49 protein-coding genes are annotated in these 47,189 nt (G+C 69.5%); 20 read left to right on the top strand and 29 right to left on the bottom strand.

The window, feature by feature from the left end; all coding sequences use genetic code 11:
* Positions 1-37: 37 nt before the first annotated feature.
* From AR539_RS18800 to hemE, 7 genes are all read right to left on the bottom strand, one after another.
* Positions 38-1,012 carry a uroporphyrinogen-III synthase gene (locus tag AR539_RS18800; RefSeq protein WP_066440429.1) on the bottom strand — a complete coding sequence of 325 codons (975 nt, stop codon included), beginning with the start codon at positions 1,010-1,012 and terminating at the stop codon, positions 38-40.
* Positions 1,013-1,032: 20 nt separating this feature from the next.
* Positions 1,033-2,031: a hydroxymethylbilane synthase gene (gene hemC / locus AR539_RS18795; protein WP_066440424.1), complete on the bottom strand. Its 999-nt coding sequence runs from the start codon at positions 2,029-2,031 to the stop codon at positions 1,033-1,035.
* Positions 2,028-3,290, bottom strand: a complete 1,263-nt coding sequence (locus tag AR539_RS18790) for a ferrochelatase (RefSeq protein WP_066440422.1) — start codon at positions 3,288-3,290, stop codon at positions 2,028-2,030. The genes hemC and AR539_RS18790 overlap by 4 nt, the downstream gene beginning before the upstream one ends.
* A complete protein-coding gene (hemQ, locus tag AR539_RS18785) occupies positions 3,287-4,000 on the bottom strand; it encodes a hydrogen peroxide-dependent heme synthase (protein ID WP_066440420.1) in 714 nt (237 codons plus the stop codon). The genes AR539_RS18790 and hemQ overlap by 4 nt, the downstream gene beginning before the upstream one ends.
* 131 nt (positions 4,001-4,131) lie before the next feature.
* The gene (locus AR539_RS19570) at positions 4,132-4,791 is read right to left on the bottom strand and encodes a hypothetical protein (RefSeq protein WP_197410690.1); all 660 of its coding nucleotides are present in this window, start codon (positions 4,789-4,791) and stop codon (positions 4,132-4,134) included.
* Between the two features lie 233 nt (positions 4,792-5,024).
* On the bottom strand, positions 5,025-6,548 hold the full coding sequence (gene hemG / locus AR539_RS18775) for a protoporphyrinogen oxidase (protein WP_066440416.1): 1,524 nt from the start codon (positions 6,546-6,548) through the stop codon (positions 5,025-5,027).
* A 3-nt stretch (positions 6,549-6,551) separates the two neighbouring features.
* Positions 6,552-7,649 carry a uroporphyrinogen decarboxylase gene (hemE, locus tag AR539_RS18770; RefSeq protein WP_066440414.1) on the bottom strand — a complete coding sequence of 366 codons (1,098 nt, stop codon included), beginning with the start codon at positions 7,647-7,649 and terminating at the stop codon, positions 6,552-6,554.
* 181 nt (positions 7,650-7,830) lie between these two features.
* On the opposite strand from hemE, the gene AR539_RS18765 reads away from it, so the two are divergent.
* Positions 7,831-9,180 (top strand): glutamyl-tRNA reductase, encoded by a 1,350-nt coding sequence (locus AR539_RS18765; protein WP_066440412.1) that lies wholly within the window; start codon positions 7,831-7,833, stop codon positions 9,178-9,180.
* A gap of 88 nt (positions 9,181-9,268) precedes the next feature.
* Here AR539_RS18765 and moeB read toward each other — a convergent pair whose 3' ends face one another.
* Positions 9,269-10,480 (bottom strand): molybdopterin-synthase adenylyltransferase MoeB, encoded by a 1,212-nt coding sequence (gene moeB / locus AR539_RS18760; RefSeq protein ID WP_066440410.1) that lies wholly within the window; start codon positions 10,478-10,480, stop codon positions 9,269-9,271.
* Positions 10,481-10,486: 6 nt separating this feature from the next.
* Here moeB and AR539_RS18755 point away from each other — a divergent pair, with 6 nt between their 5' ends.
* The 3 genes from AR539_RS18755 to AR539_RS18745 all read left to right on the top strand — a co-directional run bounded on the left by AR539_RS18755 (position 10,487) and on the right by AR539_RS18745 (position 11,870).
* Positions 10,487-11,230 (top strand): TetR/AcrR family transcriptional regulator, encoded by a 744-nt coding sequence (locus AR539_RS18755; RefSeq protein ID WP_442854420.1) that lies wholly within the window; start codon positions 10,487-10,489, stop codon positions 11,228-11,230.
* Between the two features lie 61 nt (positions 11,231-11,291).
* Complete coding sequence (locus AR539_RS18750) at positions 11,292-11,516, top strand: DUF3107 domain-containing protein (RefSeq protein WP_066440444.1); 225 nt, start codon at positions 11,292-11,294, stop codon at positions 11,514-11,516.
* A gap of 51 nt (positions 11,517-11,567) precedes the next feature.
* A complete protein-coding gene (locus AR539_RS18745; RefSeq protein ID WP_066440405.1) occupies positions 11,568-11,870 on the top strand; it encodes a hypothetical protein in 303 nt (100 codons plus the stop codon).
* A gap of 82 nt (positions 11,871-11,952) precedes the next feature.
* Here the strand turns inward: AR539_RS18745 and AR539_RS18740 are convergent, their stop codons facing one another.
* From AR539_RS18740 to AR539_RS18725, 4 genes are all read right to left on the bottom strand, one after another.
* Positions 11,953-12,282 carry a 4a-hydroxytetrahydrobiopterin dehydratase gene (locus AR539_RS18740; RefSeq protein ID WP_066440403.1) on the bottom strand — a complete coding sequence of 110 codons (330 nt, stop codon included), beginning with the start codon at positions 12,280-12,282 and terminating at the stop codon, positions 11,953-11,955.
* A gap of 77 nt (positions 12,283-12,359) precedes the next feature.
* Positions 12,360-13,118: a thiazole synthase gene (locus AR539_RS18735; protein WP_066440442.1), complete on the bottom strand. Its 759-nt coding sequence runs from the start codon at positions 13,116-13,118 to the stop codon at positions 12,360-12,362.
* A gap of 92 nt (positions 13,119-13,210) precedes the next feature.
* Positions 13,211-13,447 carry a sulfur carrier protein ThiS gene (thiS, locus tag AR539_RS18730; protein WP_066440399.1) on the bottom strand — a complete coding sequence of 79 codons (237 nt, stop codon included), beginning with the start codon at positions 13,445-13,447 and terminating at the stop codon, positions 13,211-13,213.
* Positions 13,444-14,865 (bottom strand): FAD-dependent oxidoreductase, encoded by a 1,422-nt coding sequence (locus AR539_RS18725; protein WP_082699493.1) that lies wholly within the window; start codon positions 14,863-14,865, stop codon positions 13,444-13,446. The genes thiS and AR539_RS18725 overlap by 4 nt, the downstream gene beginning before the upstream one ends.
* Positions 14,866-15,015: 150 nt before the next feature.
* Here AR539_RS18725 and thiE point away from each other — a divergent pair, with 150 nt between their 5' ends.
* Positions 15,016-15,675, top strand: a complete 660-nt coding sequence (gene thiE, locus AR539_RS18720) for a thiamine phosphate synthase (protein WP_066440396.1) — start codon at positions 15,016-15,018, stop codon at positions 15,673-15,675.
* A gap of 33 nt (positions 15,676-15,708) precedes the next feature.
* Here the strand turns inward: thiE and AR539_RS18715 are convergent, their stop codons facing one another.
* Complete coding sequence (locus AR539_RS18715) at positions 15,709-16,380, bottom strand: ferritin-like fold-containing protein (protein ID WP_066440394.1); 672 nt, start codon at positions 16,378-16,380, stop codon at positions 15,709-15,711.
* Between the two features lie 41 nt (positions 16,381-16,421).
* Here AR539_RS18715 and AR539_RS18710 point away from each other — a divergent pair, with 41 nt between their 5' ends.
* The 3 genes from AR539_RS18710 to AR539_RS18700 all read left to right on the top strand — a co-directional run bounded on the left by AR539_RS18710 (position 16,422) and on the right by AR539_RS18700 (position 20,870).
* Positions 16,422-17,930 carry an RNB domain-containing ribonuclease gene (locus tag AR539_RS18710; RefSeq protein WP_066440393.1) on the top strand — a complete coding sequence of 503 codons (1,509 nt, stop codon included), beginning with the start codon at positions 16,422-16,424 and terminating at the stop codon, positions 17,928-17,930.
* A 301-nt stretch (positions 17,931-18,231) separates the two neighbouring features.
* On the top strand, positions 18,232-19,989 hold the full coding sequence (locus AR539_RS18705) for a DEAD/DEAH box helicase (RefSeq protein ID WP_066440386.1): 1,758 nt from the start codon (positions 18,232-18,234) through the stop codon (positions 19,987-19,989).
* An 8-nt stretch (positions 19,990-19,997) separates the two neighbouring features.
* Complete coding sequence (locus AR539_RS18700) at positions 19,998-20,870, top strand: DNA-methyltransferase (protein ID WP_066440383.1); 873 nt, start codon at positions 19,998-20,000, stop codon at positions 20,868-20,870.
* A gap of 5 nt (positions 20,871-20,875) precedes the next feature.
* On the opposite strand, the gene AR539_RS18695 is transcribed toward AR539_RS18700, so the two are convergent.
* Positions 20,876-21,721: a PHP domain-containing protein gene (locus AR539_RS18695; RefSeq protein WP_066440382.1), complete on the bottom strand. Its 846-nt coding sequence runs from the start codon at positions 21,719-21,721 to the stop codon at positions 20,876-20,878.
* A 59-nt stretch (positions 21,722-21,780) separates the two neighbouring features.
* Positions 21,781-23,022: a glycosyltransferase gene (locus tag AR539_RS18690; protein ID WP_066440380.1), complete on the bottom strand. Its 1,242-nt coding sequence runs from the start codon at positions 23,020-23,022 to the stop codon at positions 21,781-21,783.
* 159 nt (positions 23,023-23,181) lie between these two features.
* On the opposite strand from AR539_RS18690, the gene AR539_RS18685 reads away from it, so the two are divergent.
* The gene (locus AR539_RS18685) at positions 23,182-24,765 is read left to right on the top strand and encodes an aminopeptidase P family protein (RefSeq protein ID WP_066440378.1); all 1,584 of its coding nucleotides are present in this window, start codon (positions 23,182-23,184) and stop codon (positions 24,763-24,765) included.
* 99 nt (positions 24,766-24,864) lie between these two features.
* Here the strand turns inward: AR539_RS18685 and AR539_RS18680 are convergent, their stop codons facing one another.
* On the bottom strand, positions 24,865-25,749 hold the full coding sequence (locus tag AR539_RS18680; protein ID WP_066440377.1) for a general stress protein: 885 nt from the start codon (positions 25,747-25,749) through the stop codon (positions 24,865-24,867).
* Positions 25,750-25,826: 77 nt separating this feature from the next.
* On the opposite strand from AR539_RS18680, the gene AR539_RS18675 reads away from it, so the two are divergent.
* From AR539_RS18675 to AR539_RS18665, 3 genes are read left to right on the top strand one after another with little or no spacing between them, the layout of a single operon-like run.
* Positions 25,827-27,110 carry a magnesium transporter MgtE N-terminal domain-containing protein gene (locus AR539_RS18675; protein WP_066440376.1) on the top strand — a complete coding sequence of 428 codons (1,284 nt, stop codon included), beginning with the start codon at positions 25,827-25,829 and terminating at the stop codon, positions 27,108-27,110.
* Positions 27,103-27,867 (top strand): DUF1003 domain-containing protein, encoded by a 765-nt coding sequence (locus AR539_RS18670; RefSeq protein ID WP_442854419.1) that lies wholly within the window; start codon positions 27,103-27,105, stop codon positions 27,865-27,867. The genes AR539_RS18675 and AR539_RS18670 overlap by 8 nt, the downstream gene beginning before the upstream one ends.
* 11 nt (positions 27,868-27,878) lie before the next feature.
* Positions 27,879-29,057 (top strand): Mrp/NBP35 family ATP-binding protein, encoded by a 1,179-nt coding sequence (locus AR539_RS18665; RefSeq protein WP_066440373.1) that lies wholly within the window; start codon positions 27,879-27,881, stop codon positions 29,055-29,057.
* A 17-nt stretch (positions 29,058-29,074) separates the two neighbouring features.
* On the opposite strand, the gene AR539_RS18660 is transcribed toward AR539_RS18665, so the two are convergent.
* The 3 genes from AR539_RS18660 to sigE all read right to left on the bottom strand — a co-directional run bounded on the left by AR539_RS18660 (position 29,075) and on the right by sigE (position 31,332).
* Complete coding sequence (locus AR539_RS18660) at positions 29,075-29,473, bottom strand: preprotein translocase subunit TatA (protein ID WP_066440371.1); 399 nt, start codon at positions 29,471-29,473, stop codon at positions 29,075-29,077.
* Between the two features lie 81 nt (positions 29,474-29,554).
* Entirely contained in the window at positions 29,555-30,673 is a 1,119-nt protein-coding gene (locus AR539_RS18655) for a hypothetical protein (RefSeq protein ID WP_066440369.1), read from the bottom strand.
* A 23-nt stretch (positions 30,674-30,696) separates the two neighbouring features.
* On the bottom strand, positions 30,697-31,332 hold the full coding sequence (sigE, locus tag AR539_RS18650) for an RNA polymerase sigma factor SigE (RefSeq protein ID WP_066440367.1): 636 nt from the start codon (positions 31,330-31,332) through the stop codon (positions 30,697-30,699).
* 364 nt (positions 31,333-31,696) lie between these two features.
* Here sigE and AR539_RS18645 point away from each other — a divergent pair, with 364 nt between their 5' ends.
* On the top strand, positions 31,697-32,329 hold the full coding sequence (locus tag AR539_RS18645; protein WP_066440365.1) for an O-methyltransferase: 633 nt from the start codon (positions 31,697-31,699) through the stop codon (positions 32,327-32,329).
* Positions 32,330-32,434: 105 nt separating this feature from the next.
* Here AR539_RS18645 and AR539_RS19215 read toward each other — a convergent pair whose 3' ends face one another.
* From AR539_RS19215 to AR539_RS18630, 4 genes are all read right to left on the bottom strand, one after another.
* Complete coding sequence (locus tag AR539_RS19215) at positions 32,435-32,602, bottom strand: DUF3117 domain-containing protein (RefSeq protein WP_082699492.1); 168 nt, start codon at positions 32,600-32,602, stop codon at positions 32,435-32,437.
* A 232-nt stretch (positions 32,603-32,834) separates the two neighbouring features.
* Complete coding sequence (locus AR539_RS18640; RefSeq protein ID WP_082699491.1) at positions 32,835-34,238, bottom strand: glycosyltransferase family 39 protein; 1,404 nt, start codon at positions 34,236-34,238, stop codon at positions 32,835-32,837.
* Positions 34,228-34,596 (bottom strand): DivIVA domain-containing protein, encoded by a 369-nt coding sequence (locus AR539_RS18635; RefSeq protein ID WP_066440363.1) that lies wholly within the window; start codon positions 34,594-34,596, stop codon positions 34,228-34,230. The genes AR539_RS18640 and AR539_RS18635 overlap by 11 nt, the downstream gene beginning before the upstream one ends.
* A gap of 43 nt (positions 34,597-34,639) precedes the next feature.
* On the bottom strand, positions 34,640-35,605 hold the full coding sequence (locus AR539_RS18630; RefSeq protein WP_231728681.1) for a TIGR00730 family Rossman fold protein: 966 nt from the start codon (positions 35,603-35,605) through the stop codon (positions 34,640-34,642).
* Between the two features lie 204 nt (positions 35,606-35,809).
* Here AR539_RS18630 and AR539_RS18625 point away from each other — a divergent pair, with 204 nt between their 5' ends.
* The 4 genes from AR539_RS18625 (at position 35,810) to AR539_RS18610 (ending at position 39,084) form a co-directional block, all read left to right on the top strand.
* Complete coding sequence (locus tag AR539_RS18625) at positions 35,810-36,565, top strand: amino acid ABC transporter ATP-binding protein (RefSeq protein WP_066440360.1); 756 nt, start codon at positions 35,810-35,812, stop codon at positions 36,563-36,565.
* Positions 36,566-36,625: 60 nt separating this feature from the next.
* A complete protein-coding gene (locus tag AR539_RS18620) occupies positions 36,626-37,507 on the top strand; it encodes a glutamate ABC transporter substrate-binding protein (protein ID WP_066440357.1) in 882 nt (293 codons plus the stop codon).
* Between the two features lie 96 nt (positions 37,508-37,603).
* Positions 37,604-38,254: an amino acid ABC transporter permease gene (locus AR539_RS18615; protein WP_066440355.1), complete on the top strand. Its 651-nt coding sequence runs from the start codon at positions 37,604-37,606 to the stop codon at positions 38,252-38,254.
* On the top strand, positions 38,251-39,084 hold the full coding sequence (locus tag AR539_RS18610) for an amino acid ABC transporter permease (RefSeq protein ID WP_066440351.1): 834 nt from the start codon (positions 38,251-38,253) through the stop codon (positions 39,082-39,084). Before AR539_RS18615 ends, AR539_RS18610 begins: the two co-directional genes overlap by 4 nt.
* Positions 39,085-39,175: 91 nt before the next feature.
* On the opposite strand, the gene dapE is transcribed toward AR539_RS18610, so the two are convergent.
* The gene (gene dapE, locus AR539_RS18605) at positions 39,176-40,330 is read right to left on the bottom strand and encodes a succinyl-diaminopimelate desuccinylase (protein WP_066440350.1); all 1,155 of its coding nucleotides are present in this window, start codon (positions 40,328-40,330) and stop codon (positions 39,176-39,178) included.
* 58 nt (positions 40,331-40,388) lie between these two features.
* Here dapE and dapD point away from each other — a divergent pair, with 58 nt between their 5' ends.
* The gene (dapD, locus tag AR539_RS18600; protein WP_066440349.1) at positions 40,389-41,399 is read left to right on the top strand and encodes a 2,3,4,5-tetrahydropyridine-2,6-dicarboxylate N-succinyltransferase; all 1,011 of its coding nucleotides are present in this window, start codon (positions 40,389-40,391) and stop codon (positions 41,397-41,399) included.
* A 68-nt stretch (positions 41,400-41,467) separates the two neighbouring features.
* Positions 41,468-42,316, top strand: a complete 849-nt coding sequence (locus tag AR539_RS18595; RefSeq protein WP_442854418.1) for a hypothetical protein — start codon at positions 41,468-41,470, stop codon at positions 42,314-42,316.
* Here the strand turns inward: AR539_RS18595 and AR539_RS18590 are convergent.
* The 5 genes from AR539_RS18590 to fdxA form a co-directional block, all read right to left on the bottom strand.
* Positions 42,305-42,916, bottom strand: coding sequence for a hypothetical protein (locus AR539_RS18590; protein ID WP_066440347.1), 612 nt, complete (start codon positions 42,914-42,916; stop codon positions 42,305-42,307). The genes AR539_RS18595 and AR539_RS18590 overlap by 12 nt on opposite strands.
* A 57-nt stretch (positions 42,917-42,973) precedes the next feature.
* On the bottom strand, positions 42,974-43,624 hold the full coding sequence (locus AR539_RS18585) for a TetR/AcrR family transcriptional regulator (protein ID WP_066440345.1): 651 nt from the start codon (positions 43,622-43,624) through the stop codon (positions 42,974-42,976).
* Positions 43,625-43,799: 175 nt separating this feature from the next.
* The gene (locus tag AR539_RS18580; RefSeq protein ID WP_066440342.1) at positions 43,800-45,083 is read right to left on the bottom strand and encodes a citrate synthase; all 1,284 of its coding nucleotides are present in this window, start codon (positions 45,081-45,083) and stop codon (positions 43,800-43,802) included.
* 228 nt (positions 45,084-45,311) lie between these two features.
* Positions 45,312-46,460: a succinyldiaminopimelate transaminase gene (dapC, locus tag AR539_RS18575; protein ID WP_066440340.1), complete on the bottom strand. Its 1,149-nt coding sequence runs from the start codon at positions 46,458-46,460 to the stop codon at positions 45,312-45,314.
* A gap of 12 nt (positions 46,461-46,472) precedes the next feature.
* Complete coding sequence (fdxA, locus tag AR539_RS18570) at positions 46,473-46,799, bottom strand: ferredoxin (protein ID WP_066440339.1); 327 nt, start codon at positions 46,797-46,799, stop codon at positions 46,473-46,475.
* A 166-nt stretch (positions 46,800-46,965) separates the two neighbouring features.
* Between fdxA and AR539_RS18565 the strand changes: the two genes are divergently transcribed.
* Positions 46,966-47,189 (top strand): putative acetyltransferase (locus tag AR539_RS18565; protein WP_066440338.1); only part of this gene is annotated, 224 nt, incomplete at its 3' end.

The following is a 47,189-nucleotide window of genomic DNA, read 5'->3' as shown; positions in this document are numbered from 1 at the left end:
GGGGTGCGGAGCCGGCGGGCGCGGTGGGTCGGGAAGCTCATGGGGTGTCCTTTGCTGGGGTCTCGGCGGCTGATGGCGCGGCTGATGGGTGCGGGGCGGAGGAAGGGCCGGCCAGGGACCGGATGACGGCGTCCACCAGCCCCGACGCCGTGGGTTCGTCGGCGACGGCGGCGACGGCCAGGCCCAGGGTCTCAGCCTCGGCGGCGGTGGACCGTCCGATCGCGACGAAACGGCAGGGGCCCAGCGGGGCCAGGTCCGCCTGGATCCGGCGTGCCGCGCTGGGGGAAGCAGCGACGACGGCGTGCACCCGTCCGGCGTCGACCTCGGCTTTCGCCTGGGCCGGGGTGAGCACGGCCGCCGGTTGGACGCGCTGGTCCCGGTCTGTATCGTCCCGTGTCGGGGTGTCCCGCTGCGCGGGCTGGTACGCGGCGAGGCTGCGGCCGGGGTCGGCCGGGTAGTCCACGGTGCGGTACGCGGTGACGGCCTGCACGGAGGCGCCGCGGGCCACGAGGCCGCGGCGCAGCCGGGGGTCGGCGATATCGGCCTGCGGCAGGAGCACGCTGCCCTGGTGCTCGGGCCAGATGTCCAGCAGGCCGGCCCCGGACTTCTGCCCCGTCGGGGACAGATCGACGGCGACGCCGCGGGATTCCAGGAAATGCCGGGTAGCGGGGCCGATGGTGGCCACGAGGAGGTTGCCGGGCAGCCAGCTGCTGAGGGTGGTGCCCCGCTCGGCGGCTTTGGCCTCAAGCGCCTGGACCGTGGTCACGCTGCTGACCACCAGCCAGGCATAGGCGCCGGCGCCGAGCGCGTCGAAGGCAACGTCCAGCGAATGCTGGTCGCTGGCGATTTCGAAGTCGATGAGCGGCAGCAGCAGCGGTTCGGCGCCGGCGCCGCGCAGGGCGGTGACAAGCTCCGCTGCGCGGTCCGGGCTGCGGGCGACGAGCACCCGGGCGCCGGCCGGGGCGCGCGTTGCGCGCGTCCCGTCCGCGGAGGGGGCACTGTGCCGTCCCATGGACTGTTGGCTGCCGCGGTTCAGGAGGCGGCCAGGTCCGCGATGTCGCCGGCCCCGCGGGCCAGCAGGACTTCGGCGAGTTCGATCCCGAGCAGGGTGGCCCCTACTTCGGTCAGTCCGTCCGTGGCCTTCTGGTCCCGGACGGTGGCTGATCCGTCGACGGCGCACACCACGGCCTCAAGGTGCAGCATGCTGCCCTTACGGTAGGCGTAGGCTCCCACCGGCGCGGCGCAGCCGGCTTCCAGCCGGGCCAGGAGCGCACGCTCGGCGGTGACGGCCAGGCGGGTGTCGGGATCGTCAAGGGCGGCAAGGGCCTGCGCCAGCACACCCTGGGAACCTTCGGTGGATCCCGCCTTCCGGGGCGCATCGGCGGTGCGGCACTCGATCGCAAGGGAGCCCTGTCCGGCGGCGGGCAGCATGACCCCCGTATCGAGGTACTCGGTGACCGCGTCGAGACGGCCGATCCGGTGCAGCCCGGCAGCGGCGAGCACCACGGCGTCAAGGTCGCAGCTCTTGCCGTCCACCACAGCGTCGGTGGTGTTGCCCGGCAGCCCGGGGACGCGGCCCAGGCGGGTGTCCACGTTGCCGCGGATATCCCGGATGTCCAGATCGGGACGGGCGGCGCGCAGCTGGGCCGCGCGGCGCGGCGAGCCTGTGCCCACGGTGGCGCCCTGGGGCAGGCCGGCGAGCGTGAGCCCGTCGCGGGCGCAGAGGACGTCGCGGACGTCGACGCGTTTCGGCGTCGCGGCGAGGTTCAGTCCGAGGGCCGGCCCGGTGGGCAGGTCCTTGAGCGAGTGCACAGCCACGTCGCACACGTCCTGGAGCAGGGCATCGCGCAGGGCCGCGACGAAGACGCCGGTCCCGCCCATCTGGGACAGCGAGCCCTTGAGGACATCGCCGTCGGTGCGGATGCGGACCAGTTCAACCGGGAACCCGCCTACAGCGGCGAGCTGGTCCGCGGTCTGCTGCGTCTGGGTCAGGGCCAGTTTGCTGGCGCGGGTGCCGATCCGGACGGTCACGGTGCTTCCGAGCCTGCCGGAACGGAGGAGCCTGCCGGGTACGGATCGTGGCCGGTTCCGACGGTGGTGTCCGCGCCCGCGATGGTGGGCTTTTCGCCGCGGAAGTTGGCGCAGCAGCCCGGACGGCAGACGTCGTACCAGGGGCCGAGGTCGGTCAGGTGCGGCCTGTCGGCAATGTTGTTGGCGGCCGTCCGCTCGCACACCAGGTCCACGATGCCGGCGACGAACTTGCGGTGTGTTCCGGGTGTGGGGACCCGGCTGGCGGCGAGGCCCAGGTTGGCGCAGGTTTCCAGGGCTTCGGTGTCGAGGTCCCAGACAACTTCCATGTGGTCGCTGACGAAGCCGAGCGGCACAATCACGACGCCCTTGACGCCCTGTCCGGCGAGTTCCTCGATGGCGTCGTTGATGTCCGGCTCCAGCCACGGCACGTGCGGGGCGCCCGAGCGGGACTGGTAGACGAGGCTCCAGGGGGCGGTGTCGCCAGTCTCGGCTTCGACCCGGCGCATGACCTCGGCCCCGGTGGCGAGGTGCTGCGCCACATAGGCGGAGTCCCCCTCGAAGTGGCGCGGTTCGGCGTCGAGGCGGCCGGCCGCCTCGGCGTCGCGGGTGGGGATGGAGTGGGTCGCGAAGAGCACGTGTACCGGCGCGTCGGGGGTGCCGGCCGCGGCCAGTTTCGCGCGGACCTCGGCGAGGCCGGCCGCGGTGCCCTCGATGAACGGCTCGACGAAGCCGGGGTGGTCGAAGTACTGCCGGACCTTGTCGACTTCGAGCTTTCCGTCCAGGCCGGTCTCGGTCAGGGCCATGCCGATGTCCTCGCGGTACTGGCGGCAGCTGGAGTAGCAAGAGTAGGCGCTGGTGGTGACCATCAGGACCTTGCGGTGCCCGGCGTCGTAGATGTCCCGGAGGGTCTGCGGGATGTACGGGTCCCAGTTGCGGTTGCCCCAGAACACCGGCAGGTCGATTCCACGGGCGGAGAGCTCGGCCTCGATGCCGGCTTTGAGCGCCCGGTTCTGGCCGTTGATGGGGCTGATGCCGCCGTTGGCGCGGTAGTGGTGCGAGACTTCCTCGAGCCGCTCGTCCGGGATGCCCCGGCCGCGGGTGACGTTGCGCAGGAAGGGAATGACGTCGTCCTGGCCCTCAGGCCCGCCGAAGGAGGCGAGGAGGACGGCGTCGTAGTCCTTGGGGGCCATCCGGCCCGCCTCGGTCACCGGATTGGGGGACGTGGCGGCGGCGGTGGACTGGGGTTCCAGCGGGCTCATGACAGGACCTCTGCGATCTCGGCGGCGCTCACGCGGCGGCCGGTGTAGAACGGGACTTCTTCACGGACATGGTGGCGGGCTTCCGTGGCGCGCAGGTGGCGCATCAGGTCCACGAGGTCCACAAGCTCGGGGGCCTCGAGGCCAAGGATCCATTCCCAGTCGCCCAGGGCGAAGGAGGACACGGTGTTCGAGATGACCTGGGGGAAGTCGCGGCCCAGCAGCCCGTGGTCGCGGAGCATAGCGCCGCGCTCGGCGTCGGGCAGCAGGTACCACTCGTAGGAGCGGACGAAGGGGTAGACGCACAGCCACTCCGCCGGCTCAACACCACGGGAGAAAGCGGGCGTGTGGTTCTTGGCGAACTCCGCCTCCCGGTGCACGCCCATGGCGGACCAGGCAATCTCGGTGCCGGTGAAAAGTTTGCTCCGGCGGATGTCCCGGACGGCCCGCTGGAGGGCTTCGGGCTGGGGGCCGTGTAGCCAGACCATGATGTCCGCGTCTGCGCGCATCGCTGAAACGTCGTAGCTGCCGCGGTGCACCACGCCGGCCTCGGCCAGGCGCGCCATCAGGGCGTCGAACTCGGCGGCAGCATCGGTGCTGCGGAGCACGTCCGCGGAGCGCTTGAAAACCGTCCAGAGCGTGAAGAACTGTTCCCCTGATTCTTCGCTGGCTGTTTCAGTTTTAGTGACAGTTTCGGCAGAAGTGTGGCTCATGGATACCAGTTTGCCCCTTCCCCTCAGCTAAGTCGAAATAAAGCACTTCTACAACGCGTAGAAGTGCTTTATTTCACAAAGCCGGACGCTCTGTCGCCGGGCCCGGCGCCCCCGCGGGTGCTGCTCCGGGCTCAGACGCGGCGCATCCGCAGGACCACCACGCCGGCGACGAGGGACAGGGCGACCAGGCCGACGCCGAGGCCCAGCAGCGGCGACGGACCGGCCGGCTCACGGGTGGACGTCGCCTCCATGGACGTGCTGCCGGAGCGCGGCGTCGCGGACGGCGTCGCCGTGCCGGCCGCTGCTGACGGGGATGCAGCTGACGGGGAAGCCGCCGCCGGGGCGGGGGCCGGAGTTTCCGCGGCGGGGGTGCCGTCCGGGACCTCCGTGGCGGCGACGGCGTCGGCCGGCGCCTGCTGCTTGGCCGGCGCGGCCGGGGCGGGAACGGCGGGCGCTGCTGGAACGGCCGGCTGCGGCGCCGCGGGCGGGGCCGGTTCCGGAGCGGCGGGCGCCGGCGGCGCTACAGGCTGCGGAGCGACCGACGGCGGCGGGGACTGGCTCGGTGGCCTGGTGGGCTCCGGATCCTCCGGGTCGTCCGGATCCTCGGAGGGGGTGGGCTGCGGTGACGAGCCCGAGGGTGAGGGAGTCGGCGAAGGGTGCTTCGCGGGGCCGAAGAGGCTGCCCACCAGACCATCAAGGTCGAGGGACAGCACCTGTGTCGCGGCCGGTACGGATGTCTGTGCGCCCGCGGCAGCGTGCGCTGCAGGAGCTCCTGCGGAAAGTGCCAGCACCACTCCAAGCGCTGCAGCTGCCGTGCTGCGCCGGAGTCCCCCATGGCGGCCGGCCTGCGTTTTTTGAACGTGGGACCTGTGCGTAACCATGGTCATCGAGCCTAGCCGCCCGGGCGGGCCGGGGAAAATTTGCCGATCCCCCGGATTCCGGGTATCCGCGGGCCCAAATCCAGGCCGGACTGGAGACTTTTCCCGGGCTGTTCCGGCGCCCGGAGGCAGTGCGCCGGAGCAGCTCAGGACAGCAGTCGCCGGACCTGGTCCGGGGTGTCGGCGACGATCGCCGCGAGCCCGTTGCCGGACAGCCAGCCGCCGACGACGGCCACCGTGCCGTCCGCTGCGCAGATGCCGCGCACCTCGGCCACGCGCTGCTTGTGTCCGAGCGAGGCGAAGGGCAGGGCGCCGCCCCACCGCACAACGTCCCAATCCACCACGTCCCCGGCTGTGACCTGCGCGGACAGCAGGGCGGAGGCGTCCTGCAGCGCTGCGTGGAACAGCTCATCGTCGGTGCGCGGCTCCGGCCGCTGGCGGGCGCCGTGCCGGGCGTCGCCACGGCCGTAGGAGAGCCGGAGGACGTGGGTTCCCGCGGCTGTCTGCTCCGCGAGCCAGCCCCATTTTGCGGTGGCGTGGGTGAGGGCCTTGGCTTGGATTCCCGGGCTCTGCGGCGCGACCAGGACGCCGGTGCCGCGCGGCCTGGCGTCGAGCTGCGGCAGGTCCACAACGAGTGTGACAAGACTGACATCGGGCCCGGCGTCGGGACGGCGGGCGGCCAGCCCGGGCAGGGCGCCGGAGAGCAGCCCGACGGCGGCGGGGCCTTCCACCGCGACCACCAGCAAACCGGCGTCGTGCGCCGTGCCCCCGGCGGATACCCGCCAGCCGCCGACGGTGCGCTCCACGGAGTCAGCGCGGGTTCCGGCCAGCAGCGTGACGCCCTGGCCGCGGAGCTCGGCGAGCAGCGCGGAAATAAGCGTGTGCATCCCGCCACGCAGCCCGGCAACGGCCGATCCCGCCTTCTGCAGGTCGGCCGGGGGCGAAATCCGGGACGTCGCCGGGGCGGGCCCTGCGCTGCGCTGGATTCCCGCGCTGTGCGGGATTGCCCGGCTGCGCTGGATTCCTCCGCTGCGTTGGGCGGCGACGGCGGCGGCGAGGGACCCGTGGCTCTTGATCCCGGCGCGCAGGCCGGGCGCCACCATGTCGATGTCGAGGACGTCCGGGTCGGCGGAGTGCACCCCGCCCACCACCGGCGCCACCAGCCGTTCCAGCACCCGCCGGCCCATCCGGGCCCGGACCAGCGCCGAGACGCTGGTCGCCGCGTCCTTGGTACCCACGGACGCGGGCAGCAGCCTGTCGAGCGAGGCCCGGAGCGAGCCGGCCAGGCCGAGGGAGCGGCGGACTTCCGGGTCCCAGGGGCTGGCCGGGATGCCGAGCACGCCGGTGCGGGGAAGTTCGCGCGGGCCGTCGGGCAGCTGCACCCAGGCGCCGCCGGGGTTCGGCGGAACGATAGTGCCGGCAAGGCCCAGCTCTGCGGCCAGGTCAGCCACCGCGGAGGAACGGGTGGCGAAGGACTCGGCACCGCTGTCCAGGGTGAGGCCCGCCACCACGTGGCTGCCGACGCAGCCGCCCCAGGTGGCGGCGGCCTCCATGACGGTGGTGCTGACCCCTGCGCGTGCCAGCGTGCGGGCGGCGAGCAGGCCGGAGATCCCGCCGCCCACCACCACGGCTGTCCGGCCAGGAGTTCCGGGCGCGGCGGCTGCCTCCATGGCTTACTCCGGGGAGATCGAGTGGATGAGTTCCACCACGCGCGTGAGCACGGTGGGGTCCGTCTCCGGCGGCACACCGTGGCCGAGGTTCAGCACGTGGCCCGGGGCTGACGCGCCGGCGGCGATGACATCGCGGACGTGCGCCTCCAGCACCTCCCACGGGGCGGACAGCAGGGCCGGGTCGATGTTGCCCTGCAGCGGCACGGTGCCGCCCAGCCGGCGGTTGGCCTCGTCCAGCGGCAGCCGGTAGTCCACGCCCACGACGTCGACGCCGACGTCGCGCATGGCGACCAGCAACTCCGAGGTTCCGGTGCCGAAGTGGATCAGTGGGGCGCCCAGTCCCCGGACGTGGTCCAGGGCGCGGGACGAGGCCGGCGCGACGAAGCGCTGGTAGTCGGCAAGGCCCAGCGAGCCCGCCCAGGAGTCGAAGAGCTGGCCGGCTGAAGCGCCGGCTTCCAGCTGGGCACGCAGGAACATGCCGGAGGCGTCCGCGGCCCAGTTCGCGAGTGCGGTCCAGGTTTCGGGGTCGGCGTGCATCATGGTGCGCGGGCCGAGGTGGTCGCGGGACGGCCTGCCTTCCACCATGTAGGCGGCCAGGGTGAACGGCGCACCGGCGAAGCCGATCAGCGGTGTGCTGCCCAGCTCGGCGACGGTGAGCCGGACGGCTTCGCGGATCGGCTCCAGGGCCTCCCAGGTGAGCTGCGGGAGGGCCGCGACGTCGGCTGCGGTGCGGACCGGGGCATCCAGCACGGGGCCGACGCCGGGGACGATGTCCACGCCCACGCCCGCCAGCTTGAGCGGGATGACGATGTCAGAGAAGAAGATGGCGGCGTCGACGTCGTGGCGGCGGACCGGCTGCAGAGTGATTTCCGCGGCGAGCTCGGGCCGGAGGCAGGAATCCAGCATCGCGACCCCCTCGCGCACCTTGAGGTACTCGGGAAGGGAACGCCCAGCCTGGCGCATGAACCAGACGGGCCGGCGGGAGGGCTTGCCGCCGCGGTAGGCGGTGATCAGCGGGGAACCCGCGGTGCGGCCGTCCATCAGGGGGTGCCCGGCGCCGAGGCCGGAGATTTGGGGAGTTGCCGCAGTGCTAGGAGTCATGACTCCGATTGTGCCGAAAATCGGCTCCAAAAGATAACGACAGCGTGTCACCGGCTGGAGGGTGCTGGCTGGCCGGGACGCGGGCGGCGCCCGCCTGTGGCGCCAATCACAGCCCTGCGTGGGCGGTCACACCCCGCACAGTTGTTCTACCGGGCAACGAAAAAGCTATGATGATCCTGCTGTGGTTCTTTTTTCTCTGGTGGCGACCCACGCCGACATCGACCTCGAGACCGTTGCTCAACTGAGCACCGGCGCTTCAGCGCTCGCCACATCCGCCCTTGCCGGATCGCCGGCCGTCGCGGGCGCCATCGTCCTCTCCACCTGCAACCGCTTCGAAATTTACGGCGAAGCCCCGCACCCGGATGACGTCGAGAGCGCCCGGGCAGCCCTGATTGCCCAGCTCAGCGGTTCCACCGGACTCAACGAACAGCTCGTCGCACGGTCCTTTAACACCCACACAGGCCCGGACGTCACCCGGCACCTGTTCTCGGTGAGCTCCGGGCTCGATTCCGCCGTCGTGGGCGAACGAGAGATCGCCGGCCAGGTGCGCCGGGCCCTGATCACCGCCCAGCACGAAGGTACCGCCAGCTCCGGCCTGGTCCGGCTGTTCCAGGCCGCGTCAAAGACCGCCAAGGACGTGGGCGCGCAGACCGCCCTCGGCGCCCGCGGCCTGTCAGTCGTCTCCGTGGCCCTCGACCTCGCCACGGAACTTTCCGAAAATCCCGACTGGTCCGCCAAGAAGGTTGTGGTCTTCGGCACCGGCGCCTATGCTGGCGCCACCATGTCGCTCCTGCGCGAACGCGGCTGCACCGACGTCTCCGTCTACTCCTCCTCCGGCCGCGCCGCCGGCTTCGTCGCCACCCGGGGCGGGACGGCGCTCGACGCCGAAACGCTTCCGGCCGCCGTCGCCGCCGCCGATGTGATGATCGGCTGCAGCGGGGCGGACACCCGCGTCGAGGCCTCGGAACTCGCCGCGATCCGGGCAAACTCGCCCCAGCCGCTGATCGCCATCGACCTCGCCCTCACCCACGATTTTGATCCTGCCGTCGGTTCGCTCGACGGGGTCGAGCTCCTCACGCTCGAATCGGTGCGCCTGGCCGCCCCGCAGGAACAGGCCGAGTCGCTGGCCCAGGCCAGCAGCATTGTGGCCGGCGCGGCAAGCGCTTTCGAGCAGGAGCGGGAAGCCCGCTCGGTGGACTCCGCCATCGTCGCCCTGCGGCGCCACACCATGGACGTGCTGGACTCGGAAATGGAAAAGGTCCGGGCCCGCCACGGCTGCACCGCCGCGGCCGAGGAGGTGGAGTTCGCCCTCCGCCGGATGGTCAAGCAGCTGCTGCACGTCCCCACGGTCCGGGCGCGCGAGCTGGCTTCCAACGGCCAGCAGGAGGACTACGTTGCCGCCCTCGAGGCGCTGTACGGCATCACGGTCGAGCCGGCTGCCGCCAAGCCCGCCGCTGCGTGCCCCGTGGCCCACGATGCCAACGCGGTAATGCCCGACGCCGGGGACGGCGCCCGCCGGCACACGGCCTAAGCCCTACACCGCTCCCCCCGCCACCCGTTTCTACAGAGGCGTGTAGCGCTCAGGCTTCGCCCAGACGCGGCGCGCGTTATGGCTTGGCTCAGTAAACCGGCTTCCCGGGCTCAACATCCCGCACCCAGGCCAGGATGCCGCCGTCGAGGTGGCTGACCCGTTCGTAGCCCGCGGCCCGTGCGGCGGCGAGGACAGCCGCGGACCGGGTCCCGGCCTTGCAGTGGAACACGATGTCCGTGTCCTGCGGCAGCTCGTGCCACGCCTCCCCCGCCAGGATCCGGCCCTGCGGGATCAGGACCGCCCCGTCGATCCGGACGATCTCGTATTCCCCGCTCTCGCGCACGTCCACGAGGTGGAAGTCCTTGAGCCCGGCGGTGCGGGAGGCCAGCATCGTGGCCAGCTGCGTCGCGGTCACGGTGTGCTCGGTGCCCGCCTCCGCAGGCGGCGCGATGCCGCAGAACGCCTCATAATCCGTCAGTTCCGTGATCCGCTCCGCCTCCGGATCGCGGGAAACCTTGATCTCACGCCAGGTGCCGCCGAGGGCGTCGAAGAGCGCCACACGGCCCAGCAGGGAGCGGCCGACGCCGGTGATCAGCTTGACGGCCTCCGTCACCATCAGCGACCCGACGGCGGCGCAGAGCATGCCGAACACACCGCCTTCGCCGCAGGACGGCACGGACCCTGCCGGCGGGGCTTCGGGGTACAGGTCGCGGTAGGTGGGGCCGTGCTTTTCCCAGAAGACGCTGACCTGCCCGTCGAAGCGGAAGATCGAGCCCCAGACATAGGGCTTGCCAAGGATCGCCGCGGCGTCGTTCACGAGGTAGCGGGTGGCGAAGTTGTCGGCGCCGTCCAGGATGAGGTCGTACCCGGCAAACAGTTCCAGCGCGTTGGAGGCGTCGAGGCGGACGTTGTGCAGCTTCACCTCCACGAGCGGGTTCAGCGCGGCGATGGCGTCGCGCGCGGACTCGATCTTGGGCCGGCCCACGTCCGCCACCCCATGGATGACCTGGCGCTGGAGGTTGCTCAGATCCACGGCATCGTCGTCGATGATCCCCAGGGTCCCCACCCCGGCGGCGGCCAGGTAAAGCAAAGCCGGGGAACCGAGGCCGCCGGCGCCGATCACCAGGACCTTGGCGTTTTTCAGGCGGCGCTGCCCCACCGCCCCGATTTCCGGGATGATGAGGTGCCGGGAGTAGCGCTCGACTTCTTCCGTACTCAGGGCGTCCGCCGGCTCCACCAGCGGTCCGGGCACGGGTTCCGGGGTTGCGGGGGCTGCATGCGGAGTGAACTTGGAAGCCATACTTCAATCTATGCCCGAAGATGCCGCCAGGTCATATTACTGCCACGTAAAGTAGGAGTAACAGCAAGCGAAAGAAGGCCGACAGTGGTTCATCAGGCACCGGTTGAGCGGAGTCACGCAGGTAAGTCGCCGGAGGCACCGGCACGGGGCGGGCAGCGGTCGGCACGGCTGCCCCGCGATGAACGCCGGGCGCAGCTGCTCGCGGCGGCCCAGGAGGTCTTCGTCGCCAACGGATACCACGGTGCCGCCATGGACGAGATTGCCGAGACCGCCCACGTCAGCAAGCCCGTGCTGTACCAGCACTTCCCGTCCAAACGCGAGCTGTACATCGCCCTGCTGGAAAGCCAGCTGAGCAAGCTGACCGACCTCCTGCTGGGAGCCCTCAACTCCACCACGGACAACGACGAGCGCGTCCAGGCCGTCATGCGTGCGTACTTCCACTTCATCGCCAGCGACGACCAGGCCCACCGCCTGGTGTTCGAATCCGACCTCGTCAACGACCCGGACGTCAGCGCCCGGCTGGAGACGTTCAACAAGACCTTCGCCGACGCCGTCGCCCGGGTCATCGCCGAGGACACGAAGCTCCCCGAACTGGAGTCCCAGCTACTGGGCCGCGGACTCGCCGGACTTGCGCACGTCAGCGCCCGGTACTGGCTGGAAACCGACGGCAATCTGGACCTCGATGTGGCCAGCGACCTGATCTACCGTTTAGCTTGGCGCGGAATCTCACGTTTCCCGAAGGAAACCTAGACTACAAATAGAGATGACGCTTTGATTTTTGTTGGACTTTGATTGGCTGGGAGGCCTTGCTGTGGAAGTAAAGATCGGCATTCAGAACATCGGCCGCGAAATTGTCCTGGAATCGGCACAGGATGCCGACGCCGTGGCCAAGGTGGTGGGCGAGGCGATCGCCAAGGGCACGGAGCTGCGCCTGACCGACGAGAAGGGCCGCCAGATCATCGTTCCCGCGAACGTGCTGGGCTACGTTGAAATCGGCGCCCAGGAAGTCCGCCGCGTCGGCTTCGGCGCGCTCTAGCACCCACCGGCCGCTGCTGACCCGGTTCCCAGATCTGCGAGGAGTCCAAACGTGCTTTCCCTGATTGTGGTTGCCCTGGTGACCGTGGCCGCGGGCTTTGTGGTGTGGGCCAATGACAAACGGCACGCCAAGTACGGCATCGCCGTCCCGGCGGGTGTCTCACTCACCGTCGGGATGGTGAGCTGGATGATTTTTATCGCCGCCGGCCTGGGCTACCAGCCCGGGCTGACGTGGATCCCCTGGGTGCTGCCGATGGTCCTGGGCGCCGCCGCAGCCGTGGCGGCCGTCCTCTACCTGGGCAAGACCCGCACCGGCCGCGACACCGCCAGGCTCACCGCCATCCTGCGCGCCTAGCACTTTCGCCGGGCAGCAGCCCCGCAAACTGTGACCATCACCCGCCCGGGTGGTGGTCACAGCTCGTTAAGGCCCGGGACCCCTACTGCGGCGGGGGCTCCGGGACGGCGCCGACCCGGGCGGCCGCAGCCCCGGCCGCTGTTGCGGCGGCGACGTCCCGCCGCGTGACCTGGCCCCCGGCGTCGTGGGAGCTGTACCGCAGGAGGACCCTCCGGTAGCGCCAGTCCAGGTCGGGGTGGTGGTTCTGTTCTTCGGCCAGGCGCCCGACGGCGGCGATCAGCTCCAGTGCCGCGGCCGCCGTCGGCGCCTTGTAGGCAGTGACCAGGCCGCCCAGGCTGTAGCGCCAGTCCGGCAGACCCGCCAGGGCCTCGTCCACCTGGCTCTCGGTGAGGACGTCCTCTATGGCTGCCATGGCAGGCTCCCCTTTACTCAGTGGTCCGGCTGTTCAGTGGTCCAATTGCTCAGTGGTCCGGTTTAAAGGAATTCGGCTTAAAGGAATTCGGCGCGGCCCTCCATGGCGGAGGACGCCAGCGCGTGCTCCCGGCGCGGAATCCGGCCGGCCCTTTTTGCCAGCCTACCGGCGATCACCGCGTGCTTGAAGGCCTCCCCCATGAGCACCGGATTCTGCGCCCGGGTCACGGCGGTGGCCAGCAGGACGGCGTCGCAGCCAAGCTCCATGGCAAGGGCGGCGTCGGACGCGGTGCCGATCCCGGCGTCGAGCACCACGGGAACAGACGCACGCGCAACGATCAGTTCGATGTTGTGCGGGTTCAGGATGCCCAGGCCGGTGCCGATGGGCGCGCCGAGGGGCATCACCGCAGCGGCGCCGAGGTTTTCCAGCCGCAGGGCAAGGACGGGATCGTCGTTAGTGTAGGCGAAGACCTTGAACCCGCGGCCTACGAGCTGCTCGGTGGCCTCGACGAGTTCGACGGCGTCCGGCAGCAGCGTGTGCTCATCCGCGATGACCTCCAGCTTCACCCAGTCCGTTTCGAGGGCTTCGCGTGCCAGCTCTGCGGTCAGCACCGCGTCCTTGGCGGTGAAGCAGCCCGCAGTGTTGGGCAGCACCCGGATGTTGTGGTCCAGGAGCAGCTGAAACAGCGACCCGGCCTCCGCGGTGGAGTAGCGGCGCATGGCAACAGTGGTCAGCTCGGTGCCGGACGCCAGCAGCGCGGCCCCCAGGCCGTCCAGGCTGGGCGCCCCGCCGGTGCCCATGATCAGCCGCGACCCCAGCTGCACGCCGTCGACCATGAACGGATCAGCCGCCGTGATCGATGTGCCCGGTGCCGCGGCAGCTTTTTCCGCCACGGCGGGTTCCACCACGGCGCGCTCCTGCATGCTGCTCATCCTCCCTGCACCGCCGTGACCAGCTCGATGTCGTCGCCGTCGGCGAGCGCGGTGCCGTGCCACTGGCTGCGGGGCACCACCTCCGCGTTGCGTGCGACGGCGACGCCCAGCTTCCGGCCGTCCGCCGACTGCCCGTTCGGGGCGAGCTCCCGGCCGGTGACCCGGCTGACCAGGGTGCCTACCGAGGCGCCGTCAGGCACTGTGTGCCCGGTTCCGTTGACTGTGATGTTCATGCCGTTTCCTTGCTGTGCTCGGGGGTGGAGGGTGTGCTTGTGGCTGCTGCGTCCCGCGGGGCGCCGGCGGCGAACCGGTCCGGCCGGAAGCGGGACCACCGGGGGTCCTCGGTGCCGTCCAGCAGCTGGCGGCAGATCCCGGCGGCCACGGGCGTCAGCAGGATGCCGTGCCGGAAGAAGCCGGTGGCGATGATCAGCCCGGGAACGTCACCCAGGCCGCCGGGTTCCGCCACCCGGCCCAGCAGGGGCGCGTTGTCCGGGGTGCCGGGGCGTGCCCTTGCGGTGGCCTCCAGCAGCTCCAGTTCCGCGACGGCGGGGAGCAGCTGCTGGGCGTCCCGCAGCAGCTGGTACACCCCGCCGGCGGACACGGCCGGGCCGGCTGGATTACCGTCCGTTGCATTGCCGGGCGCTTCCGCTTGCGTGGGTCCGCTGAGGGCGTCCTCCCGCTGCGTGGCGCCGATGACCACCGTGCCGTCCTGCCGGGGCACGATGTAGACGGGCACCCCGCGGACCAGTCCCCGCACGGTGGAGGTGAGCAGCGGCCGCAGCTTCTCCGGCACCCGGAGCCGGAGAATGTCACCGTGGACGGGCCGGAGCGGCAGGCGGAGACCGCGGGGCAGTCCCCCGAGGGCGCCGGCCCCCAGGCCGTTGGCGACGATGGTTTCAGCGGCGAGGACGGTGCCGCCGCCGGCGAGCGTGGCTCCTGCGACCTTCCCGTCCTCCCAGAACAATCCGGAGGCGCGCCGGGGAAGCATGCGGCACCGGCTGTCCGCGGCAAGGAGCTCCCGGATCCGGGCAAGCAGCCGGCGGGGGTCCACCTGGTGGTCTGCGGGGATGTCGAAGGCGCAGGAGATGCCGGGGCTCAACAGGGGTTCGCGGACGCGGGCTTCCCGGACGGTCAGCGGCTCCACCGCCAGGCCGGAGGACTGCTGCACCGTGCGCAGGTCCGCGAGCGCCCGGCGGTCGGCGGCGTCGGCCCCCACGGCGAGGGTCGGCGTCGTGAGGTAGCCGGTCCTGTTCCCCGCTCCCCCGGCGCCGTCCGGCCCGGTTTCCCCCACGCCGGTTTCGTCCAGGCCGGTTGCCTCCAGTCCTGTTGCCTCCAGTCCGGCGGCAAATGCCGGCCAGAGGCGGGAGGACTCCAGCATGAGCTCGAGGAGGCCTTCCTCCTGGTAGTGCAGTTCACTGACGGGGGCCAGCATGCCGGCGGCTGCCCAGCTGGCGCCGCTGCCCGGCGCGTCGTCGATCAGGGCAACCGTCCGGCCCGAACGCCGCGCTGCCCACGCGATCCCGTGCCCCACCACGCCGCCGCCGATCACGGCGACGTCGTAACATTTCCGGGTTCCGGCGTCATCAGCAGCGGCCGCAGCCGGAGGCGCATCGGTGGCCGCGGCCGCGCCTGGGACGGGTGTGGTGCCCATGGGTATTCCTTCCCTACGCCGGTACTAACCGGATCAGGTCAAGCGGTCGGCTCTGACGCCCTCTCAGCCTGCCGCTCCGGACGCCAGGGGCGTGCGGCGGCGGCGGGCTCCCGCGGTATGCGCCCAGTGTAGAGGAACTAGGCTGGGGGCATGAGCCAGGATGCCGTCCCCACCACTGCCCGCCTGTACCTTTGCACCGACGCCCGGCAGGACCGCGGTGACTTCGCTGACTTTGTGGACGCGGCCTTCGCCGGCGGTGTCGACATCATCCAGCTGCGCGACAAGTCGCTGGAGGCAGCCGAAGAGCTGGAGCTCCTGGACGTCCTGAAGCAGGCGGCGCAGCGCCACGGCCGGTTCTGGTCCGTCAATGACCGGGCGGACCTCGCGTCGCTGTCCGGCGCCCCGGTGTTCCACATCGGGCAGAAGGACCTCCCCGTCGGGGCGGCCCGGGGCTTCCTGGGCGCGGACACCAGGATCGGGCTGTCCACCCACACGCCGGAGCAGGTGGATGCGGCCATCGCGTCTGCGTCCGCCGGCGACGGACTGGACTACTTCTGTGTAGGCCCAGTGTGGGCCACACCCACCAAGCCGGGACGCGCCGGGGTCGGGCTGGAGCTGGTGGAGTACGCGGCAGCTATGGACCCGGCTGTGCCGTGGTTCGCGATTGGCGGCATCGACCTCGGGAACGTGGAGCAGGTGGTGCTGGCGGGTGCCCGCCGGATTGTGGTGGTCCGCGCCATCACCGAGGCCGATGATCCCGCGGCAGCCGCCGGAGCCCTGCTGGAAGCACTCGACGCCGCAGCGAACTGACCCCGGCCGCCAGGCCCAGCCCGGCAGGCCCGATCAGCCGGTCAGGCCCAGCTGCGTCATCCGGCGGGAGTGGTTGGCCGCCAGCTCCGCCATAAGACCGCGGGCCAGCTCCGCGGCGCTGTCCCCGTCGGCGCCGGCCAGGCCGCCGACAAACCCGTGCTCGACGCTCACCCGCTGCGCCTGGGTCAGGGCCTCACCGAGCAGGCGCCTGCCCCACAGCGCCAGCCGTGACGCCAGCCGCGGGTCATCGGCAAGGGCCGCCTTAAGCCGCTCCCGCAGCACTGCCGTGGCCTCCTCGTCGGCCTGGATGTGCTCCACCAGGGCCCGGGTCTCCTCGTCGACGTGCCGCGAAATGGCGCGGTAGAAGTCGGCGGAGACCGTGTCGATCACGTAGGCCTTCATGAGGGATTCGTACCAGTCCGCGGGGCGGGTGCGTTCGTGGAAGTGGTCCACGGACGGCTGGAACGGCACCATGGCCGCCTCCGGGTCGAGCCCCATGGCGTCGAGCCGGGCGCTCACCAGTTCGTAGTGCTGGAATTCGATCACCGCCAGCCGGCCCAGCACCGCGCGGTCGTGCAGGGACGGCGAATACCGGGCGTCGGAGGAGAGCCGTTCGAAGGCGGACAGTTCGCCATAGGCCATGACGCCCAGCAGATCCTTCAGGAAGCTGTTGTAACGGGCAGGATCAGCCTGGGAGGTGGTCATCTTCCAAGACTAATGGCGCAAATGAAGCTAATCTGATTTTCGTGTCCCATCATCGCCTGACCCCGAGTGTCCACCGGCAGGAAAACCAACTGGCGGAGGCGCTGAGCGCCCTGCGGACCACGCTCGAGCTGCCGGGGCCGTTCCCCGAGGATGTGCTGCGGGAGGCCAAAGAAGCCGTGGCCAACCACCGGCTGCCGGAGCTGGATTTCACCCACATCGAGTTCGTCACCATCGATCCGGCGTCCTCCACCGACCTGGACCAGGCCCTCTTTATCGACCGCTCCGGCGAGGGCTACAAGGTCTTTTACGCGAACGCGGACGTCCCCTCCTTCGTGGCCCCCGGCGGGGCGCTCGACGCCGAAACCCGCCGCCGCGGCCAGACCATTTACACCCCGGACGGCCGGATCCCGCTGCACCCTGAGGTCATCAGCGAAGAAGCCGGAAGCCTGCTGGCGGGGCAGCTCTGTGCCGCTTTTGTGTGGGAGTTCGAGCTGGACGCCGTAGCCGAGGTCTCTGCGGTGCAGGTCCGCCGGGCCACGGTCCGCAGCCGGGCGAAGCTCAGCTATGCCGGGGTGCAGGCGGACCTTGACGCCGGCACGGCCGCGCCCGTGCTGGAGCTGCTCCGGGAAGTCGGGATGAAACGGGTGGAGCTGGAGCGCCTCCGCGGAGGCGCCAGCCTGAACATGCCGGAACAGGAAATCGAACAGCTGCCCGACGGCGGCTATCGCATTGTCGCTGCCCCTGCCCTGCCGGTCGAGGACTGGAATGCGCAGATTTCGCTGATGACGGGAATGGCGGCCGCCGGGATCATGCTGGAGGGCAAAGTCGGCATCCTGCGGACCATGCCGGCCCCGGACGCCGCCTCGCTGGCGCACTTCCACCGCCAGACGCACGCTCTGGGCAAACCCTGGGACGGCGAAGTCAACTACGGGGAGTATCTGCGCACCCTCGACCCCACCGACCCGCAGCAGCTGGCGATCGTGCACTCGGCCGGCATGCTGTTCCGCGGCGCGGGCTACACACCGTTCGACGGATCGGTCCCGGAGGCTGCTGTCCAGGCCGCCATCGGCGCCGCGTACGCGCATTCCACCGCCCCGCTCCGCCGTCTGGTGGACCGCTTTGTGCTGGTCATCTGCGAGGCGCTCAGCAACGGCGCGGCCGTGCCGGCGTGGGCCCGGGAGGCCCTGCCTTCCCTGCCCTCGATCATGGCGGCCTCGGACCAGCTGGCCGCGAAGCTGGAGCGCCTCTCCCTGGATACCGTGGAAGCCGCGCTGCTGGTCAACCACATCGGCCAGGAGTTCGACGCCGTCGTCATCTCGGGCTCCAAGAACCCCCGCAACGGGAAAAGCACCGACGGTAAGAATGGCAACGGGAAAAACGGCAACGGCAAGAACGGCAACGGCAACGGCCCCTCCGGGATCGTGCAGATCGCCGAGCCTGCGGTGACGGCCCGCTGCCCGGGGGAACTGGAGCCCGGAACCCAGGTCCGGGTGCGGATTGTGTCCGCCGACATCGCCACCCGGGAGATCCGGCTGGAGCTGGTGGGTTAGGCCCCGGACGGCGTTTCCCACGCGCCGCCGGCGGCCGCAGTCGGGGATCCTTGCCGCATACGGCTAGACTGGAAGGGTAGATATGGATGCCCGGTCGTTGATTTCCTCGATTTTCGAATTCAACAAGCCCGCCCCTACGCGATCTTGAGTCAGACCAGCTGGTCCCCAGTGCCAGCATTTAGATAGCCCGCGATCGGCTTCCACTGGATTTGCCTGCGCGCCCGAGCGTGCTCCGGAACGGCCACCCGGCCGGCCCCGTTGAGCAAGCACCGCAGCCCAAAATGAATAAGGAAACTCCCAGTTGAGTGAATTGCACACGCACCAGCTTCTGACCGACGAATCCGGAACGGAAACGATCGAGCCGGAAGAGACCATCATCTCGGACGAGAAGCCGCACGAGATCGCCGAGAAGACCTTCGCCGACTACAACGTCCGCGCGGACATTGTGGAGTCCCTCGCGGACGCCGGCATCACCCACCCCTTCCCCATCCAGGCCATGACGCTGCCCGTCGCCCTGGGCGGCCACGACATCATCGGCCAAGCGAAGACCGGCACGGGCAAGACCCTCGGCTTCGGCATCCCGGCGCTGCAGCGCGTGGTCGGCCGCGATGACGCCGGCTACGAGAAGCTGCCCGCCCCGGGCGCCCCGCAGGCCCTGGTGATCGTGCCCACCCGCGAACTGGCCGTCCAGGTTGCCAGCGACCTGCAGAACGCCGCCCGCAAGCGCAACGCCCGCATCGCCACCATCTACGGCGGCCGTGCCTACGAGCCCCAGATCGAGGCGCTGCAGCAGGGCGTCGAGGTGGTTGTCGGCACGCCCGGCCGCCTGATCGACCTCTACAAGCAGAAGCACCTCGTGCTGAAGAACGTCAAGATGGTCATCCTGGACGAGGCCGACGAGATGCTGGACCTGGGCTTCCTGCCCGACGTCGAGACCCTCATCGCCGGCACGCCGCCGGTCCGCCAGACGCTGCTGTTCTCCGCCACGATGCCCGGCCCGGTCATCGCCATGGCACGGCGCTACATGACCCAGCCCACCCACATCCGTGCCGCCGACCCGGATGACGAGGGCCTCACCAAGCGCGACATCCGCCAGCTCATCTACCGTGCCCACAGCATGGACAAGGTGGAGGTCGTCGCCCGCATCCTGCAGGCCCGGGGCCGCGGACGCACCATCATCTTCACGAAGACCAAGCGCACGGCCGCGAAGGTTGCCGAGGAACTCGTGGACCGCGGCTTTGCCGCCGCCGCCATCCACGGCGACCTGGGCCAGGGCGCCCGCGAGCAGGCCCTCCGCGCGTTCCGCAACAACAAGGTGGACGTCCTTGTGGCCACCGACGTCGCCGCCCGCGGCATGGACGTCGACGACGTCACGCACGTCATCAACTACCAGTGCGTTGAGGACGAGAAGATCTACCTGCACCGCGTCGGCCGCACCGGCCGTGCAGGCAACAAGGGCACGGCCGTCACCTTCGTCGACTGGGACGACATGCCGCGCTGGGGCCTGATCAACAAGGCCCTGGGCCTGAGCGTGCCCGAGCCGGTGGAGACCTACTCGTCCTCGCCGCACCTCTTCGAGGACCTCGACATCCCCGCAGGCACCAAGGGACGGCTGCCCCGCGACAAGCGCGTCCTGGCCGGCGTCGACGCCGAAGTCCTTGAGGACCTGGGCGAGACCGGCAAGAAGAACACCACCCGCGGCAGCGGACAAACCGGCGCAAAGACCAGTGGCCAGGGCGCTGCCCGCGAGGCCGGCGGCCGGAGCGGAAGCCGCGGAGGCTCCCGCGAGGGCGCAACCCGCGACGGCGGCCGTGAATCCCGCCGCAGCGGCGGCAGCAAGGACAGCGTGCGCTCCGGTGACCGCCGTCGCCGTCCGGCCGAGGCGGAAGCCACCACCGGCCCCGCCGCCGAGGCTCCGGCCCGGTCCGCCGCAAGCGCGCCGACTGAAGTTGACCGTGCCACCCGCGCCCGCCGCCGTACCCGGACCCGCCGCCGCAACGGCGAAGTGGTGGCCGGCGAGGCGCAGGCCGGGGCTCCGGCAAACAGCACCGAGGCCTAAGCCCCTGCATGGCTGAGACCGTCTGGGCGCCGGACGGCAGCAATCTGGTGGTACACGCGGACAACGCGGAGTACCTCCCGACGCTGCCGGACGGCGCCTTCACACTGATTTACGTGGACCCGCCTTTCAACACCGGCCGGGTCCAGAAGCGCCAGGAAACCAGGATGGTGCTCAACGCCGGCGGCGACGGCGACCGGGTCGGGTTCAAGGGGCGGTCCTACGACACGATCAAGGGCGCCCTGCACAAGTACGACGACGCGTTCAGCGACTACTGGTCCTTCCTGGAGCCGCGGCTGGTCGAGGCGTGGCGGCTGCTCGCCGACGACGGCACCCTGTACCTGCACCTGGACTACCGCGAGGTGCACTACGCCAAGGTGATGCTGGACGCCATCTTCGGCCGTGAATGCTTCCTGAACGAGATCATCTGGGCCTACGACTACGGTGCCCGGGCCAAGTACCGCTGGCCCACCAAGCACGACAACATCCTCGTGTACGTCAAGAACCCCGCGAAGTACCACTTCGACAGTGCCGAAGTGGACCGGGAACCGTACATGGCGCCCGGCCTGGTGACCCCGGCCAAACGAGAGCTGGGGAAGCTGCCCACCGATGTCTGGTGGCACACCATCGTCTCCCCCACCGGGAAGGAGAAGACGGGCTACCCGACGCAGAAACCCGAAGGGCTGATCCGCCGTGTGGTGGCGGCCTCCAGCCGCCCCGGCGACTGGTGCCTGGACTTTTTCGCCGGCTCGGGAACGCTCGGGGCTGTCGCCGCGAAGCTCGACCGGAAGTTTGTCTGCGTGGACCAGAACCAGCCCGCGATCGACGTGATGGCCAAGCGCCTCGCCCGGCACGCCGACTTCACCGTCTTCCCGGGCGCCTGACCCTTTCAGCGCACGACGGCGGTCCCGGTGCCCTGTTCCTCGATGCTGGCGAAGACCTCCGGGGAGGTCAGGTTCTCGCCCAGCAGGTTCGGCTTCCCGGCCCCGTGGTAGTCGGAGGAGCCCGTGACCAGCAGCCCGTGCCGGTCCGCGAGCCTGCGCAGGAATGCCCGGCCCTCCTCCGGGTTGTCCCGGTGGTAGATTTCCAGCCCGGCCAGGCCGGCGTCGATCATGTTCCGGTAGGTGCCCTCCCCCACGATCCGCCCGCGGGAGGACGCCACCGGATGGGCGAACACCGGAACCCCGCCGGCCGCACGGACCAGCGCGACGGCATGGGCCGGGTCCGGCGCGTAATGCTGCACAAAGTAGCGCGAGTGTGAGGTCAGGATGGACTCGAACGCCTCGGTGCGGTCCGCGACCACCCCGGCGGCCACCAGCGCGTCGGCGATGTGCGGCCGGCCCAGGGTTGCCCCCGGCGCAACGTGGTGGATGACATCGTCCCAGCTCAGCGGGTAGTCCTCGGCGAGCAGGCTGACCATCCGTTCGGCGCGGGTGAAGCGGGCGTCCTTGGCCTTGGTGATTTCCTCCAGCAGCCCGGCGTGCGCCGGGTCGTGCAGGTAGCTCAGGAGGTGGACGCTGATGCCCTCCGAGGTCCGGCAGGAAATCTCCATGCCGGGAACCAGGGCCACTCCGTGGGCGCGGGCGGCCACGGTGGCCTCCGCCCAGCCGTCAGTGGAGTCATGGTCGGTCAGGGCGACGACGTCGAGCCCCGCCTCCGCGGCTGAGGCCACCACCGCGCCCGGGGGCTGGGTGCCGTCGGAAACATTCGAGTGGGCATGCAGGTCGATCCTCACCCCACCAGCGTAGTAGATCGGCCCGGCGGCGCCGTGCCGGGGGCTGGCGGTGCCTGTGCTTATGTCCGACCCCCGAAGTATGCGTTGAGGTGGTCGACTGCTGTGGACACGCCGTCCTCGGCACGGATCCGGGCACCCAGGCCGGCCGCTCGACGGGCCATGGCGCTGTCAGTTGTCGCGGCGCGGAGCGCGCCGGTGAGGTTGTCAGCGGTCAGCCGTTTACGTGGGATGGGTGTCGGGCCAACGCCCAGGCCGGCGACGCGGGAGGCCCAGAACCTCTGGTCCACTGCGAAGGGGATGACTACCGCGGGCACTCCGGCGGTGAGTGCCGCGCCGGTGGTGCCGGCGCCGCCGTGGTGCACCACGGCGGCCATCTTTGGGTACAGCCAGTCGTGGGGAATCTCGTCAGTGACGAAAACGTCATCGCCGCCGCGGCCGGCAAGCCCTCCCCATCCCGACAGGAGGACCGCCCGCACGCGTGCCCTCCGGACGGCCTCGAGAACCAGGTCGCTGAGCTGTTCGGGATCGCGGCTGGACATACTGCCGAAACCGATGCAGACCGGTGGCGCTCCGGAGGCGAGGAAGTCGGTCAGCGCGGCAGGGGGCGCCCAGCCGGGAGCCGCCGGCAGAGTCCAGTAGCCGGTGATCTTGCGCTGGGGACCCCACTCAGGAGGTTGCGGCACCACGTGGGGGCTGAAGCCGTAGACCGCCGGCAGGGGGCCGCCGACCGGAGCCGGGCGCGCGGGAAGGTCCAGGGCGGCCCGGATCCGCCGGGAGGTATCGCCGAACATGGACTTCACCGCGAGGTCGGTCACCCGGTGGCTGGCTTTGCGCCCGGCGCCGCCGAGCCACGTGGGCACATGAGGCAGCAGCGGACCGGGGAAGGCAGCGGTGGGTGGCCCGAGCGGCTGCAGGTGCGCCTCCAGGTAGGGGACGCCGAGCTTCTCCGCCACGGGCCGGCCGGTGAGCGAGCCTCCGATGCCCGCCATGATGACCTCTGTGCCCTGGGCTGCGGCGAGGACCTCGGCGGTGGTTTGCCCGACAGTTGCCCGCATCTGTTCACGCATGAACCGGTTACGCTCGCGCGCACTGAGCTCGGCCGCGCCGCCCAGCTCCCGGACGGCGGTCTCGGTGTCGCCGGTGGTAGCGGCCATGGTGATGCCGTGCCCGCTGACCAGATTCCGGAATCCGGCGGTGGTGATCATCGTGACCTCATGGCCGGCCTCCTGCAGGCCGGCCGAGAGGGCGATATAGGGTTGGACGCCCCCGCGGGTGTCGAAGGCAACGACGGCGATTTTCATGGTGGGCTCCTCAGGACGTGGAATGGGGGGGTCTTAGGCCCGCAGCGTTCGGGTTCTCATCGGCGGAACGGGCGGGGTCCTGGAATCATGCGCCATGCCGTCGAGTCTATGCGCGGCCCGTGTTGGCCTCAGCCGATGCGCTGGTGAGACTATGGGACGGTGAACGATGCAGATAACACCCAAGTCTCCGCTTCCCAGCCCCTCGACGAGCGCGTCAACAACCGCTCACAGCGGCCCAGTTCCGATGCCTTCAAGGCGTTTATGGCCAGCAACTGGGCTCCGTCCCGTGAGCAGCTGCCGGAACGCGACGCCGTCGCCGGCCATGCAGCCACCCGCCGTCGCGCCATTTCAGAGCAGTTCAAAGGCGAACGCCTGGTCATTCCCGCCGGCCCCCTGAAGGTCCGGTCCAACGACTGCGACTACCGTTTCCGCCCGCACTCCGGCTTCGCGCACCTCACGGGCCTGGGCCTGGACCACGAGCCGGACGCGGTGCTCATCCTCGAGCCCGTGGAGGAAGGCAAGGGCGACGACGGCGGCCACCACCACGCCACGCTGTACTTCCGCCCGCTGGCCGGCCGCGACACCGAACAGTTCTACGCCGACTCCCGCTCCGGTGAGTTCTGGATCGGCGCCCGGCCCACCCTGGCCGAGTTCAAGGCCCGCCTCGGCCTGGACACCGCCGACATCAACGAACTTGAGCTCGGCATCACCAAGAACGTCGGCGCCCCCGAAATCGGTGGCATCTCGATCCGGCTGGTGCGCAAGGTCGACGAGAACATCGACGCCCTCGTGGACACCGCCCGCTACAACACGGCCAAAGACCCGGAGAACCTGGACCTGGGCGTCCTCGATGCCCTGGACGAGAAGCTCTCCGAGGCCCTCTCCGAACTGCGCCTGATCAAGGACGAGTGGGAAATCGAGCAGATGAAGACTGCCGTCGCCGCTACCGTGCAAGGGTTCACCGAGGTGGTCAAGGTCCTGCCGCGGGCGCTCACCCACCAGCGCGGCGAGCGCGTCGTCGAAGGCGCCTTCTTCGCCCGCGCCCGGGAGGAGGGCAACGAACTCGGCTACGACACCATCGCGGCCTCCGGCAACAACGCCACTGTGCTGCACTGGACCCGCAACACGGGCAAGGTTAACGCCGGTGAGCTGCTCCTGCTGGACGCCGGTGTTGAAGCGGACTCGCTGTACACCGCGGACATCACGCGCACCCTGCCCGCCAACGGCACCTTCTCCGAGGTCCAGCGCAAGGTCTACGAGGCCGTCCTCGACGCCGCCGACGCCGGCTTTGCGGCCGCGCAGCCCGGCACCAAGTTCCGCGACATCCACACGGCCGCCACCACCGTACTGGCGGAGCGGCTCGCCGACTGGGGGCTGCTGCCGGTCTCCGTGGAGGAGGCCATCAGCGCCGACGGCCAGCAGCACCGCCGCTGGATGCCGCACGGCACCAGCCACCACCTGGGCCTGGACGTGCACGACTGCGCCCAGGCCAAGCGCGAACTGTACCTCGACGGTGTGCTCACCCCCGGCATGGTGTTCACCATCGAACCGGGCCTGTACTTCAAGGACGAGGACCTCGCCATACCCGCGGAATACCGCGGCATCGGCGTCCGCATCGAGGATGACATCCTGATGACCGCGGACGGCCCGGTCAACCTCAGCGCAGCCCTGCCCCGCAAGGCCGACGACGTCGAGTCCTGGATGGCGGGCATCTACCAGGAAGCGGACAGCACTACGCCGTAGCCCCGTACCGGCGCCCGTCACCGCCGCACACGAAGAAGGCCTCCGCCCCGGTCACGACCGGGGCGGAGGCCTTCTGCAATACCGCGGAAAGGCGGCCGGCTACTGCTGCGGGCCGTCCTGGCCGGGCTGCTGCTTGGACGGATCAGTGATGCGGACGCCGTACTGCGGGCGGCCGTCCGGCAGGTCCGGGTAGGCGAACCCGGAAGTCTTGGCCGGCTCTTCCGGTGCCTGCTCGGCACCGGCGGGCGGCTGGGAGGACGGCGCAGCAGGCTGGCCTTGCGCCGGCTGGTCGCCGGGCTGCTGTGCGCCGGGCTGCTGCCCGGCCGCGGGGGTCCGCTGGCCGTAGGGGTCGTTCCAGGCGGCGGGGCGCTGCGGGGCATGTCCCTGCTGCGGACCCTGTCCCTGGCCCTGGCCGGGCTGGTACGGCTGGTGCTGGTAGTCGCGCTGGGGGTATCCGCCCGACGCCGAGGCGTCATGCTGCGTCATGGGCAGCTGGTGGAGCAGCCGGCGCGCCTCGTTGGCCGCCTCGAAGGACACCACAACGTCGTAGTTGGTGGCCACCACCTGGCTTGTGGAGGTGAAGTCGCGCTTGCCCTTCTGCATGGCGTACGTGACGATGCCGAACAGCATAAAGAACGCCGCACCCATCAGCACGGACGTCACGATCGAGAAGTACCCCGGCGTGGTGGCGAAGAAGGACAGCATGATGCCGACGAACAGGCCGAACCACATCCCGCTCAGCGCCCCGGACAGGGCCACCCGCGGGTAGGTGAGCCGGCCGGTGACCCGCTCCACCATCTTCAGGTCGTTGCCGACGATCGAGACCATCTGCACCGGGAACTGCTGGTCCGCGAGGTAGTCCACCGCCTTCTGGGCATCCAGGTAGGAGTTGTAGGATCCGACCGTGTCCCCCTTGGGGACACTGCGGGCCTCGTCCTGGCCGTTGGGGGCACCAGCCCGGGGAGCACCAAAAATGTTTGACATACGCCTATTCTTACCTATCCTGCTGGGCACCGGCTGTAAATTCAGCTAAAAGAGAGCGGACTCGGTAGCCTGTACAGGTGAGCACAAATGTTTCGCGGGTGTTTGTTGCGCGCCTGCTCGGACTCGACGTCTTCGACCCGCTCGGTGACCGTCTGGGCCGGCTGCGCGATGTTGTTGTGCTCTCCCGCGGTACCCGCGGCGCCCCGCACGTGGTGGGCATCGTCGTCGAGGTTCCGGGGAAGAAAAGGGTCTTCGTCCCGATGACCCGGATCACCTCGATCGACCAGACCCAGATCATCTGCACCGGCCTGGTGAACCTGCGCCGCTTCGAACAGCGCGGCGCCGAGACCCTGGTGGTGGCCGAGATGTTCGACCGGCGGGTCACGCTCGCCGACGGCAGCGGGGACGCCACCATCGAGGACATCGCGATGGACAAGCACCGCTCCGGCGACTGGTTTGTCAGCAAGCTCTTCGTCCGCCGCGGCCACTCCCTGTCCCCGCTGAGCAGGCTGCGCCGCAACGAGACCCTCATCATTGACTGGGCCGACGCCCGGCAGGGGGCCCGCACCGAGCCGCAGGCCGCCACCCAGTTCGTGGCCACGCACGAGGACCTCAAGCCCGCCGACTTCGCCGAAGCCCTGCAGGAGATGAGCGACAAGCGCCGCTTTGAGGTCGCCAGCGAGCTCCAGGACGAACGGCTCGCCGACGTGCTGCAGGAGATGCCCGAAGGCGACCAGGTGGAGATCCTCTCCGCCCTCGACGTGAACCGCGCCGCGGACGTTCTCGAGGAAATGGACCCGGACGACGCCGCAGACCTCCTCGCGGAACTCCCCAGCGACCAGGCCGAGGAACTCCTCCAGCTGATGGAGCCCGAAGGCGCCGAGGACGTCCGCCGGCTGCTCGAATACGACGAGGACACCGCCGGCGGCCTGATGACCCCGGTCCCGGTCATCCTCCCGCCGGAAGCCACGGTCGCCGAGGCCCTGGCCCACGTGCGCCGCGAGGAGCTCTCCCCCGCCCTCGCCTCATCGATCTTCATTGCCCGGCCTCCCCTCGAGACCCCGACCGGCCGGTTCCTCGGCGTGGTCCACATCCAGCAGCTGCTGCGCTTCCCGCCGCCGGAACCGCTGGGAAACCTGGTGGACAAGACCCTGGAGCCGGTATCGGACCAGGCCCACATCAGCGAGGTGGCCCGCACCCTGGCAACCTACAACCTCAACTCGCTCCCCGTCGTCAACAGCGACGGTCGGCTTGTGGGGGCGGTGACTGTTGACGATGTGCTGGACCATCTGCTGCCGGATGACTGGCGGGCCCACGAGGACGATGCCCCGATAAGGAAACTTGGAGGCCGCATTGGCTGATAACAGCGCACCCCGGAAGCCCCTCCCGCGGCAGGGCGGCAAGCCGGCCAAGGGCGGCCTCGACACCCCCCTGAGCGGCCGCCAGCGGATCCTGCCGAAGTTCTCGCCCAACCCGGACGCCTTCGGCCAGTCCACGGAAGGCTTCGCCCGCTTTATGGGCACGCCGCAGTTCCTGGTCTACATGACGGTGTTCGTCGTCGTCTGGCTGGCGTGGAACACCTTCGCCCCGGAAGCGTGGCAGTTCGACTCCCGGGCGCTCGGTTTCACCCTGCTGACCCTCATGCTGTCGCTGCAGGCCTCCTATGCCGCGCCCCTGCTGCTTCTGGCCCAGAACCGGCAGGACGACCGCGACCGCGTCTCCCTGGAGCAGGACCGCCAGCGCGCGGAACGCAACCTCTCCGACACCGAGTACCTCACGCGTGAACTTGCCTCGCTGCGGATTGCCCTGCGCGAAGTGGCCACCCGCGACTACGTCCGGGCCGAGCTGCGCAGCCTGCTCGAGGACATGCTGGAGGCGCAGGAGGAACTGCGCACCCATGATCCCTCGGCCGGCGTCCACGAGTCTCCACGGGACAAAGTCAAGGAAAAGCTGAAGGACCGCCGCGACAAGCAGCGTAGCCCCCGGACCCAGCAGATCCCCCGGGTCAGGGCCGACGGCACCGGGCCCCGGGCCGGCAAGCGCGCCGACACCCCGCCGGACACCCTGCAGCCGGACACCGCCGGCGGCCCCCAGCACCCCGCTTCCCCCGAGAGCTGAGCATTTACCGCATGAACGCCCGCCAGGACAGCAACCACGACAGCACCCCCCGGGACACTCCCCCTGCCTCCGCCGTGGAGAAGGCGGCCCGCGCCGCCCTCGGCGCCGTCATCGACCCCGAGCTCCGCCGGCCCATCACCGAACTGGGCATGGTGGACGCGGTGGAGGTCTCCGACGCCGGCCGGGTGCGGGTCACAGTGCTCCTCACCATTGCCGGCTGCCCCCTGCGCGGCACCATCACTGCCGACTGCGAGGCCGCACTGTCCGCCGTCCCCGGGGTCACGGGCGTCGACGTCGAACTGAAGGTCATGACCCAGGAGCAGCGCGACGCGCTCAAGGAACAGCTCCGCGGCCCCGGCGGGCAGCGCGGGATCCCGTTCAACGAGCCGGGCTCGCTGACCAAGGTGTACGCCGTCGCCAGCGGCAAGGGCGGCGTCGGAAAGTCCTCCGTGACCGTGAACCTGGCCTGCGCGCTGGCCGCCCAGGGCCTCCGGGTGGGGATCGTGGACGCCGACGTGTACGGCTTCTCCGTCCCGGCACTCATGGGCATCACCCAGGCCCCCACCCGCGTGGACGACATGATCCTGCCGCCCGTGGCCTACGGGGTCAAAGTTATCTCCATCGGCATGTTCGTCACCGGCAACCAGCCAGTGGCGTGGCGCGGCCCCATGCTGCACCGCGCCCTGGAGCAGTTCCTCACCGACGTCTACTTCGGGGACCTCGACGCCCTCTTCCTGGATCTTCCGCCCGGAACCGGGGACATCGCCATTTCCGTGGCGCAGCTCCTGCCGCAGGCGCAGATCCTCGTGGTGACCACGCCCCAGGCAGCCGCCGCCGACGTTGCCGAACGCGCGGGCGCCATTGCCACCCAGACCGGCCAGAGCGTCGCCGGAGTCGTGGAAAACATGTCGTACCTGGAGATGCCCGACGGCGGCCGGATGGAGCTGTTCGGCAGCGGCGGCGGCGCCGTGCTCGCCGAACGGCTGTCCGCCACCGTGGGTACCGACGTGCCGCTGCTGGGCCAGATCCCGCTGGACATCCTGCTCCGCGAGGGCGGGGACGCCGGGGTGCCGCTGGTGCTGGGGCGTCCGGACACGCCGTCGGCCGGTGCCCTCCTGGCGGTTGCCGGCAAGCTCGCGGCAGTCCCGCGCGGGCTGAGCGGAAAGCCGCTGGGCCTGCAGCCCCGCTGAGTGGTGGTGCGGGCCCTTTAGGTGGCCTCGGAGTCGAAGGGGGCCTTTTCGCCGTCCGGGAGCCGCTCGGCCACGCGGACCGGCCGGCGGTCGGCTGCCGCGGCGGAGGCCGCAGCCACGGTGGCCGCTGCGGCCGGGGCACCGGCGCTGACAGGCTTGGTGTCGTCCTCCAGCAGCGCCTCCTTGATGATCCGGCGCGGATCGTACTGCCGGGGATCGTACTTCTTCCAGTCGACGTCATCGATGTCGATGCCGACTTCTTCCTTGATCTGTTCCCGGGCACCGGACGCCATCCGCCGGACTTCCTTGACGATGTTGGCAAGTTTCTGGGTGTATTCGGGCAGCCTGCTGGGACCGATCACCAGAAGGCCGATGATCAGCAGAAGTAAGAACTCCGGTCCATTGATTCCAAGCACTGTAGGAAGATTACCCTCTCAACCGGGACTGGGACGATTCGGCCGCGACGTGCGACGCGGGCCGCCGCAAGGACTTCCAGCTCAAGGGGCCAGCAGCTCCAGAATCCTGCCCAGCCCGCGCTCCAGCCGCACGGTGAGGCCGGTGGCGGTGCCCGCACCGTCCGCGCTGTCCGCGGCCGTTCCGGGTCCGTCACCAGGGCCCGGGGCGGGTACGCCGCCGGCCCGCACCAGCGCGGCCACACCGTCGTCGGCCAGCTCCGCGGGCTGGTCTGAGACGAAGGTGAAGGTGGCGCCGTCGGCCTGGTAGATGGCGGCGAAGGGGGCCCGGTGGTTGACCCACAGGGTCCCGCCGCGGGGGGCCGCCCCGGCAGCCGCAGCGCCGCCGGGCAGCGCCGCGGCGGTGAAGCCGTCCGCAGCCGCGGAGCGTCCCGTGAGCACGTTGACGGGAGCGGGCTGCTGGGCAGCATATTGCTGTTTGTCGGGGCGCTGTTCGTCGGGGTGCTGTTCGTCGGGGTGCTGTTCGACGATGGTGGCGAAGTTCCGGCCGTCGGTGAGGCGGAGCTCCACGACATCGGCGCCGGAGAGCACCCCGCCGCGGGCCCAGACCAGGTGGTACCCGAGTTCGCGGAACTCGGGGCACGTCCAGCCCTCGGAACGCAGGGTGGCGAGCTGGGCGGCGGTCAGTGCACCCTCGGGGGTGAAGTCCGGTTCGCCGGTGAGGCTCCAGCCCGCCGGCGCGCCCGGGCCCGCGTCGACGGCCGCCGGGGCCGAGGCCGACAGGTCCCGCTGCAGAAACACCGGAGATCCCGCGCCGGCGGCCTGCGGTGCGGGATCGCCGCCCATCAGGTACGCGGACCCGCCCAGCAGGGCGGCGGCTCCTGCCGCACCGCCCGCCGCCAGCACCGCGGCCCGCAGTGCCGGGCGGCGCCGGCGCGCAGCCGGAAGAGCCCCGGTCCGGCGCGGCTGCCCGGCGCCGGCAAAGTTATCAGTGGAAGCAAGGTCAACCGTGCGGGCCAGTTCTTCCGTGCGGGCTAGCAGGCGCGCAGTCAGGTCGTCGCTGGCGCGCGGAATATCGGCACCGCGGAGCCGTTCCAGGTACTGGCGCTCCCGGTGCTGACGCAGCCGGCACTGCGCGCAGGACTCCACGTGCCGGGGCCGCCCGTCGTGGGGGCCCCGGAACAGCCGTTGCAGAAAACCCATTGTGTGGTGGGGTGTCTCTGGGGTCAGAGCAGGCCCGCGATGCGCGGCATCTTCAGGCGCGGCTTCAGCGACGGCTTAGCGGACTCCTGCGGCCGCGGGTCGCGGTGGGCCAGTTTCTCCCGCAGCATGGTCCGGCCGCGGTGGATCCTGGAGCGCACGGTGCCCAGCTTGATGCCCAGGGCGACGGCCACCTCGTCGTAGGAGAGGCCCTCGAGGTCACAGAGCACGACGGCGGCGCGGAAGTCCGGGGGCAGCTCCTCGAGGGCGGCCTGCACATCGACGTCGAGGTTGTTGAACTCAAAGCTTTGTTCCGGTCCGGGCTCGCGGCCGGGGAGGCGGGATTCGGCGTCCTCGGCGAGGGCGTCAAAGCGGATCCGGTTCTTGCGCCGGGCCTGGTCGAGGAAGAGGTTGGTGGTGATCCGGTGCAGCCAGCCGTCGAGGGTGCCCGGCTTGAAGTTGTCGAGCGAACGGAAGACGCGGACGAACACTTCCTGGGTGAGGTCTTCGGCGTCGTACTTGTTGCCGGTGAGCCGGTACGCGAGGCGGTACACCTTCGCGGAGTGGTTGGTGACCACTTCTTCCCAGGTGGGACGGACCCATTCGGCATCTGCCGCGGGCCGGGTCTCTTCAGTTACAGGGACATCTGCCACTACCGACATTGTCCGCTCCCCTCGTGGATGGTGCCTACGCCGTGGACGGTGCTTGCGGCTGCAAGCGCCTGCATCCTTTATTCGACGCCGATCACCACGCGGATGAGCGGATAATCATCATTTCAAAACAAGCTGGGAGTTTGCTGACGCCAGGGGCCCTTCAGCCCACGGCGGAACCGGTTTGCGGCGGCCCTGCCCGGCCGCGGGACGGCGCCCGGGACAACGCCCGGGGCCAGGCGCGGGGCTGGACGCCGGCTGTCAGGGGCGGGAGTGAGTGCCATCACGCCCGCGGCAGGGGCGCCTCCCCGCCGGGCTGCACCTGACACAGTACGCTGGAGGGAACAATCCCCCTGCCGCCCAGAAAGCGAAGTCCATGAGCGCCGATAAGTCCACGAGCTGGTCCTACGCAGAAGATCTGCCTGCCGAGGATGAGGTCCTGCTCCACGCGCGCGAACGGTCCTTCGAGCTCGGCGTCACCCCGGTGGGCCCCGGCGTCGGCGCCGTCCTGACCGTGCTGGCCGCGGCGTCCAAGGCCCAGACCGCGGTGGAGATCGGGACGGGCGCAGGCGTCTCCGGCGTCTGCATCCTGCGCGGCCTGGGCCCGCAGGCCGTGCTGACCACCATCGACGTCGACGTCGAGCACTTGAAGGCAGCACGCGAGGCCTACCAGGAGGCCGGCAGCCCGGCGAACCGCACGCGCACCATTTCCGGCCGGGCCCGGGACGTCCTCCCCCGCCTGACCGACAGCGCCTACGACCTGGTCTTCATCGACGCGGACAAGCCCAACTACCCCGGCTACGTGGAACAGGCCATCCGCCTGCTCAAGTCCGGCGGACTGCTGATCGTCAACGACGCCCTGGACCAGGACCGCGTCGCCAATCCGGCTGCCCGGGCGGCCACCACGGTGGTTCTCCGCCAGGTGGGCAAGGCCATCCGCGAGGACGACCGCCTGGCCTCGGCCATGCTGCCCACCGGCGACGGCCTGCTGGTGGCCGTAAAGAAGTAGCGCCCCGCACTCCGCGGTCCGGATACACAAAAGCCGGATACGCAAAAGAGGGGGTCCGCAGCCATCCGGCTGCGGACCCCCTCTTCGTCAAAGAGTGCGGTGAAGCTATTCAGTGACGCCGACGAGGCATTCCTTCAAGTTGGAAGCTTCGGCAGAGTTGAGTTCGACCACCAGCCGCCCGCCGCCTTCGAGCGGGACACGCATGATCAGGCTGCGACCCTCCTTGGTCACTTCCATCGGGCCGTCGCCGGTGCGTGGTTTCATAGCCGCCATAAGGAATATCCCCTCCATTAGTCCAGTGACACACCAGCCCGGCCGGGCTGCGTCCGCTAAGTCAATCAAGCCGCCCGGCGGCCGTGATGGGAGCCATCAGGGCCTTATACTCAGTTTGCTTCTTGTCCTTGCTTAGCTCCTATTATCGCGTAACAACCCGGCGGTAGCTAATCGTTGGACTTTCCGACGCGCCGCGTCATGCCGCGGCGGGAGCCGGAAAAGGTGCTGTGCGTCACGGCGGATAGTCGCCTCCGCCGGGCAACGGAGCCCAGGCCCACAGCCAGACAATCCAGACGATCTGCAGCAGCACGAACATCACCACCACCGTGCCGCGGTACGCGCGGGACCGCGAGATGAGGGCGGCGCTGAGGGCCAGCGGAAAGAGCGGAAGCAGCATCCGGAACGTGCTCGTCTGCGGGTGCAGGAAGAGCAGCAGGTAACCCATGTAGCAGACGCACCACAGCCGGAGTTCCGTGCCCAGCGCCCGCACCGGACGGCACATCATGAACAGGGCGAACAGCGCAGCGAACACGAACGGCGCCAGGATACCCAGCACCGGGCCGAAGAGCAGGACGCCGGTGTCGAACCACGGCTTGAACGGCACGAGGTCGTGGCCGCGCCAGACGGTCTCGGTCTTGGTGTATGCGCGGATGTCCCCGGTGACGGCCCAGGCGATGGCCGGCCACATCAGGGCGGCCATGCCGCTGACCGCCGTGAGCCCGGCCAGCGACCACAGCTGGGACCGGGTGTGCGGCGCTGCCGCCTGCCCTGTCCCGGACTGCCCCGTCCCCGCCTGTTTCGTCCCCGCCTGTTTCGTCCCTGACTGCTTTGTCCCTGAAGGGGCTGGCCGGGCGGCGGCACGGGCCTGCCAGAGGCGGTAGAGGAACAGCAGCCCCACCATGGCCGCGAAGGGAACGCCGGTGGGCCGGGACAGGCACATCAGGACCACCACGGGCATGGCCCACAGGTACCGGCGTTCCACCACCAGCAGCAGGGCGGCAGCCAGCAGGAGAAGGTTCAGCGATTCGGCGTAGGGCACCTGCAGCACCGGCGAGACCGGGAAGGTGGCGACGAAAACGGTGGCCCAGAGCGCCGTGCCGTGGGAGGCCCGCCGCCGGAAGAGCCTGTAGATGACCAGCGCCGCGCCGAGTCCCGCCACCATGGCGATAAGCGTCATGCTGAACGCCGGGTGCATACCGGTCAGCCCGGCGAGCGCCCGTCCCAGGAACGGAAAGAGCGCGTAGAACGCCCAGGCGTTCTCCTGCACCGTGCCGGCACCGTCGGTTGGGAGGACCTCGGGGTAGCCGTTCTGGAGGATCTCGCCGTACCAGCGGGCGTCCCAGATGTTGACGAAGGACCAGTAGTCCGGCTTGGCCGGAAACCACGGGTTGACGCCCTGGTGCAGGGCTGCGGCCATAAAGATGCTGGCGCTGACGAGGCGTGCGGCGATGTAGAGGACGCTGACCTGGACCCACCAGGCCCAGCGGGCCGCCCGGTCGCCGGCCCGCACCGCCCAGGCCGCGGAACGGGGTTCCCGGGTGCCGGGGCTGCCCGCTGCCTCCGTTACAGGCTGGTTCCGGGGTGATGCCTCCGGCGCAGGGTTGTGCCGGGTTCCGGCCGGGCGGTCACCGCCCATGGGACCGGCCCGGCTCATGGCGCAGGCGGCCCAGTTCGGCGCCGAGGTCCGCGATCTTCCGGTCCCTGGCGGCGAGCTGGTCCCGCAACTCGTCCAGCACCTGGTCCACCTGGTCCATCCGGTACCCCCGCAGGCCCACCGCGAACCGGAGCCGGTCGACGTCGGACGGCTCCACGTCGGCCGGCAGCAGGACGGGCGGGAGGTTCGCCACCGGCTGGTCGAAGCCGTCATCGAGGGCACGCTGCCCGCCGTCGTCCCCGCCGCGGCGGCCGCGGAAGAGACCCGACACCTTGCCGGCGCCGAGGAGGAACGCTGCGCCGACCAGCGCGATCGCCAGAAACACCAGGAAGAAACTCACTCCCCCATGGTGCCAGACGGCGGCGGCTCCGGCAGGCGGCGCCTCAGCCGCGCGTGCCGCCGGCGGGGCCTGTCCCGTTGCCGGTGGTGCTGCCGTTGCCGGTGGTGCTGCCGTTGGGATTGCGGTGCCGGGCAGCGCCCTCGACCACCAGCTCCACGGCGAGCGCCGGGTCGTCCACCACCTGCAGGAGGTCCAGGTCCTCCTCGGACATCATGCCCTCGGCCACCAGCGTGGTCTGGATCCACTCCACCATCGGGCTCCAGAACGCTGTTCCGACCAGGACGATCGGGAAGGAGGTCACCTTGCGGGTCTGGACGAGGACCATTGCCTCGAACAGTTCGTCCAGCGTTCCCAGGCCGCCCGGCAGCACAATGAACCCCTGGGCGTACTTCACGAACATGGTTTTGCGGGCGAAGAAGTACCGGAAGTTGATGCCCAGGTCCACCCACTGGTTCATCCCCTGCTCGAACGGCAGTTCGATGCCGAGGCCCACGGACACCCCGTTGCCCTGCACGGCCCCCTTGTTGGCGGCCTCCATCGAGCCGGGGCCGCCGCCGGTGATCACGGCCAGCCCGGCTTCGGCGAGCTGGCGGCCCACCTCGACGGCGAGTTCATAGTTCAGGCTGCCGGGAACGGTCCGGGCCGACCCGAAGACACTGACGGCCGGGCCCAGGTCCGCCAGGGCGCCGAACCCTTCCACGAACTCGCTCTGGATCCTCAGCACGCGCCACGGGTCGGTATGGACGAACTGCCCCGGGCCCTTGGTGTCCAGCAGCGTCCGGTCGGACATGGTGACCTTGGCGGCTTTGCGGCGCAGTTCCAGCGGCCCCTTGTGCCGGATGCCGGCCGCGGACGGCGTGTCCCGGGTTTCCCCGGCGGGACCGGCGGCCTTTGCACCGGCCTGCGGGTCAGCCTGCGCGGCGCGCTGCGCTGCGGCCTTTCCTGCCCTGTTTCCGGCGCTCTTTCCGGCTGGTGCCGGGACTTTCTGGTCCTGCGGATCGGTACTCATGCCCACAGGGTAACGCGGATGTCTGGCTGCGCCCGTCCCGAACGGCACCGGCACGCGGGCCCCGCGCCGGATCCGGCGGCCGGCCCCGCAGCCCGGCCGCACCTGCCCCGCGGTGCCTGACCTGCAGGTATCTCTTGAATCACGATCTATAGGAAGTGGGAGTGATTGCGGTCATAACGCCGTAATGTTCGCTAGATTCTTCTTATGACTACTCAAGTGCCCGGCGACGCGCTCGTCTCCCTGAACGCCGTCAATAAGCATTACGGCCAGCTGCACGTCCTGAAGGACATCAACCTGAATGTCCGCAAGGGCGAGGTTGTTGTTGTCATCGGACCGTCGGGTTCCGGCAAGTCGACACTTTGCCGGGCCATCAACCGTCTGGAGACCATCGACGACGGCGTCATCAAGATCGACGGCAAGGAACTGCCCGCTGAGGGCAAGGAACTCGCCAAACTGCGGGCCGACGTCGGAATGGTGTTCCAGTCGTTCAACCTCTTCGCCCACAAAACGATCCTCGAGAACGTGACCCTCGGCCCAATCAAGGTCAAGGGCATCTCCAAGGCCGAGGCCGACAAGGACGCCATGGCGCTGCTGGAACGCGTCGGCGTCGGGCACCAGGCCCCCAAGCTGCCGGCGCAGCTCTCCGGCGGCCAGCAGCAGCGTGTGGCCATTGCCCGCGCCCTGGCCATGAAGCCGAAGGTGATGCTTTTCGATGAGCCCACCTCCGCCCTGGACCCGGAAATGATCAACGAGGTCCTCGACGTCATGATCCAGCTGGCCAAGGAAGGCATGACCATGATCGTGGTCACCCACGAGATGGGCTTCGCCCGCAAGGCCGCGGACCGCGTCGTGTTTATGGCCGACGGCCAGATCGTGGAGGACGCCACTCCCGAGGAGTTCTTCACCAACCCCAAGAGCAGCCGCGCCAAGGACTTCCTTTCGAAGCTGCTGACCCACTGATTTCCGCTACGAGTTCGCACCCTGGCCGCCGCAAGGCGGCCGACCAATGAAAGGAATGTCATGAAGGCATTTTTGACCCGGAGGAAATCCCTTCTGGTGGCCGCCTCCGCAGCCCTGGCACTGAGCCTGAGCGCCTGCGGCGGCAGCAGCACCACGTCCAACCCGCCTGTCGCCGAGAAGCCGAGCTTCGCCGCCGACTCCACCATGGCAAAGCTTTCATCCGCCGACAAGATCGTTATCGGCACCAAGTTCGACCAGCCCCTGTTCGGCCAGAAGGGCCTCGACGGCAAGCCGGTCGGTTTCGACGTCGAAATCGGCAAGCTGATCGCCGCCAAGCTGGGCATCGCCGCGGACAAGATCGAATGGGTCGAGACGGTTTCGGCCAACCGCGAGCAGTTCATCAAGCAGGGCAAGGTGGACCTCATCGTCGCCACCTACACCATCAATGACAAGCGCAAGACCGAAGTGGACTTCGCCGGGCCGTACTACGAGGCCGGCCAGGCGCTGATGGTGAACAAGGACAACACGTCCATCACCAAGCCCGAAGACGTCAAGGGCAAGAACGTCTGCTCCGTGACCGGTTCCACGCCGGCCGCCACGATCGTCGAGAAGTACGGTGCAGTCCTGGTTCCGGCCGCGACCTACTCCGCCTGCCTTGAGCCGCTGCGCAACAAGCAGGTTGAAGCGATCACCACCGACAACGTCATCCTGGCCGGTTTTGTCTCCAAGGAGCCGGATGCCTTCAAGCTGGCATCGGATGAGACGTTCACGAAGGAGCCCTACGGCATCGGCCTGAAGAAGGACGACACCGCGTTCCGCATGTGGATCAACGACCAGCTGGAAGCCTTCGACAAGGACGGTTCCTACAAGAAGGCCTGGGAAGACACCGCAGGGACCGTCATCAAGACGGCCCCCGAGCTTCCCACGATCGACCGCTACTAGGCAGGTGTGGCGGTTGCCGGGTCGCGCCCGACGCGGCTCCGGTAACCGCCATTCCCGTCTCCCGATCCACTCCCCTCCAGGCAGCCAAAGGAACCTATGGACGTCATCATTGAAAACCTTCCCGCGTATGTGGACGGTTTTCTCAGAACCCTCTTCCTGTCCGTGGTCTCGGGGATCTTCGCACTGATTTTCGGCACACTGCTCGCGGCCGCCCGGGTCTCCCCCGTCGCCGCACTGCGCGGCTTCAGCATGACCTACGTGGAGATCGTCCGGAACACCCCGCTGACCATCGCGTTCTTCTTCGCCGCTGTGGTTCTGCCCCGCCTCGGCGTGACGTTCCAGCAGTTCGAGGTCGCCGCCATCATCGCCCTCAGCGCCTACACCTCGGCCTTCATCGCCGAAGCGGTGCGCTCCGGCGTCAACAGCGTCCCGGTGGGCCAGGCCGAGGCCGCCCGCAGCATCGGCATGAAATTCAGCCAGGTCCTCTCCCTCATCATTCTTCCGCAGGCACTGCGCACCGTGGTCCCGCCGATGATCAACATCCTCATTGCCCTGGTCAAGAACTCCTCGGTGGCCGGTGCCTTCTACGTTATGGAACTCTTCGGCTACGGCCGCCAGCTCGCCAACGCGAACGGCGACGCCGTGCTGTGGGTCCTCGTGGGTGTCGCCTTCTTCTACCTGCTGATAACCGTCCCGCTTGGCTACCTCGCCAACGTGGTTGAACGAAAGGTGGCGATCTCCCGATGAGCTCCGTCCTTTACGACGTCCCCGGCCCCAAGGCCCGCCGCGTTTCCCTGATCGGCTCCGTCATCGGCGTCATCGCGATCGCCGGACTGCTCTGGTTTGCCGTCGCCACCCTCGCCCAGCAGGGTATCTTCGAGCCCGAACGGTGGGCCGTCTTCCAGATTCCCGACGTCTGGGTGCTGATCGGCAACGGCATCGGCGCGACCCTGACCGCCGCGGCGGTCGCCGCCGTCATCGCGTTCCCGCTGGGCCTGGTGCTCTGCCTGATGCGCATCTCCGACATCGCCTGGGTCCGGATCCCCACCCGCATCGTGCTGGAATTCCTGCGCGGCATGCCCGTGGTCCTGATGATGTTCTTTGTGCTGCTGGTGTTCGCGACCGGTTCGTTCACCGCCGTCGTCGCCGGCCTGGTGCTCTACAACTCGGCGATCTTCGCCGAGATCATCCGTGCCGGCATCCAGTCCCTGCCCAAGGGCCAGCGTGAAGCCGGCCTCGCGATCGGCCTGACCAGCTTCGCGTCCCGCCGGAGCATCGAGCTCCCCCAGGCGATCCGGCGCATGCTGCCGTCCCTCGTGGCACAGCTCGTGGTGCTGCTGAAGGACACCTCGCTGGGCTACATCGTGTCCTACGAGGAACTGCTCCGCAAAGTGCAGATCATGGCCGACTTCCTCGGCCCGGACTACCTGTTCCCGGTGTTCTTCGTGGCGGCGGCGATCTACATCGCCATCAACTTCTCCGTCTCCCGGCTTGCGATCTGGATCGAGAAGCGCGGCTCAAGGAAGACCGCCGGCGGCATGGCCCACGCCCCCGTCGCGGGGATCCCGGCCAAGTAGGTCCCCGCTCACACGAAAGGTCCGGAACCCCGCACGGGGGTTCCGGACCTTTTGCGTTGGCGGCTCTCTTACCGCCGGCCCGCCTGCGGACTCAGGCGGCGAGCCAGCTCCGCAGCACGCGCAGGCATTCGCGGACCGCGTCAGCCTCAACATGTTCGTTGTCCTTGTGCGCCAGCAGCGGGTCCCCGGGCCCGAAGTTCACCGCCGGGATGCCGAGTTCACTGAACCGCGCGACGTCGGTCCAGCCGTACTTGGGCTTCGGCGCGGCACCGACGGCGGCCACAAAGGACGCCGCGGCGGGGTGGTTGAGTCCTGGCCGGGCGCCGGCGGCACTGTCGGTCCGGACAACGTCGAACCCTTCCAGCAGTTCCTGCACGTGCTGCTCCGCCTGGTCCGGGGTCTTGTCCGGGGCGAAGCGGTAGTTGATCTCCACGACGCACCGGTCCGGGATGACGTTGCCGGCGGTCCCGCCGTTGATCTTCACGGCGTTGAGGCTTTCCCGGTAGTCCAGGCCGTCCACGGTGACGGTCCGCGGCTCGTAGGTTGCCAGCCGGGCCAGGATGGGGGCGGCCGCGTGGATCGCGTTGCTGCCCATCCACGCCCGGGCGGAATGCGCGGCCTCGCCGGAGGTGGTCGCCTCGAACCGGATGGTGCCGTTGCACCCGCCCTCCACCGTTCCGTGGGTGGGTTCCAGCAGGATCGCGAAGTCCCCGCCAAGCAGGCTGCCGTGGTTCCGGACCAGCCGGCCAAGCCCGCTCTTGACCGCCTCGACCTCCTCGTGGTCGTAGAAGACGAACGTGACGTCCCGGTCCGGCTCCGCCCCGCCGTCGAACAGGCCGGCGGCCAGGGCCAGCTGTACGGCGACCCCGCCCTTCATGTCGGTGGCGCCGCGGCCGTAAAGGGCCCCCTCGCCGGGCGCCCCGGACGGCCAGTAGGACGGGACGGTGCCCAGGGACCCCTCAGTGGTGGGCAGCGGCACGGTGTCCAGGTGCCCGGCGAGGATGACCCGCTCGGCACGGCCGAGGTTGGTGCGGGCGATGATGGAGTCGCCGTCGCGGACCAGCTCCAGCTGCGGGATGGCGCGGAGGGCGTGCTCCACGGCGTCGGCCAGCTCCCCCTCCGACCCGGAGACACTGTAGATGTCGATGAGCCGGGCGGTCAGCAGCGCCACGTCCTGGCGCAGGTCCAGGCGTGTGGCGGCGGGGCGGGCAGTGGGGTGCGGGGTCAGGTCCGGGGCAGTCACCATCCCACTTTATCGGTCTTCAGTTTCAGGCACCGCGGACGCCGTCTATAGACTTGGGGGCATGACTGAAACCGCTTCTTCCGCCGTGCCCGCAGACAACCGCTCCGCCTATGGTTACGGAGTCGCCACGATCGCCACCGGCGACGGGGACGCCACCGTGCTGGATGTCTGGTTCCCGGCACCGGCGCTCGGAACCGCGGCGGAAAACCTCCGCGACGTGGCCAACGCGGACCAGTCCCTCCTGGCCATCGCCGAAACCGGCGACGACGCCGACCGGGGCACCGAGCAGAAGGTCGTCTTCGCCCAGATCAACCTCGACGAGGCGCCCGCGGACACAGCGGACGCCTACCTGCGCCTGCACCTGCTCTCGCACCGGCTGGTACAGCCCAACACCATCAACCTCGACGGGATCTTCGGCAAGCTCCCCAACGTGGTGTGGACCAACTTCGGCCCCGCGGCCGTCGAAGGCTTCGAACTGACCCGCGCCCGGCTGCGCCGGCGCGGCGCCGTCACCGTGTACGGCGTGGACAAGTTCCCGCGCATGGTGGACTACGTCATTCCCTCCGGCGTGCGCATCGCCGACGCCGACCGGGTCCGCCTGGGCGCGCACCTGGCCGAGGGCACCACCGTGATGCACGAAGGGTTCGTGAACTTCAACGCGGGCACCCTCGGCACGTCCATGGTGGAAGGCCGCATCTCCGCCGGTGTGGTCACCGGTGACGGGTCCGACGTCGGCGGCGGCGCCTCGATCATGGGCACCCTGTCCGGCGGCGGCAAGGAAAAGATCTCCCTCGGCGAACGCGTCCTGCTGGGCGCCAACTCGGGCGTTGGCATCAGCATCGGCGACGACTCCGTCGTGGAGGCCGGCCTCTACGTTACGGCCGGCACCCGGGTCCGCGTCGTCGGCGCCAAGGACGCCGACGGGGAGGACACCAGCCAGATCGTCAAGGCCGTGGAACTCTCCGGCGTGCCGAACCTGCTCTTCCGCCGCAACTCCTCCACCGGTGAAGTTGAGGTCCTCCCCCGCAAGGGCCAGACCGTGGAACTCAACGAGGCCCTGCACGCCAACTAAGGCTGCCGCGCCCAGCCTGACCCGTTTGTAGAATGTACCGGCCCGGACGGGCCTGAGGGAGTAGTTTCGTGGCACGCAAAGGCAGCCTGCGCCGGCGGATCGTGCTGCTGCTGACCCTGGCAATGGTCGCCGGCGGGGTCTACACGGCGGTGGCATTCGTGCAGCGTTCGGAGGTCCTGATCACCGAACGCTGCACGGCGGACGGCGCGGGCAGCGCCGAACTCGCGACCGACCAGGCCGCGAACGCGGGCCTGATCACCGCCGTCGCCGTCCGCCGCGGGCTCCCGGCCCGCGCCGCCAGCATCGCGCTGGCCACGGCCATGCAGGAATCCAAGATCCGGAACATCGGCCACGGCGACCAGGCCGGGCCGGATTCCCGCGGGCTCTTCCAGCAGCGCCCCTCGCAGGGCTGGGGTACCTCGGATCAGGTGATGGACCCGTACCACGCGACCAACGCGTTCTACGACGCTTTGGTGAAAGTCCCCGGCTATGAGGGCCTGGACATCACTGTCGCCGCGCAGCGCGTCCAGCGCTCCGCATACCCCGATGCCTATGCCCAGCACGAGGCGATGGGACGGGCCTTCGCGTCGGCCCTGGCCGGCCACACCCCCGCCGGCCTGGACTGCTCGCTCCGCGCCCCCGACACCGCAGGTGACCCTGCCGCGGTGGAGGAGCGGCTGTCGGCCGCGTTCGGCGGCGTGTCCGCCACCACCGAGGGCAGCACCCTGGTGCTGGACGCCGAGGGCGAGAGGGCTTGGGCCTTGGCGCACTGGGCGGTGGCCAACGCCAAGGGCCTGTCCATCACGGAGGTCCAGGCGGAGGGGCTCGGCTGGACGCGGGCGGACCGCAACGGCTGGCAGCCCGCCGGGGTGCCGGCGGGGCAGGTGCGGATTACCGTCGCGGGTTCAGACGAGTAGGTCCACCACAGGCTGCACGTAGCTGCGGAAGAGCTCCGGCTGGGACAACAGGTCCGAACTCATGATGATCTTGTCCGGCTCCAGGTACCACGCCCGGGGCTCGGCGAGGGGCAGTTCAATGATGGTCAGGGTGAAGTCGTTGGCGGCCCGGCCCACCTCAAGCAGCCGGTCATCCACCATGTCCTGCAGCAGCCCCACCCCGCCGGCGGCTTCGCGTTCGGCTTCCAGGGCCAGGTACTCCCCGCGTCGTTCCCGCGCCCAGGACAGGGCGGCACCGAAGTGTGCCTGCAGCACGCGCCGGAGGGCGGGTGAATTGCTGAAGCTGCGGAAGCCGGGCGGGCCCAGTTCCGGTGACATCTCGGGGTGCGCCTTCAGGATCTGCTCCCACCAGGCTTCCCACTCAGTCTTGAGCGCGCTGACGCCTCCCACCTCGGCAATGAGATGGGTGTGGTCCGTGGGGCGGATCTTTGGAGACGCGTGGCTCAGGGCCGGGTGGCCGGCACTGTCCAGGCCGGCGGCGTCGCGAATGTAAAGTGCAATGAGCATCGGACCCGAAGTGTCCATGGTGATCCGCCAGCCCGGCCCGCCTGTGTGGTGCATCCAACTGCCTCCTTGGCAAGACGTACGTTCCCAGTGTATTCCTCAAGTTAACGCACGTTAATGGCTGCCAGCGTAGCTGGCCAGCCCGGTGAGATGGGACTCCAACACGTCCCGGCACATCTGTGCTGTCATCCATTCGGGCTGCAGCAGGGCGTGCATGGTGAGCCCGTCGAGGGTGGCCAGCAGGCGCTCCGCCTCGGTCACCAGCCGCTGCTGGTTCAGGGTGTCCCCTGCGCCGTCCGCTGAACCTGCCCCGGCCGACAGCTCCATCACGAGCCGGCCCACCACCGCGGCCACGGCGCGGTGGCTCCGGTCGGCCTCGGCGGCCAGGAACGGCTTGGTCCTTGCCGCGTTCTTGAAGGCCATCCAGACGCAGGCATCCACCGCGCGTTCCTCGTCGAGCGGAAGCAGCTCGCCCAGCAGGGTTAACACGCCCTCGTGGTGCTCCGGGGTGCCGGGCTCCGCGTCCGCGAGACGGTCGTCGGCGGCCGTCAGCCGGTGGACGATCCGGTCCACGACCACTCCGAAGGAGTGTGCCAGGAGCTCATCACTGCTGGCGAAGTAGTGGCGGACCGATCCGACGGCCAGTTCGGCCTCGTCCGCGACCTCGCGGAGCGAGGCCCGCTCGAGTCCGTCTGCTGCGACGATCCGGAAGACCGCTTCGACCACTTCCTGGCGCCGCAAGGCGGCGTCGACAAATTTGGGCATTCGTCTTTTTTAGCACGGATGTGCCCGAACGGTGCCGGGCCACACCGTCGGACAGGCAGCTGACCTGCACAAATGCTCCCTAACGCCCGGGATTCGAACGCAAACGACGCCGGCCGCGCACCCCGTAAGGTGAGCGGCCGGCGTCGTACTTTTGGCGCTTACGCTGCCTGCGGTGTTACACCGAAGGGTAGTTGCGCTCCGGCTCACCGATGTAGAGCTGCCGCGGGCGGCCGATCTTGGTGTTGGGGTCGCTGATCATCTCGCGCCACTGGGCGATCCAGCCCGGCAGGCGGCCGATCGCGAAGAGCACGGTGAACATCTTCTCGGGGAAGCCCATGGCCTTGTAGATGAGGCCGGTGTAGAAGTCGACGTTCGGGTAGAGCTTGCGCTGGATGAAGTAGTCATCATTGAGCGCCTTCTCTTCGAGGCGCAGGGCGATGTCGAGGAGTTCGTCGTTGCCGCCGAGCTTGCCGAGGATCTCGTGCGCCGTGGCCTTGACGATCTTGGCGCGCGGGTCGTAGTTCTTGTAGACGCGGTGCCCGAAGCCCATGAGGCGGACGCCGTCTTCCTTGTTCTTGACCTTCTCCATGTAGTCCTCGGGCTTGGTGCCGTCGGCCTGGATCTGGCGGAGCATCTTCAGCACGGCCTCGTTGGCGCCGCCGTGGGCGGGGCCGAAGAGGGCGTTGATGCCGGCGGACACGGACGCGAAGAGGTTCGCGTTGGAGGAACCCACCAGGCGGACCGTGGAGGTCGAGCAGTTCTGCTCGTGGTCGGCGTGCAGGATCAGGAGCAGGTCCAGGGCCTTGGCGACCACCGGGTCCACCTCGTACTGCTCGGCCGGGAGGCCGAAGCTCAGGCGCAGGAAGTTCTCCACGAGGTTGTGGGAATTGTCCGGGTACAGCATGGGCTGCCCGATGCTCTTCTTCAGGGCGTAAGCGGCGATGACCGGCATCTTGGCCAGCAGGCGGTAGGTGGAAACCTCCACCTGCTCCGCGTTGAAGGGGTCCAGCGAGTCCTGGTAGAACGTGGACAGCGCGGACACGGCCGAGGACAGGACCGGCATCGGGTGCGCGTCGCGCGGGAAGCCGCTGAAGAAGCCCTTCAGCTCTTCGTGCAGCAGGGTGTGGTGGCGGATGCGCTGGTCAAAGGCTTCCAGCTCCGCGGGGGTCGGCAGGTTGCCGTAGATCAGCAGGTAGGAAACTTCCAGGAAGCTCGAGTGCTGGGCGAGCTGCTCGATCGGGTAGCCGCGGTACCGCAGGATACCGGCGTCGCCGTCGATGTAGGTGATCGCGGAGGTGGTTGCCGCGGTGTTCATGAAGCCGGGGTCGAAGGCAACGGCACCGGTCTGCTTCAGCAGCTTGGAAACGTCGTAGCCTTCGTTTCCTTCTACAACCTGGATGCGCGGGAGTTCGAGCTCGCCGCCGGCATGGCGCAGGGTTGCGCTGGTGGTCTCAGTCATGGAGTCTCCTCTGGGGCATCGGGGCCCCTGTAGAAAGCTGGTCCAACTTCTGGTGAAGCCGCCCACGGAACCTGTTTTAGACACGGATTCCAACGGCTGCGCTGCCTTCTTGTGGAAAGCCACCATTGATAGTCAGTTAAAAACTACCGGCAGTTTCCGGGTGGCACTAATCCAAGGCCCTCCGGAACCGGCCAAAACGCGCCCGTTGTGGTACGCGTCACATCATTGTTACGGCCCTGTGGCCAGGCGGTCCGCCGCGGCGTCGATCCGCTCGTCACTGGCCGTCAGCGCGACGCGGACGAACCCGTTGCCGGCATCGCCGTAGAACACGCCCGGGCCCACCACGATCCCGCGGTCCGCGAGCCGGCCCACCGTATCCCAGGTCGCTTCACCGGCGGTGGCCCACAGGTACAGTCCCGCCCGGGATTCGTGGATGGCCAGCCCGAACTTCTCCAGCGCGGGCACGATCCGTTCCCGGCGGCCCCGGTAGAGGTCCTTCTGCGCCTGGACGTGGGCGTCGTCGCCGAGGGCAACCCGCATCGCTTCCTGGACAGGGTAGGGAACGATCATGCCGGCGTGCTTGCGGCTGTTGACGAGGTTCGCCATGATGGCCGGGTCCCCGGCCACGAACGCGGCGCGGTAGCCGGCCAGGTTGGACTGCTTGCTCAGCGAGTACACGGCCAGAAGGCCCTCGTGGGAGCCTTCGGCGACCTGGGGGTCCAGGATGCTGGGCACGGGCGTGCCGCCGCGCTGGACATCCCATTCGCCCCAGCCGAGTTCGGCGTAGCACTCGTCCGAGGCCACGACGGCGCCGATCTCCCGGGCCTGCCGGACCAACCGGCGCAGCGAGGCGGCGTCGCGGACGCTGCCGGTCGGGTTGGCCGGGGAGTTGACCCAGACCAGGCGCACCCGGGCGCGGGTGGCGGCGTCGAGCTCATCCAGGTCGTCCGCGGCGACGTGCTCCGCGCCGGCGAACGTGGCGCCGATGTCGTAGGTGGGGTACGCCACGGTGGGGCGGACCACGACGTCGCCGGCCTTGAGGCCGAGCAGGAACGGCAGCCAGGCCACCAGTTCCTTGGAGCCCACCGTGGGCATGATGTCCCGCGGGTCCAGCCCGGGGACGCCGCGGCGGCGCTCAAACCACGCCGCGATCGCTTCCCGGAGCCCGGCGGTGCCGTGGACCGTGGGGTAGCCGGGGGCGTTGGCTGCAGCGCGCAGGGCTTCCTGCACCACGGCGGGGGTGTCGTCCACCGGGGTGCCGATGGAGAGGTTCGCTGCTCCCCCGGGGTGCTCGGCGGCCCGTGCGAGGTACGGCGCCAGGGCTTCCCACGGGTAGTCGGGCAGGCTGAGGCCGAAGCTGCGCACCGCAGATGTCACCGGCGGCCCGCCCTAGCTTGCCTGGTTCTGCGGCGGGAGGGCGGCGATCATCGGGTGGTCCGTGTGGGTGTTGCCCACCTTGGCGGCGCCGCCCGGGGAGCCCAGGTCGTCGAAGAACTCAACGTTGGCCTTGTAGTAGTCGGCCCATTCCTCGGGGGTGTCGTCCTCGTAGTAGATGGCCTCGACGGGGCAGACCGGCTCGCAGGCACCGCAGTCCACGCACTCGTCGGGGTGGATATACAGGGAGCGCTCACCCTCATAGATGCAGTCGACGGGGCACTCTTCAATACATGCCTTGTCCTTGACATCTACACACGGCTGCGCGATTACGTACGTCACGTCCCTGGCCTCTCCACTTTGGTTCCGGCCTCGGCCGGATAACTGCTCCCGGCCTGAGCGCCGGCTGCTGACTTCTGAGCCTATTATCTCCCAGCCTGTTCCCGCGAACCTAGCCGGGCGTCACACGCGTCCGCACTCGTGGATCCGGCCGACCTAGGATGTACAGGTGAGTACCTCGACGCCCCTCCCGCCCCAGCCGCCCCGGGCCTTCCTGGCCGCCGCGGAGCTGGGCACGCGCGTGGTGGTCCGGTACCGGATCGAGGGCGGGGTGACGGATGCCCTGGGCGAGCTCGTGGCCCGCACCGCCGGTGAGTGCACCGTGCGCACCCGGCGCGCCGACGTCGTAATCCCCCTCCCGCTGGTGGTGGCCGCCAAGGAGGTCCCGCCGGC

It is taken from the genome of Arthrobacter sp. EPSL27 (assembly GCF_001512305.1).
Lineage (GTDB): Bacteria > Actinomycetota > Actinomycetes > Actinomycetales > Micrococcaceae > Arthrobacter.
The sequence above is the reverse complement of the archived record's forward strand: the minus strand, read 5'-3'. Positions and strand labels throughout refer to the sequence as shown.

What these genes read in the sequence shown, in the direction of transcription:
- AR539_RS18800 (WP_066440429.1), bottom strand. Translation starts at nt 1,012, where the DNA reads ATGGGACGGCACAGTGCCCCCTCCGCGGACGGGACGCGCGCAACGCGC.
- AR539_RS18790 (WP_066440422.1), bottom strand. Translation starts at nt 3,290, where the DNA reads ATGAGCCCGCTGGAACCCCAGTCCACCGCCGCCGCCACGTCCCCCAAT.
- hemQ (WP_066440420.1), bottom strand. Translation starts at nt 4,000, where the DNA reads ATGAGCCACACTTCTGCCGAAACTGTCACTAAAACTGAAACAGCCAGC.
- hemG (WP_066440416.1), bottom strand. Translation starts at nt 6,548, where the DNA reads ATGGAGGCAGCCGCCGCGCCCGGAACTCCTGGCCGGACAGCCGTGGTG.
- hemE (WP_066440414.1), bottom strand. Translation starts at nt 7,649, where the DNA reads ATGACTCCTAGCACTGCGGCAACTCCCCAAATCTCCGGCCTCGGCGCC.
- moeB (WP_066440410.1), bottom strand. Translation starts at nt 10,480, where the DNA reads ATGGCTTCCAAGTTCACTCCGCATGCAGCCCCCGCAACCCCGGAACCC.
- AR539_RS18740 (WP_066440403.1), bottom strand. Translation starts at nt 12,282, where the DNA reads ATGGCAGCCATAGAGGACGTCCTCACCGAGAGCCAGGTGGACGAGGCC.
- AR539_RS18735 (WP_066440442.1), bottom strand. Translation starts at nt 13,118, where the DNA reads ATGGTCGACGGCGTGCAGCTGGGGTCGCGGCTGATCATGGGCACCGGC.
- thiS (WP_066440399.1), bottom strand. Translation starts at nt 13,447, where the DNA reads ATGAACATCACAGTCAACGGAACCGGGCACACAGTGCCTGACGGCGCC.
- AR539_RS18725 (WP_082699493.1), bottom strand. Translation starts at nt 14,865, where the DNA reads ATGGGCACCACACCCGTCCCAGGCGCGGCCGCGGCCACCGATGCGCCT.
- thiE (WP_066440396.1), top strand. Translation starts at nt 15,016, where the DNA reads ATGAGCCAGGATGCCGTCCCCACCACTGCCCGCCTGTACCTTTGCACC.
- AR539_RS18715 (WP_066440394.1), bottom strand. Translation starts at nt 16,380, where the DNA reads ATGACCACCTCCCAGGCTGATCCTGCCCGTTACAACAGCTTCCTGAAG.
- AR539_RS18700 (WP_066440383.1), top strand. Translation starts at nt 19,998, where the DNA reads ATGGCTGAGACCGTCTGGGCGCCGGACGGCAGCAATCTGGTGGTACAC.
- AR539_RS18690 (WP_066440380.1), bottom strand. Translation starts at nt 23,022, where the DNA reads ATGAAAATCGCCGTCGTTGCCTTCGACACCCGCGGGGGCGTCCAACCC.
- AR539_RS18680 (WP_066440377.1), bottom strand. Translation starts at nt 25,749, where the DNA reads ATGTCAAACATTTTTGGTGCTCCCCGGGCTGGTGCCCCCAACGGCCAG.
- AR539_RS18665 (WP_066440373.1), top strand. Translation starts at nt 27,879, where the DNA reads ATGAACGCCCGCCAGGACAGCAACCACGACAGCACCCCCCGGGACACT.
- AR539_RS18655 (WP_066440369.1), bottom strand. Translation starts at nt 30,673, where the DNA reads ATGGGTTTTCTGCAACGGCTGTTCCGGGGCCCCCACGACGGGCGGCCC.
- sigE (WP_066440367.1), bottom strand. Translation starts at nt 31,332, where the DNA reads ATGTCGGTAGTGGCAGATGTCCCTGTAACTGAAGAGACCCGGCCCGCG.
- AR539_RS18645 (WP_066440365.1), top strand. Translation starts at nt 31,697, where the DNA reads ATGAGCGCCGATAAGTCCACGAGCTGGTCCTACGCAGAAGATCTGCCT.
- AR539_RS19215 (WP_082699492.1), bottom strand. Translation starts at nt 32,602, where the DNA reads ATGGCGGCTATGAAACCACGCACCGGCGACGGCCCGATGGAAGTGACC.
- AR539_RS18640 (WP_082699491.1), bottom strand. Translation starts at nt 34,238, where the DNA reads ATGGGCGGTGACCGCCCGGCCGGAACCCGGCACAACCCTGCGCCGGAG.
- AR539_RS18630 (WP_231728681.1), bottom strand. Translation starts at nt 35,605, where the DNA reads ATGAGTACCGATCCGCAGGACCAGAAAGTCCCGGCACCAGCCGGAAAG.
- AR539_RS18625 (WP_066440360.1), top strand. Translation starts at nt 35,810, where the DNA reads ATGACTACTCAAGTGCCCGGCGACGCGCTCGTCTCCCTGAACGCCGTC.
- AR539_RS18620 (WP_066440357.1), top strand. Translation starts at nt 36,626, where the DNA reads ATGAAGGCATTTTTGACCCGGAGGAAATCCCTTCTGGTGGCCGCCTCC.
- AR539_RS18615 (WP_066440355.1), top strand. Translation starts at nt 37,604, where the DNA reads ATGGACGTCATCATTGAAAACCTTCCCGCGTATGTGGACGGTTTTCTC.
- AR539_RS18610 (WP_066440351.1), top strand. Translation starts at nt 38,251, where the DNA reads ATGAGCTCCGTCCTTTACGACGTCCCCGGCCCCAAGGCCCGCCGCGTT.
- dapE (WP_066440350.1), bottom strand. Translation starts at nt 40,330, where the DNA reads ATGGTGACTGCCCCGGACCTGACCCCGCACCCCACTGCCCGCCCCGCC.
- dapD (WP_066440349.1), top strand. Translation starts at nt 40,389, where the DNA reads ATGACTGAAACCGCTTCTTCCGCCGTGCCCGCAGACAACCGCTCCGCC.
- AR539_RS18590 (WP_066440347.1), bottom strand. Translation starts at nt 42,916, where the DNA reads ATGCACCACACAGGCGGGCCGGGCTGGCGGATCACCATGGACACTTCG.
- AR539_RS18585 (WP_066440345.1), bottom strand. Translation starts at nt 43,624, where the DNA reads ATGCCCAAATTTGTCGACGCCGCCTTGCGGCGCCAGGAAGTGGTCGAA.
- AR539_RS18580 (WP_066440342.1), bottom strand. Translation starts at nt 45,083, where the DNA reads ATGACTGAGACCACCAGCGCAACCCTGCGCCATGCCGGCGGCGAGCTC.